The organism is Sphingomonas sp. PP-CE-3G-477 (genome assembly GCF_003050745.1).
In the GTDB taxonomy this organism is placed as follows: domain Bacteria; phylum Pseudomonadota; class Alphaproteobacteria; order Sphingomonadales; family Sphingomonadaceae; genus Sphingomonas.
The window spans coordinates 686621-743555 of sequence record NZ_QAOF01000001.1; the positions used below are offsets into that span (position 1 = coordinate 686621).

At 66.6% G+C, this 56935-nt stretch carries 51 protein-coding genes and 3 tRNA genes (2 of these 54 cut by a window edge); 27 read left to right on the forward strand and 27 right to left on the reverse strand.

The window, feature by feature from the left end:
* Positions 1-1314: the 3' portion of a HAMP domain-containing sensor histidine kinase gene (locus C8J45_RS03215; protein ID WP_258191256.1), read on the forward strand. Its footprint begins 573 nt before the window's first position; the window shows 1314 of its 1887 coding nt (coding positions 574-1887); the start codon falls outside the window, past its left edge; it ends in the stop codon at positions 1312-1314.
* Entirely contained in the window at positions 1311-2306 is a 996-nt protein-coding gene (locus C8J45_RS03220; RefSeq protein WP_308811326.1) for a polysaccharide deacetylase family protein, read from the forward strand. Before C8J45_RS03215 ends, C8J45_RS03220 begins: the two co-directional genes overlap by 4 nt.
* Before the next feature lie 116 nt (positions 2307-2422).
* Here C8J45_RS03220 and rpsI read toward each other — a convergent pair whose 3' ends face one another.
* The 3 genes from rpsI to C8J45_RS03235 all read right to left on the reverse strand — a co-directional run bounded on the left by rpsI (position 2423) and on the right by C8J45_RS03235 (position 4636).
* Complete coding sequence (rpsI, locus tag C8J45_RS03225; protein ID WP_082441435.1) at positions 2423-2980, reverse strand: 30S ribosomal protein S9; 558 nt, start codon at positions 2978-2980, stop codon at positions 2423-2425.
* Positions 2980-3459 carry a 50S ribosomal protein L13 gene (gene rplM, locus C8J45_RS03230; RefSeq protein ID WP_082441436.1) on the reverse strand — a complete coding sequence of 160 codons (480 nt, stop codon included), beginning with the start codon at positions 3457-3459 and terminating at the stop codon, positions 2980-2982. The genes rpsI and rplM overlap by 1 nt, the downstream gene beginning before the upstream one ends.
* Positions 3460-3583: 124 nt before the next feature.
* Positions 3584-4636, reverse strand: a complete 1053-nt coding sequence (locus C8J45_RS03235) for a COX15/CtaA family protein (RefSeq protein WP_107961830.1) — start codon at positions 4634-4636, stop codon at positions 3584-3586.
* 309 nt (positions 4637-4945) lie between these two features.
* Between C8J45_RS03235 and C8J45_RS03240 the strand changes: the two genes are divergently transcribed.
* Both C8J45_RS03240 and C8J45_RS03245 read left to right on the forward strand, forming a co-directional pair.
* The gene (locus tag C8J45_RS03240) at positions 4946-5329 is read left to right on the forward strand and encodes a MerC domain-containing protein (protein WP_056047781.1); all 384 of its coding nucleotides are present in this window, start codon (positions 4946-4948) and stop codon (positions 5327-5329) included.
* A 40-nt stretch (positions 5330-5369) separates the two neighbouring features.
* On the forward strand, positions 5370-5837 hold the full coding sequence (locus C8J45_RS03245) for a Fur family transcriptional regulator (protein ID WP_107961831.1): 468 nt from the start codon (positions 5370-5372) through the stop codon (positions 5835-5837).
* Between the two features lie 137 nt (positions 5838-5974).
* On the opposite strand, the gene C8J45_RS03250 is transcribed toward C8J45_RS03245, so the two are convergent.
* Positions 5975-6511, reverse strand: a complete 537-nt coding sequence (locus tag C8J45_RS03250) for a GNAT family N-acetyltransferase (RefSeq protein WP_107961832.1) — start codon at positions 6509-6511, stop codon at positions 5975-5977.
* Between the two features lie 92 nt (positions 6512-6603).
* Between C8J45_RS03250 and dxs the strand changes: the two genes are divergently transcribed.
* Together dxs and C8J45_RS19070 are read left to right on the forward strand one after the other, a co-directional pair.
* On the forward strand, positions 6604-8526 hold the full coding sequence (gene dxs / locus C8J45_RS03255; RefSeq protein ID WP_056062743.1) for a 1-deoxy-D-xylulose-5-phosphate synthase: 1923 nt from the start codon (positions 6604-6606) through the stop codon (positions 8524-8526).
* A complete protein-coding gene (locus tag C8J45_RS19070; protein ID WP_181321076.1) occupies positions 8523-8690 on the forward strand; it encodes a hypothetical protein in 168 nt (55 codons plus the stop codon). Before dxs ends, C8J45_RS19070 begins: the two co-directional genes overlap by 4 nt.
* A gap of 145 nt (positions 8691-8835) precedes the next feature.
* Here C8J45_RS19070 and C8J45_RS03260 read toward each other — a convergent pair whose 3' ends face one another.
* Positions 8836-9507 carry an alpha/beta hydrolase gene (locus tag C8J45_RS03260; RefSeq protein ID WP_107961833.1) on the reverse strand — a complete coding sequence of 224 codons (672 nt, stop codon included), beginning with the start codon at positions 9505-9507 and terminating at the stop codon, positions 8836-8838.
* 185 nt (positions 9508-9692) lie between these two features.
* Between C8J45_RS03260 and C8J45_RS03265 the strand changes: the two genes are divergently transcribed.
* From C8J45_RS03265 to C8J45_RS03285, 5 genes are all read left to right on the forward strand, one after another.
* A complete protein-coding gene (locus C8J45_RS03265; RefSeq protein WP_107961834.1) occupies positions 9693-10490 on the forward strand; it encodes a TlyA family RNA methyltransferase in 798 nt (265 codons plus the stop codon).
* Between the two features lie 220 nt (positions 10491-10710).
* The gene (locus C8J45_RS03270) at positions 10711-11229 is read left to right on the forward strand and encodes a TspO/MBR family protein (protein ID WP_107961835.1); all 519 of its coding nucleotides are present in this window, start codon (positions 10711-10713) and stop codon (positions 11227-11229) included.
* 51 nt (positions 11230-11280) lie between these two features.
* Positions 11281-11568 carry an accessory factor UbiK family protein gene (locus C8J45_RS03275; RefSeq protein ID WP_107961836.1) on the forward strand — a complete coding sequence of 96 codons (288 nt, stop codon included), beginning with the start codon at positions 11281-11283 and terminating at the stop codon, positions 11566-11568.
* A 100-nt stretch (positions 11569-11668) separates the two neighbouring features.
* Positions 11669-12172 (forward strand): YbjN domain-containing protein, encoded by a 504-nt coding sequence (locus tag C8J45_RS03280; protein ID WP_082441473.1) that lies wholly within the window; start codon positions 11669-11671, stop codon positions 12170-12172.
* On the forward strand, positions 12169-12972 hold the full coding sequence (locus tag C8J45_RS03285) for a pyrroline-5-carboxylate reductase (RefSeq protein ID WP_107961837.1): 804 nt from the start codon (positions 12169-12171) through the stop codon (positions 12970-12972). Before C8J45_RS03280 ends, C8J45_RS03285 begins: the two co-directional genes overlap by 4 nt.
* A 16-nt stretch (positions 12973-12988) precedes the next feature.
* On the opposite strand, the gene C8J45_RS03290 is transcribed toward C8J45_RS03285, so the two are convergent.
* Positions 12989-13063 (reverse strand) — tRNA-Gln (locus C8J45_RS03290).
* 52 nt (positions 13064-13115) lie between these two features.
* Positions 13116-14225, reverse strand: a complete 1110-nt coding sequence (locus tag C8J45_RS03295) for a branched-chain amino acid aminotransferase (RefSeq protein WP_107961838.1) — start codon at positions 14223-14225, stop codon at positions 13116-13118.
* A gap of 59 nt (positions 14226-14284) precedes the next feature.
* Here C8J45_RS03295 and C8J45_RS03300 point away from each other — a divergent pair, with 59 nt between their 5' ends.
* Positions 14285-14773 carry a helix-turn-helix domain-containing protein gene (locus tag C8J45_RS03300; protein ID WP_181321077.1) on the forward strand — a complete coding sequence of 163 codons (489 nt, stop codon included), beginning with the start codon at positions 14285-14287 and terminating at the stop codon, positions 14771-14773.
* Positions 14774-14903: 130 nt separating this feature from the next.
* Positions 14904-14977: transfer RNA gene (locus C8J45_RS03305), tRNA-Gly, on the forward strand.
* Positions 14978-15009: 32 nt separating this feature from the next.
* On the opposite strand, the gene C8J45_RS03310 is transcribed toward C8J45_RS03305, so the two are convergent.
* The 3 genes from C8J45_RS03310 to C8J45_RS03320 are packed head-to-tail and all read right to left on the reverse strand — an operon-like array spanning position 15010 to position 19510.
* Entirely contained in the window at positions 15010-16527 is a 1518-nt protein-coding gene (locus C8J45_RS03310; RefSeq protein WP_107961840.1) for a GDSL-type esterase/lipase family protein, read from the reverse strand.
* Between the two features lie 38 nt (positions 16528-16565).
* Entirely contained in the window at positions 16566-17432 is an 867-nt protein-coding gene (locus C8J45_RS03315; RefSeq protein WP_258191258.1) for a glycosyltransferase family 2 protein, read from the reverse strand.
* Positions 17429-19510: an HAD-IIB family hydrolase gene (locus C8J45_RS03320; RefSeq protein ID WP_107961841.1), complete on the reverse strand. Its 2082-nt coding sequence runs from the start codon at positions 19508-19510 to the stop codon at positions 17429-17431. The genes C8J45_RS03315 and C8J45_RS03320 overlap by 4 nt, the downstream gene beginning before the upstream one ends.
* A gap of 141 nt (positions 19511-19651) precedes the next feature.
* Here C8J45_RS03320 and C8J45_RS03325 point away from each other — a divergent pair, with 141 nt between their 5' ends.
* Complete coding sequence (locus C8J45_RS03325) at positions 19652-20884, forward strand: glycosyltransferase family 4 protein (protein WP_107961842.1); 1233 nt, start codon at positions 19652-19654, stop codon at positions 20882-20884.
* Here C8J45_RS03325 and C8J45_RS03330 read toward each other — a convergent pair.
* From C8J45_RS03330 to C8J45_RS03345, 4 genes are all read right to left on the reverse strand, one after another.
* Complete coding sequence (locus C8J45_RS03330) at positions 20800-21747, reverse strand: hypothetical protein (RefSeq protein WP_107961843.1); 948 nt, start codon at positions 21745-21747, stop codon at positions 20800-20802. The two genes, C8J45_RS03325 and C8J45_RS03330, sit on opposite strands and share 85 nt — an antisense overlap.
* A gap of 95 nt (positions 21748-21842) precedes the next feature.
* Positions 21843-23489, reverse strand: coding sequence for an inorganic phosphate transporter (locus C8J45_RS03335; protein WP_107961844.1), 1647 nt, complete (start codon positions 23487-23489; stop codon positions 21843-21845).
* 109 nt (positions 23490-23598) lie between these two features.
* On the reverse strand, positions 23599-23928 hold the full coding sequence (locus tag C8J45_RS03340; protein WP_107961845.1) for a UrcA family protein: 330 nt from the start codon (positions 23926-23928) through the stop codon (positions 23599-23601).
* 357 nt (positions 23929-24285) lie between these two features.
* Positions 24286-24681 (reverse strand): GFA family protein, encoded by a 396-nt coding sequence (locus tag C8J45_RS03345; RefSeq protein WP_107961846.1) that lies wholly within the window; start codon positions 24679-24681, stop codon positions 24286-24288.
* Between the two features lie 109 nt (positions 24682-24790).
* Between C8J45_RS03345 and C8J45_RS03350 the strand changes: the two genes are divergently transcribed.
* The gene (locus C8J45_RS03350; RefSeq protein ID WP_107962224.1) at positions 24791-27073 is read left to right on the forward strand and encodes an ATP-dependent helicase; all 2283 of its coding nucleotides are present in this window, start codon (positions 24791-24793) and stop codon (positions 27071-27073) included.
* A gap of 155 nt (positions 27074-27228) precedes the next feature.
* Here the strand turns inward: C8J45_RS03350 and C8J45_RS03355 are convergent, their stop codons facing one another.
* Both C8J45_RS03355 and C8J45_RS03360 read right to left on the reverse strand, forming a co-directional pair.
* The gene (locus C8J45_RS03355) at positions 27229-28329 is read right to left on the reverse strand and encodes a glycosyltransferase (protein WP_107961847.1); all 1101 of its coding nucleotides are present in this window, start codon (positions 28327-28329) and stop codon (positions 27229-27231) included.
* Between the two features lie 45 nt (positions 28330-28374).
* Positions 28375-29166 (reverse strand): hypothetical protein, encoded by a 792-nt coding sequence (locus tag C8J45_RS03360; RefSeq protein ID WP_146168562.1) that lies wholly within the window; start codon positions 29164-29166, stop codon positions 28375-28377.
* A 141-nt stretch (positions 29167-29307) separates the two neighbouring features.
* Here C8J45_RS03360 and C8J45_RS03365 point away from each other — a divergent pair, with 141 nt between their 5' ends.
* The gene (locus tag C8J45_RS03365) at positions 29308-30147 is read left to right on the forward strand and encodes a response regulator (protein WP_107961849.1); all 840 of its coding nucleotides are present in this window, start codon (positions 29308-29310) and stop codon (positions 30145-30147) included.
* A gap of 33 nt (positions 30148-30180) precedes the next feature.
* Here the strand turns inward: C8J45_RS03365 and C8J45_RS03370 are convergent, their stop codons facing one another.
* From C8J45_RS03370 to moaA, 8 genes are all read right to left on the reverse strand, one after another.
* Positions 30181-30981: an IclR family transcriptional regulator gene (locus C8J45_RS03370; RefSeq protein ID WP_107961850.1), complete on the reverse strand. Its 801-nt coding sequence runs from the start codon at positions 30979-30981 to the stop codon at positions 30181-30183.
* Positions 30971-32419, reverse strand: a complete 1449-nt coding sequence (locus C8J45_RS03375; protein ID WP_107961851.1) for a mannitol dehydrogenase family protein — start codon at positions 32417-32419, stop codon at positions 30971-30973. The genes C8J45_RS03370 and C8J45_RS03375 overlap by 11 nt, the downstream gene beginning before the upstream one ends.
* Positions 32416-33903 (reverse strand): UxaA family hydrolase, encoded by a 1488-nt coding sequence (locus C8J45_RS03380; RefSeq protein ID WP_107961852.1) that lies wholly within the window; start codon positions 33901-33903, stop codon positions 32416-32418. Before C8J45_RS03380 ends, C8J45_RS03375 begins: the two co-directional genes overlap by 4 nt.
* Before the next feature lie 161 nt (positions 33904-34064).
* On the reverse strand, positions 34065-35999 hold the full coding sequence (locus C8J45_RS03385) for a CocE/NonD family hydrolase (RefSeq protein WP_107961853.1): 1935 nt from the start codon (positions 35997-35999) through the stop codon (positions 34065-34067).
* A 39-nt stretch (positions 36000-36038) separates the two neighbouring features.
* Positions 36039-37238: a mannonate dehydratase gene (uxuA, locus tag C8J45_RS03390; protein ID WP_258191260.1), complete on the reverse strand. Its 1200-nt coding sequence runs from the start codon at positions 37236-37238 to the stop codon at positions 36039-36041.
* A gap of 361 nt (positions 37239-37599) precedes the next feature.
* A tRNA-Asn gene (locus C8J45_RS03395) sits at positions 37600-37674 on the reverse strand.
* An 88-nt stretch (positions 37675-37762) separates the two neighbouring features.
* Positions 37763-38542, reverse strand: a complete 780-nt coding sequence (locus C8J45_RS03400; protein ID WP_107961854.1) for an NAD kinase — start codon at positions 38540-38542, stop codon at positions 37763-37765.
* Entirely contained in the window at positions 38539-39552 is a 1014-nt protein-coding gene (gene moaA, locus C8J45_RS03405; RefSeq protein WP_107961855.1) for a GTP 3',8-cyclase MoaA, read from the reverse strand. The genes C8J45_RS03400 and moaA overlap by 4 nt, the downstream gene beginning before the upstream one ends.
* 124 nt (positions 39553-39676) lie before the next feature.
* Here moaA and C8J45_RS03410 point away from each other — a divergent pair, with 124 nt between their 5' ends.
* The 6 genes from C8J45_RS03410 (at position 39677) to C8J45_RS03435 (ending at position 48476) form a co-directional block, all read left to right on the forward strand.
* Positions 39677-41350: an EAL domain-containing protein gene (locus tag C8J45_RS03410; protein ID WP_181321079.1), complete on the forward strand. Its 1674-nt coding sequence runs from the start codon at positions 39677-39679 to the stop codon at positions 41348-41350.
* On the forward strand, positions 41347-41784 hold the full coding sequence (locus C8J45_RS03415; RefSeq protein WP_258191261.1) for an SgcJ/EcaC family oxidoreductase: 438 nt from the start codon (positions 41347-41349) through the stop codon (positions 41782-41784). The genes C8J45_RS03410 and C8J45_RS03415 overlap by 4 nt, the downstream gene beginning before the upstream one ends.
* Positions 41785-41816: 32 nt before the next feature.
* Complete coding sequence (locus C8J45_RS03420; protein WP_107961856.1) at positions 41817-42803, forward strand: DUF2891 domain-containing protein; 987 nt, start codon at positions 41817-41819, stop codon at positions 42801-42803.
* Between the two features lie 71 nt (positions 42804-42874).
* The gene (locus tag C8J45_RS03425; protein WP_107962228.1) at positions 42875-44986 is read left to right on the forward strand and encodes a prolyl oligopeptidase family protein; all 2112 of its coding nucleotides are present in this window, start codon (positions 42875-42877) and stop codon (positions 44984-44986) included.
* 17 nt (positions 44987-45003) lie between these two features.
* A complete protein-coding gene (locus tag C8J45_RS03430; RefSeq protein WP_107961857.1) occupies positions 45004-46782 on the forward strand; it encodes a DUF885 domain-containing protein in 1779 nt (592 codons plus the stop codon).
* A 311-nt stretch (positions 46783-47093) separates the two neighbouring features.
* Positions 47094-48476: an NAD-dependent succinate-semialdehyde dehydrogenase gene (locus tag C8J45_RS03435; protein WP_107962229.1), complete on the forward strand. Its 1383-nt coding sequence runs from the start codon at positions 47094-47096 to the stop codon at positions 48474-48476.
* Positions 48477-48620: 144 nt separating this feature from the next.
* On the opposite strand, the gene C8J45_RS03440 is transcribed toward C8J45_RS03435, so the two are convergent.
* Complete coding sequence (locus C8J45_RS03440) at positions 48621-49451, reverse strand: aldo/keto reductase (RefSeq protein ID WP_107961858.1); 831 nt, start codon at positions 49449-49451, stop codon at positions 48621-48623.
* 220 nt (positions 49452-49671) lie between these two features.
* On the opposite strand from C8J45_RS03440, the gene C8J45_RS03445 reads away from it, so the two are divergent.
* The 5 genes from C8J45_RS03445 to C8J45_RS03465 all read left to right on the forward strand — a co-directional run bounded on the left by C8J45_RS03445 (position 49672) and on the right by C8J45_RS03465 (position 56467).
* Positions 49672-50211, forward strand: a complete 540-nt coding sequence (locus C8J45_RS03445) for a heme NO-binding domain-containing protein (protein ID WP_107961859.1) — start codon at positions 49672-49674, stop codon at positions 50209-50211.
* Positions 50208-52196 (forward strand): bifunctional diguanylate cyclase/phosphodiesterase, encoded by a 1989-nt coding sequence (locus C8J45_RS03450; RefSeq protein ID WP_107961860.1) that lies wholly within the window; start codon positions 50208-50210, stop codon positions 52194-52196. Before C8J45_RS03445 ends, C8J45_RS03450 begins: the two co-directional genes overlap by 4 nt.
* Before the next feature lie 164 nt (positions 52197-52360).
* A complete protein-coding gene (locus tag C8J45_RS03455) occupies positions 52361-54190 on the forward strand; it encodes a DUF885 family protein (protein WP_107961861.1) in 1830 nt (609 codons plus the stop codon).
* Entirely contained in the window at positions 54187-55692 is a 1506-nt protein-coding gene (locus tag C8J45_RS03460; RefSeq protein ID WP_107962230.1) for a S10 family peptidase, read from the forward strand. Before C8J45_RS03455 ends, C8J45_RS03460 begins: the two co-directional genes overlap by 4 nt.
* Positions 55693-55723: 31 nt before the next feature.
* Complete coding sequence (locus tag C8J45_RS03465; protein ID WP_107962231.1) at positions 55724-56467, forward strand: dienelactone hydrolase family protein; 744 nt, start codon at positions 55724-55726, stop codon at positions 56465-56467.
* Positions 56468-56488: 21 nt separating this feature from the next.
* Here the strand turns inward: C8J45_RS03465 and C8J45_RS03470 are convergent, their stop codons facing one another.
* Both C8J45_RS03470 and C8J45_RS03475 read right to left on the reverse strand, forming a co-directional pair.
* Complete coding sequence (locus C8J45_RS03470) at positions 56489-56803, reverse strand: hypothetical protein (RefSeq protein WP_107961862.1); 315 nt, start codon at positions 56801-56803, stop codon at positions 56489-56491.
* A 28-nt stretch (positions 56804-56831) separates the two neighbouring features.
* On the reverse strand, positions 56832-56935 hold the final stretch of the coding sequence (locus C8J45_RS03475) for a hypothetical protein (protein ID WP_107961863.1). 667 nt of this gene lie beyond the right edge of the window; the window shows 104 of its 771 coding nt (coding positions 668-771); its start codon lies off the right edge, out of view; its stop codon occupies positions 56832-56834.

Genomic DNA, 56935 nt, shown 5'->3' on the forward strand with positions numbered 1-56935 from the left:
GTTGCCGCGGAACCCGTCGCGTCCGCTTTCGTACCGCCCAGTGCGCCACTGAGCGAGACGCCGTTCATGGCACTGGGCGTCGTCGCGCGCGGCCTGCCGTTCGTCGCGGAGGCGCTGCGCCATGCCAAGCTGGCGGAGACCGAACCGCCGGCTGCTGCGCCGGTAAACGCCGCCCCGGCCGACCGGTTCGAGATCTCCGACCTCGTCGCGCGGATCGAGGCGTTCAACCGCGACCGCACGGTCGAGGATGCGATGCCAGCCGCGGTGCCCACCGAGATCGAGAGCTTCCGGTACGAGACCGATTCACGCGGCGTCATTCGCATGGTCGACGGCGTCGCGCGGTCCGCGCTGATCGGCGTGTCGCTCGCGCATCCGGCCAAGCAGGGCGAGGCGCAGCTCGACGGCGTGGCCGCGGGCGCGTTCCGGCGTCGGTCGCGGTTCGGCGATGCCCGGCTCGAGGTTGGCGGCTTGTCCGACGCGTTCGGATCGTGGCGCGTATCCGGGGTGCCGGCGTTCGATCATGATTCGGGGCGCTTCACCGGCTTTCGCGGCACCGGACGCCGCCCGCGTCGCGACGAGACCGCGGAACCGGCGCGTGCGGCTACCTCGCCGATATCCGATTCGCTGCGCCAGCTCGTCCACGAACTGCGCACGCCGACCAACGCGATCGCCGGGTTTGCCGAGTTGATCGAGACGCAGTTGCTCGGCCCCGTCTCGCCGACCTATCGCGATCGGGCGACCACGATCCGGACGCAGGCGGGCGATCTGCTCGCCGCGATCGACGATCTCGACACCGCCGCGCGGATCGAAGGTCATGCACTCGATCTGCGGCCGACGACGGTATCGGTCCGTCCGATGCTGGACCGCGTGATGGTGGACCTGCAACCGCTCGCCACCTTGCGCGGTGCAAGTCTCGCGCTCGCGATGCCGGCGGGCGACTGCGATGTGCTCGGCGATGACCGCGCGGTCGAACGGTTGATCGGTCGCCTGCTCGCCGCGCTCGTATCGGCGGGTCGGCAGGGCGAACGGCTCGGCCTGGTGGTCCGGCCGGTCGCGGATACCGTGACGATCGAATTCGACCGCCCCGCAGCGCTGGCCGCGCATGCTACCGACGTCCTGCTCAGCATCGATGCCGAGCAGGGCGGCGACGGCGATGGCGCACCCCTGCTCGGTACCGGCTTCGCGCTTCGTCTCGCGCAGAACCTCGCGGTCGAGTTGGGCGGCGCGCTGACGATCGGTTCGGATCGCCTCACGCTTCAGCTTCCCGCGGCGCATGCCCGCGCGGTGGAGCGGACCGCCGACGAACAGCGGTGATCGCCGACCGCGCGTATCGACCGCCGCGGCCTCAGCTTTCGCAACGCGTGGCGTGGCCCGACGATTTCAGTACGCGCTTCACCGTCTTCGTCGACGTCGAGGAAGAGTTCGACTGGCGCGCGCCGCTGGACACGCGCAACCGCGCGACGACCGCGATGGCGGCATTTCCCGACGCGCATCGCCGCTTCGCCGAGCGCGGCGTCGCCTTGGCCTGCATGGTCGACCACCCGATCGCTACCGATCCGGCCGCGGTCGCGATCCTAGAGCGGGTCGTCGAGGATGGGCGATCCGAGATCGGCACGCAGCTGCACGCCTGGGTCAATCCACCGTTCGAGGAAGACGCGACACCGGAGGCGAGCTACGCCGGCAACCTGACGCGCGCGCTCGAAGCCGACAAACTCGATACGCTGACCAAGGCGATAACGACCGCGTTCGGCCGCGCGCCACGTGCGTATCGCGCGGGCCGCTACGGCATCGGTCCACGTACTTTCGCATTGCTGGCGGCGCTTGGCTACCGGATCGATAGCTCGATCCGACCTGGCTATGATTACCGCGCGGACGGCGGTCCGGATTTCTCGCGGGCCGACGCACATGCTTACCGCGACGGTCGCATTGTCGAACTGCCGTTGACCACCATCTTCACCGGCTACGCACGGCGAGGCGGGGACAGGCTGTATCATGTGCTCGGGCATCTGCCGAAGGGCAGGGGACTGTTCGCTCGCGCCGGCCTGCTGTCGCGGGTCGCGTTGACCCCGGAGGACATGCCGATCGAGGCCGCGCTCGAAGCCGTCGCGGTTGCGGCCGGCGAGGGGCTTCGGTTGCTGAACCTCTCGTTCCACTCGCCATCGCTAGCCCCCGGCCACACGCCCTATGTTCGCGACGCGGCTGACCTGAAACGCTTTCACGCGTGGTGGACGGCGATGCTCGACGAACTGGACCGCCGCGGCATTCGCAACGCGTCGCTCGACGAAATCATCGCCGCGCTGGGGTAGGTATCGTCGTCCGTCGGAATCGGAGTTCGGCCTCTGTGCGGTGTGCTGACGCCTTAAAACAGAAAGGGCGGCCCGTTGCCGGACCGCCCTCTTGGTAAGCAATACTGAAAGCGAGATTAGCGCTTCGAGAACTGGAAGCTGCGACGGGCCTTCGCCTTGCCGTACTTCTTGCGCTCGACGACGCGGCTGTCGCGGGTCAGGAAGCCTGCTGCCTTCACCGAGGCGCGCAGCACTGGCTCGAAGCGGGTCAATGCCTGGCTGATGCCGTGCTTGACCGCGCCGGCCTGGCCCGAAAGACCACCGCCCTTGACGGTGCAAACGACGTCGTACTGACCTTCGCGCTCGGTGATCCCGAACACCTGGTTGATGACGAGACGCAGCGTTGGACGTGCGAAATACACTTCCTGATCACGACCGTTGATCGTGATCTTGCCGGTGCCGGGCTTGACCCAGACGCGGGCGACAGCGTCCTTACGACGGCCGGTCGCATAGGCGCGGCCCTGCTTGTCGAGGATCTGCTCGCGCAGCGGCATCGGCTCGCGGACGGGCTCGTTCGAGACCGGTGCTGCGATATCGCCTTCGCTGGTCGGCAGCGCCTGCTCGGCGGGGGCAGCCGGCGCGGGCTGGTTGGTCAGGCTCGCGAGATCGGCGAGCGACTGGCGGTTGTCGGACATTATGCGCCCACCTTGTTCTTGCGGTTCATGCTGCCGATGTCGAGCACGGCAGGGTTCTGTGCCTCGTGCGGATGCTCGGTGCCCTTGAAGATACGCAGGTTGCGCATCTGCTCACGACCCAGCGGGCCGCGCGGGATCATGCGCTCGACAGCCTTTTCGAGAACGCGCTCCGGGAAGCGGCCATCGAGGACCTTGGCGGCAGTGATGCCCTTGATGCCGCCGGCGTAACCGGTGTGCTTGTAATAGATCTTCTTCGCGGCCTTGTTGCCGGTGAAGCGGATCTTGTCGGCGTTGATCACGACGACGTTGTCACCGCAATCGACATGCGGGGTGAACGACACCTTGTGCTTACCGCGCAGGACGTTGGCGATGATCGATGCGGCACGGCCGACGACGAGACCTTCCGCGTCGACGATATGCCACTGCTTGTCCACCTCTGCCGGCTTTGCCGACTTGGTGGTCTTCATGAGCGCCTTCATGGGCGTTAGACCTTCCAGATTGAATGCAAGCGCACCAAGGGGAGGCCCCGCAGCGCGAATGCCGGCCTAATGCTGAAAGGGGGGCTTCAAGTCAAGCTTTCCGCCGGTTTCCTGACGGGTATTATTATACCCGCTGCTTTAGGAGTGGCGCGCTGCCGGTCGCGTGCGCGGCGAACATCGCGGCGATCAGGAGGAGCGCGGCATTGCCCTGATGCGCGACCGCGACGTCGATCTGAACGCCGGTCATCAGCGTCGCGATGCCGAGCATGATTTGGAGCGTGACGAGCCCGACGACGAAGAAGCCGGCGCTGCTGCCGGTCTTGGTCGCCTTGATCGCCAGCCAGATGAGCCCGGCAGCGGCGGCGAACGCGAACCAGCGGTGGATGAACTGCACGACGATCGGGTTGTCGACCGCGTTGCTCCAGGCAGGATTGACCATCGGCACGTCCGCGGGGAACAGTCCGTCACCCATCAGCGGCCAACTCGCGAAGGCATAGCCCGCGTCGAGCCCGGCGGTGAACGCGCCATAGACCAGTTGCACGAACAGCAGCGCCAGCGCGAGGATCGCGACGGGCGCGAGGCGGGCAGGGGCGGCGAGCGGATTGCAGTGCAGCGCCATCAGGTCGAGTGCGGTCCACACGATCCCGGCAAGAATCGTCAGTGCGGTCAGCAGGTGGACGGCGAGTCGGATGTGGCTGACGTCGGTCCGCACCGACAGTCCGGAGGCGACCATCCACCAGCCGATGGCGCCCTGGAACGCACCGAGCGCCAGCAGCGCCGACAATCGCCAGCCATAGCCGACCGGGATGCGCTTGCGCACCGCGAACCAGATCAGCGGCACCGCGAACACGAGGCCGATCACGCGGCCCCACAGACGATGCAGATATTCCCAGAAGAAGATCGCCTTGAACCCGCCCACCGTCATGTCGGCGTTGAAGGCGGCGTATTCGGGGATGCGCTTGTAGGCGTCGAATTCGGCCTGCCACTGCGCGTCGTTGAGCGGCGGGATGATCCCGCTAATCGGCTTCCACTGCGTGATCGACAGCCCCGACTCGGTCAGCCGCGTGATCCCGCCGATGACGACCATCGCGACGATCAGGCCGGCGACCGTGAACAGCCACAGGGCGACGGAACGAGGACGGGCTTTGCTGAGGAAGGCGGCGCTGGGTTGAAGCATGGTTAGGAGATAGTGGTTTGCGAGGCGGGGCGCCATCGGTTCGTGGTGCGCCGTTGCTTCATGTTGCTGGGGGTGGTTCGGCAGAGGCCGGACTGGCGACCGCAGCACGCTACTTCCTTGTTCTCCCGAGAAGCCGGGAGTCCAGACTAGGTCCCCGCCTTCGCGAGGAAACAAGCAGGGCGGCGTGGCGTTGCTAACCTCCGGGCCTCGCGGGTCCCGAAGCTATCCTTGGAACCGACGCCAACCCCCCAAGAAAATCTGCAATGTAATGTTGTATCCTTTCAGCCGCCCATCTATATCCGTTGAACGATGACGCCCTCGGCCACGCATACCCACCGCTTCGCCGGTCTCGATCGTTATGCGATCGGCCTGTCGGGCCTGTGCATGGTGCATTGCCTGGCGACCTCCGTGCTGGTCGCGCTGATGTCGACCGCGGGCGGTTTCCTGCTCGACCCGATCTTCCACGAAGTCGGCCTGACGATCGCGATCGGTCTCGGCGCACTCGCGCTCGGCCGCGGCGTGCTGAACCACGGCTATATGATGCCCGCCGCGATGGGCGCGCTCGGACTCGGCATCATGGCGGGCGCGATGACGCTGCCGCACGACAGCGGTGGCGGCGAGACGTTGTGGACGATCGTCGGCGTCGGGCTGCTCGCATTCGGCCACGATCTCAACCGCCGCGCGGAAAGCTGAGCGGGTTGCTGGAACCCTTCCGGTATCCTACTTCACCAGCATGGCGCACGCTCACAACCACACCGAACCGCAGGGCGCCGATCTTACCGTCGCAGCACAGACGACGCTCGAAAAGGCCGGCGAGCAATGGACGACGATGCGCGCCAGCGTATTCGCTGCGCTGGCCAGTTTCGAGAAGCCGGCATCGGCCTACGACATCGCCGAAGCCGTCTCGAAAGCCGAAGGCCGCCGCGTCGCCGCGAACAGCGTGTACCGCATCCTCGACCTGTTCGTCGGCGCCAACCTCGCCCGGCGAGTCGAGAGCGCGAACGCCTATGTCGCGAACGCGCATCCGGATTGCCTGCACGACTGCATCTTCCTGGTCTGCGACTCGTGCGGCCAGACCACGCATCTCGATAACGACACGATCACCAAGGGCGTTCGCAACGCGGCGGAGGCGGCCGGCTTTTCGCCGGTTCGCCCGGTGATCGAAGTCCGCGGGCGCTGCGCGGACTGCGAGGCCAAGTAGCTTGCCACTGTGCAATCCTCCCCCGTCAGGGGGAGGTGGCTGGCGCGTGCCAGACGGAGGGGGAGGAAAGGGCAACCTTTGTTCCGTGTCCTCCCCCTCCGTCACCTTCGGTGCCACCTCCCCCTGGCGGGGGAGGATCAGCTTCTGTCCAGATTCTTACCCATCCGGATCATCGGCACCGGGACCTCCCCCGGCGTCTCGATCCGCTCGATCGGCAGATACCCGCAGGCTCGGTACAGCGGCTCTCCGGCCAGCGTCGCCATCATCTCCGCCCGCGCAAACCCGGCCTCTCGCGCTGCGGCCTCGCAAACCGACAACACCAGTCGCCCGACACCCCGCCGCGTAAAATCCGGATCGGTATACATCGCGCGGATCCGTGCTGCGTCTCGCACCGGATCGAGCAACGCGGCATCGCGCAACGCCGTGCTGTGATCGCCGCCATAGAGCGTCGCCCGCCGACTCCACCCGCCACATCCGGCCAGCCGACCGTCCGCCTCGACCAGCAGATACGTCCCGTCCGCGATCAACTGTGTATCGAGCCCCATCACCGCGCGGCTTGCCTCGACCTGTGCCGGCGTGAGGAAGTCCCCCTGCAGAGCGCCGATCGCACGGGCCATCAACGTCGAGATCGCTGGGATATCCGCCGCTGCTGCAACACGGTGCGTAAAGTTCATATTTGTGCACTTTCCGAGCGATTCCAGTGCGAATGCTAGCCTAGGACACGGTAACAATCGACACGATACGCGCGCTGCATTAAGCCCGTCCGATGGCCGACCTTCCCTCGACACCGCTGCTCGACACCGTTTCGACGCCCGACGACCTCCGCAAGTTGCGCCCGGACCAGCTCCGCCAACTCGCCGACGAACTGCGTACCGAGACGATTTCCGCGGTCGGCACCACCGGCGGGCATCTCGGCTCGGGCCTGGGCGTGGTCGAGCTGACCACCGCGATCCACTATGTCTTCGATACCCCGCGCGACCGGCTTGTGTGGGACGTCGGCCACCAGTGTTATCCGCACAAGATTCTCACCGGACGCCGCGACCGGATTCGCACGCTGCGTCAGGGTGGCGGGCTCAGCGGCTTCACCAAGCGTAGCGAGAGCGAATACGATCCGTTCGGCGCGGCGCATTCGTCGACCTCGATCTCGGCGGCGCTGGGCTTTGCGATCGCCAACAAGATCGCGGGGACGCCCGGCAAGGGCATCGCGGTGATCGGCGACGGCGCGATGTCGGCGGGCATGGCGTACGAGGCGATGAACAACGCCGCGCAGGCGGGCAACCGCCTCGTCGTGATCCTCAACGACAACGACATGTCGATCGCGCCTCCCGTTGGAGGACTGTCGGCTTATCTGAGCCGGATCGTATCGAGTCGCGAGTTCCTCGGCTTCCGCGATCTCGCGCGTAAACTCGCCAAGCGGCTGCCACGACCGATCGCCAGCGGCATGCGCAAGACCGACGAGTTCGCGCGCGGCATGACGATGGGCGGCACGTTGTTCGAGGAACTCGGCTTCTATTATGTCGGCCCGATCGACGGCCATAATCTCGAACACCTGATCCCGGTGCTCGAGAATGTCCGCGATGCCGAAGAGGGCCCGATCCTCGTCCACGTCGTCACCAAGAAGGGCAAGGGCTACGGCCCCGCCGAGGCTGCCGCGGACAAGTATCACGGCGTCCAGAAGTTCGACGTGATCTCGGGCGTGCAGACCAAGGCGCCGCCGGGGCCGCCGCAATATCAGAACGTGTTCGGCGCGCAGCTCGTCGCCGAGGCCGCGAAGGACCCGCGGATCTGCGCGATCACCGCGGCGATGCCGTCGGGCACCGGGCTCGACGCGTTCGCCAAGGCGTATCCCGACCGGTTCTTCGACGTTGGCATCGCCGAGCAGCACGGTGTTACCTTTGCCGCCGGGCTCGCCGCGCAAGGGATGCGCCCGTTCTGCGCGATTTATTCGACGTTCCTGCAGCGCGCGTACGACCAGGTCGTGCATGACGTGGCGATCCAGAACCTGCCGGTCCGTTTCGCGATCGACCGCGCGGGGCTGGTCGGTGCGGATGGCGCGACGCATGCTGGCTCGTTCGACGTTACGTACCTAGCGACGCTGCCGAACTTCGTCGTGATGGCTGCGGCGGACGAGGCCGAACTCGTCCATATGACTCACACCGCGGCGCAGTATGACACCGGCCCGATCGCTGTGCGCTATCCGCGCGGCAACGGCACCGGCGTTGCGCTACCAGAGACGCCGCAGTTGCTGGAAATCGGCAAGGGGCGTGTCGTGCGTGAGGGCAAGAAGATCGCGATCCTGTCGCTCGGTACGCGTCTCGAGGAAGCGCTCAAGGCCGCAGAGGTTCTCGAAGCCAAGGGGCTGAGCACGACGGTAGCGGATCTCCGTTTCGCCAAGCCGCTCGACGTCGATCTGATTCGGAAACTGCTTACGACGCACGAAGTCGCGGTGACGATCGAGGAGAACTCGGTCGGTGGCTTCGGCGCGCATGTGCTGACGATGGCCTCGGACGAGGGCTTGATCGACGGCGGGCTAAAGCTGCGTACGTTGCGTCTGCCCGACGTGTACCAGGACCAGGACAAGCCCGAGGTGCAGTATGCTGAAGCCGGGCTCGATGCGACCGCGCTGGTGGATACCGTGCTCAAGGCGCTCCGCCACAATTCCGGCGGGGTCGCCGAAGCGCGCGCATGACCGGGCCGACCAAGGGCCTCGTGATCATCGCGCTGGCGGTGATCGTGATGGTGTCGTTGAATATTGCGATGTGGCGGCGGATGCGGGGTGGGCTGGCTGCGGCGAAGGCTGAGCAGGCGGCGAACCCTGAGTTGTTCGATGAAAACGGCTCGCGGATTTCTTGAGCGAACTTCGGTAGCAGCCACCACCCCGGCGAAGGCCGGGGTCCAATTGGGAGACGTTGGTAACGGAGCGCAGTGCTTCGTTACTGTGACCTCACCAATTGGGCCCCGGCCTTCGCCGGGGTGGTGTACCGTCAGGTAGGCGAGGTCACCCGCCCAGATGATGCGTCTGGGCGGCGTCTGTAGCGCTCACCGCAAGGATCGAACGCGCTTTGCTTGGCGGTAGAGCTTGCCCGCGCCCATCACCACTCGCCGCGATGACGCGCTCCAGCAAGTCCTGCCCTTCACGCCACCAGCCGATTCCGCTCGCGGCATTCAAATGCCCTTGCGGTCCCGCATCGACGAAGTGGCTGCCCCAGTCCGCGGCCATGCTGTGCGCGCGCTCGGGCGTGACCCAGGGGTCGTCGCTGCTCGCCACCACGATCGACGGGAACGGCAAGGGCGTGCGCGGAGTCGGCGAGAAGCCCTTCAGTTCGGCCTGCGCGCCGCCACGATCAACGTCCGCCGGCGCCACGAGGAGCGCGCCGGCTACCGGCCAGCCATAAGGCTGCGGGCTGAGTTCGGCCCACCATGCCACTGCGAGGCACCCGAGACTGTGCGCAGCGAGGATCACCGGTGCCTGTGCCTGCCGGATCGCTTCGTCGAGCCGCGTCACCCAAGCGTTGCGGTGCGGCGTGTTCCACATGCCGAGCTCGACGCGGACCGTGTCGGGTCGCGCCTCTTCCCACAACGTCTGCCAGTGCGAAGGACCCGATCCACCAAGGCCGGGCACGGTCAGGATCGTCGGCTGGACGGAATCATACGGTGCGAAAGAACCCACAGCGCTTCTCCTTCTCCAAAACCTCGTTCTTCGAGGTCGGGAGCGTGGCCGAAGGGCGCTCTAGGGCACGCCATCCGGTCACGATCCCATGCGCTCAAGATAATCCTACCCGTTCGGTAGGCAATGACATTGCGGCGAAAGGAAGGCAGCTTGCGGCAATCGGATCAGGCGGCGATACGCACGCGATGGTGAAGATACGCGCGGACCAGATGCTGGTCGACAGGGGGCTGGTCGAGTCGCGGACGCGCGCGCAGGCGCTGATCATGGCGGGCCTCGTGTTCGCGGGGACGAAGAAGGTCGACAAGCCGGGGCAGACGCTCGCGGACGACGTGCAACTCGACGTGCGCGGTCGCGATCATCCCTGGGTCTCCCGCGGCGGGATCAAGCTGGCGCACGGCCTCGCGCATTTCGGTTGGGACGTGATCGGCGCGGTGGCGATCGACGTCGGCTCGTCGACCGGCGGCTTTACCGACGTCATGCTGAAGAACGGTGCCGCGAAGGTCTACGCGGTCGACAGCGGGACCAACCAGCTTGCCTGGTCGCTCCGGCAGGATGAGCGCGTCATCGTCCACGAACAGACCAGCGCGCGTATCCTCACGCCCGCGCATATCCCGGAGCCGGTCGACCTGATCGTCTGCGATGCGAGCTTCATCGGCTTGGCCAAGGTGCTGGAGCGGCCGATGTCCTTTGCCAAACCCGATGCGCGGCTGATGGCGCTGGTGAAGCCGCAGTTCGAGGCGGGGCGCGGCGAAGTGGGGAAAGGCGGGGTCGTCCGCGATACCGCGATCCACCAGCGCGTCTGCGACGAGGTTGCCGCGTGGCTGACCGGGCAGGGATGGAGCGTGGTCGGCGTGGTCGAGAGCCCGATCACGGGGCCTGAGGGTAACGTGGAGTTCCTGATTGCTGCTTTGCATGGCCGGCCGGCGTCTGAACAGCTGCTACCGGAAGTGCCAAGCGAGACCCAATCACCTCCGTCATCCTGACGAACGTCAGGCCCCAGAGACACGCAGGGTGCGGTCGGTATCCTGGATCCTGACGTTCGTCAGGATGACGGCGTGGGGAAGCACCGTGCCGGAATGAACCACTAGCGGAACGATTCTTGCCGGCGCACGGTTTACCGAAGGCCAAATGCGCGGCAGGACGACGCCGCGTAGAGACGGAAGGATTTGTGTGGGCGGTATCGCTTCGAAGGGCCAGTTGAGGATGTCGTTCCTCCGCTGGGCGGTCGTGACCGTGCCCCTGATCCTGTTGCTGGGCTTTCTGTCCGGCCGGTCGGTCAGCGTTGGCAGCGAGAATGCCTGGTACATGGCGCTCGCCAAGCCCGCGCTGAACCCGCCGGGCTGGGTGTTCCCCGTCGTTTGGACCACGCTCTACATCCTGATTGGCCTCGCGCTCGCGATGATCCTCAACGCGCGTGGCGCTCGGTTGCGCGGGCTTGCGGTCGCACTGTTCGTCGGCCAGTTCCTGCTCAACCTCGCCTGGACGCCGATGTTCTTCGGCGCGCACAGGATCGGGCTGTCGGTACTGGTGATCGTCGCGATGCTGGCGCTGTCGATCGCCGCGACCTTCGTATTCGCGCGCATTCGCCCCGCCGCGGCGTGGCTGATGGTGCCGTACATGGTGTGGATCAGCTTTGCCGGCGTGCTCGCGTTCAGCATCGGGCAGTTGAACCCCGATGCCGAAACCCTTGCACCCGCGTCGCATACGTCCCAAATGCTGTGACGCAGCAGTCACTGTATCAGTCACTGCGACAGTCTTTGGGATTTTGAAGCAATGCAGTCCGAAAACCGCGTGTTCGACGATATCGTCAAGGTCTTGAACGGTGCTGCCGGTACGCTTGCGGGCGTCGGTCGCGAAGCCGGTTCGGGCGCGCGGGAACGCGCGCGCGAGTGGCTCGGCGGGCTCGACTTCGTCAGCCGCGAAGAGTTCGATGCGGTCAAGGCGATGGCCTCGACTGCCCGCGACGAGAACGATGCGTTGAAGGCCCGGCTCGATGCGCTCGAAGCCAAGTTTTCCGCACAATCGACAGTAAGTACGCCGACCGGGGCGTCGGTCGACTGACTTTTCCACAGTTTTCCGCAGAATTGGGGCCGATGGGGTTGCCGGGGCGTTTTTGCCTCGGCACCCTTTGTCGTGCGATAAGGACCGCCAGGACCCTATGATGCTTGAACACGCCGACCACGACCACGAAGACGCCGCCCCGATCGACATGCTCGAGAGCTATTACGCTGCGCATGGCTGGGAGCATGAGCGTCACGACGACGAGATCGTCGCGACCGTCAAGGGAAGCTGGGCGACCTACGAACTGCGCGCGCTGTGGCGCGACGACGATAGCGTCCTGCAATTCCTCGCTTTTCCAGACATCAAGGTGCCCGACGAACGCCGTCAGGCTGTGTATGAGACGATCGGGCTGGTCAACGAACAGCTCTGGATCGGGCATTTCGAACTCTGGTCGTCGAGCGGCATATTGCTGTTCCGGCACGCGGCGATGGTCGACGGCGGCGATGACGGCACGATGTCGCTCGACGCGGCGGAACTGCTGGTCGAATCGGCAATCGAGGAGTGCGAGCGCTTTTATCCCGTGTTCCAGTTCGTGCTGTGGGGTGGGAAGAGCCCGAAGGAAGCGATCGCCGCGGCGCTGATTGAAACGCACGGCGAGGCATGAGCTTTCCGGCAGGTCCGCTGTGGCTGATCGGCTGCGGCAACATGGGCGGCGCGATGCTGCGGCGCTGGATCGCCGCGGGGCTCGATCCGGCGACCGTGACGGTGATCACCCGGAGCGGGCAGGGGGCGCCGGACGGTGTCCGCTCGTTGACCGCACTGCCTGACCAAGAGGCGCCTGCGATGGTGATGCTCGCGCTCAAGCCCCAGCAGATCGACGCTGCGCAGGCGTTGCTGGCGCCGCTCCGGGGGGCTCCCAAGCTGCTCCTTTCGATTCTCGCGGGTGTCGATCATGCAGCGCTCGTGCAGCGGTTCGCCGCGGATACGATCGTCCGCGCGATGCCCAACCTTCCGGTGGCGATCGGCAAGGGCGTGACCTCGCTCTACACCGCTGGGGCGTCCGACGAGGCGATCGCGGCGGCAGAAGCCTTCGCAGCCCCGCTCGGTCATTACGAATGGATCGCCGACGAAGCGCATTTCGACGCGGTTACGGCGCTTGCAGGGTGCGGTCCGGGTTTCGTGTTCCGGTTCGCCGACGCGCTCGCCAAGGCGGGGGCTGCACTCGGCCTGCCGGCCGACCAGTCCGCGCGTCTTGCCATCGCCACGCTGGAAGGCTCCGCGATCATGGCTGCCGAGGCGGACGTCTCGCCCGCGGTGCTGGCCGACCGCGTCGCCAGTCCCGGCGGCTCGACTCGCGAAGGCCTGAACGTGCTCGACCGCGACGACGCACTGGTCGCGCTGCTGACGGCGACGCTGGCCGCGTCAGAACGCCGCAACGCCGAAATGGCCGCCGCGGCGCGCTAAATCGATTTTAGGAAATTGGCTGGGGCGGCAGGGTTCGAACCTGCGCATGGCGGCATCAAAAGCCGCTGCCTTACCACTTGGCGACGCCCCAACAGAGGCGGCCTTATAGCGGGGCAGCGGCCGGTGAAAAGCCCTTGCGGACGTCAATCGGCGAGATGGTGCAGCCAGTTGTTCTCGTCGGGCGCAATGCCGCGCTGGATCGACACAAGCGCATCGCGCATCCGCATCGTCAGCGCACCCGGAGCGCCGTCACCGATCGTGAAGCGGCCTTCGGGGCTCGCCACCGTACCGATCGGCGTCACCACTGCCGCAGTGCCGCAGGCGAATGCCTCGACCAGCCGGCCACTCGCCGCGTCGGCGCGCCACTGGTCGATCGTATAGCCTTCCTCGCGGACCGTAATGCCGTTCGCGCGCGCGAGCGTCAGGATCGAGTCGCGGGTGATGCCGGGCAGGATCGTGCCGGTCAGCGCCGGGGTCGCCATGCTGCCGTCGTCGAACACGAAGAAGATGTTCATGCCGCCGAGTTCCTCGACCCAGCGCCGCTCGGCCGCATCGAGGAAGACGACCTGGTCGCAGCCATTGCGGATCGCTTCGGACTGCGCGAGCAGGCTGGCCGCGTAGTTGCCGCCGCACTTTGCCGCGCCGGTGCCGCCCTGTGCTGCCCGCGTGTATTGCTGGCTCACCCAGATCGAGACGGTGGGGGCGCCGCCCTTGAAATACGCGCCGACCGACGAGGCGAGCACCATGTACAGATATTCGGAAGACGGCTTCACGCCGAGGAACACTTCGCTCGCGAACATGAACGGCCGCAGGTACAGCGCGCCGCCATCGCTCTCCGGGATCCAGTTCGCGTCGGTCTTGACCAGCCGCTCGACCGATTCGAGGAACAGCTCGGTCGGCAGTTCGGGCATTGCGAGCCGGCGCGCCGAATCCTGGAAGCGGCGCGCATTCGCCTCGGGACGGAACAGCGCGGTGCCACCGTCGGCAAGCCGATACGCCTTCATCCCCTCGAAGATCTCCTGCGCGTAATGCAGCACGGACGACGCCGGATCGATCGTCAGCGGCGCGCGTGCGGTGATGCGCGCGTCGTGCCAGCCCTCGGCGTCGCTATAGCGGATCATCGCCATGTGATCGGTGAAGACTCGCCCGAATCCCGGATCGATCAGCTGCTTCGCACGCTCGTTCGCCGCGACCGGCGTCGCATTCGGTTCGTGCCGAAAGGCGGAGGGCGACGTAAAAGCTGGAGCGGACATCGAAATTCTCTCTCGTGGCGGGTTGCCGACGACTACGGGCGATGTCTAAACCGGTCAACATGTCTGCCACAGCGTCGCCTGCCTCACCCCTGTTCCTCCGCGAACCCGAACTTCGCCGCGGCATGGAGCTCCTCTATTTTGGCTATAGCCACCTGACCCGGTCGATCGACCAGGGGCTTGCCGAAGAGGGGCTGGGGCGGGCGCACCACCGCGCGCTGTATTTCATTGCGCGCAAGCCCGACATGACGGTGAGCGAACTGCTGTCGCTGCTGGCGATCACCAAGCAGTCGCTGGGCCGCGTGCTGAACGAACTGGCGGATCGCAAGCTGGTCGAGACGCGGCCGGGCGAGCGCGACCGGCGGCAGCGGTTGCTGCGGCTCACGGGGGAAGGCTCGATCATGGAGCGCGAGTTGTTCGAGGCCGCGCGAATCCGGATGGCGGAGGCCTATGCGAGCGCAGGGCAGAGCGCGGTATCGGGGTTCTGGGCGGTGCTCGAGGGACTGGTGCCCGAAGCCGACCGTTCGCAGGTGTTCGGCCTGCGCGGCTAGCTGGTTCGCGGTAGCGCAAGCGGGGGCCGGCGGGACGATTTGGCGTTGACGCCGCCGCGAGGACTGTGGCACTCGGCCGGTCATCGAGAGCCGGTGCAAGACCCGGACCGACAGGCGTAGATCGCCGTTCGCGGGTGTAGCTCAATGGTAGAGCTTTTGCTTCCCAAGCAAGTGACGAGGGTTCGATTCCCTTCACCCGCTCCACAAACTGACAGACATCGCCGAGACGGCCTGGCTTAGCGCCCGATGCCGGAGGCTAGGATCGCGTCGGCCCACAGGCGATAGCCCGCTTCGTTCGGATGCGTCCCGTCGGGCAGCAGATCGCGATCGAGGCTGCCGTCCGGTTTCAGGAATTTTGCGCCGATATCGATGTAGCGGACCGCTCGGTCCTGCGCGACCCGCGCCGCCAGCCGCCGGTTGGTCTGCGCGATCGCCACGCGGAGCGGATCGGCGGGGGTGTCGCCGCGCGGAAAGATCGCCATCAGCGCGACATGGCTACGTGGCGATCTGGCATGGATGTCGCGCAGGATCGCGTCGATGCCCGACACGACTTCGGCAGGGCTGCTGGCACGCGCGTTGTCGGTACCGGTCAGGTTGTTGGTACCGATATTGAGGACGACCCAGTCCGGCGCCATGCCGTCGAACTCGCCGGCACGCAGTCGCCACAACACGTTCTGCGTTCGATCCCAGCCAAAGCCGAGATTGGCGACCGACGCGGTCCCGAACGCGTGCTTCCAGGCATCGGGACCGCTGACGCGTGCCGCCGTCGGTTGGCCGGCCCAGAAATGCGTGATCGAATCGCCGATCATGACGATTTGCGGCGTCATGCCGTTCATCGCGAGCACGTCACGGTGCCGCGCATACCAGTCGTAGGAATCCATCTCGAGCCGGGGCACGGGAATGACCGCGGTATCGATGTCGGTCATCGACGCCAGCGGCACGCGCGGCGGCTCGCCGATGAGTTTGGCCAGCGTCGGTTCGATCGCCTCGGCCATCATCCGCTGGCCTTCGGTATCCGGATGCAGCGGTTTGCCGGGCTGGGGTAAGCGGGGATCGTAGAACCGCGTGTCGTTCAACGTGCCGTCGGGTTGGCGGAAGACGGCACCGATATCGAGATACGCGACGCGCGGATCGACCGCGTAGTGCTTGGCAAGATAGGTGTTCACCGCTGCGTCGGTGGCGGTTTTCGCCGGCGTGATCGCGCTGGGCAGCAGCCCGAGCAGGAGGATTCTCGTGTCGGGCAGACGGTGCTTGAGGTCGTCGACCACCGCGTCGATCCCCGCCCGGGTCTGCTCGGCGGTCCGCCCCGCGCTGCCGGTGTCGTTGGTCCCTATCAGCAGCACGACCGCCTTGGGGTGAAGCCCGGCGACCTCGCCGTTGCGCAGCCGCCACAGGACGTTCGCCGTCGTATCGCCACTGAAGCCCAGGTTCAGCGCATGGCGAGGAGCGTAGAAGGTCGCCCAGGTCGGGGCGAAATTCTCGTCCGGCAGCACTGCCTTGTCATAATTGTTGGTGATCGAATCGCCGATCAGGACGACCGCGGGATCCGGGTGCCGGGCGACCGCCGCCAGGATCGCCGCATGGCGACCCGCCCACCAGCTCTGGTCGAGACGATCGTTGGCGGGGGCCGTCACGCTGGCTGTGGCCGGCGCCGGCTGCGCGTCCAGCGATGCCGAGGCCCCACAAACGACGATGACCGACAGCCAGAGCATGCGGGCAGGGTAGGCGATGCGGCGCGATATCGATGGGGTCATGCAACCCCATAGCCGGATGACGTGGCTAAACCCATCACTCAGCTAAACAGCGTATCCGGCGGCATGAGCGTATCCGCGATCTCCGCGGCGGTTGGATGCCGCAGCACCGTGATCGTGTCGGCATCCCAGGTGATCAGGCCGTGTTCGGCGAACTGGCCAAGCCAATAGTCCATGCACCACCGGCCCCAAGTGTCGTGGAACAATCGCGCGTTGCGGACGATCGCGTCGAAATGCTGGTAGGCGGGCGTGTGGACGGCGTGGTGCTGGTGATAGGCGCGTGCTCCGCCGACCCACCACATCGGCACCGCGGCCTTTTCCAGTCGCGCGGCAAAGTCGGTCTCTTCGCCGCCATAGCCGACATAGCGCTCGTCCATGCCCCCGGCACGCACCCAGTCGGAAGCCGAGATCGCGAAGGACAGGCCCCATAGCTCGCCGTGATTGGGCGTGGGACGTATCTCGTCGGATGCGATCGGTGGCTTGGCGGGGTGTCGGACACCGACGCTGTCGAGCATGGCGAAATCCAGCCCGCCCGTCGTCGCGTCGGCAGGAAGGTACAGGACTTCGCCCAGGCGAATGCCGCCGGGCCATGCCGCCGTGTCCGCATAGCGTTCGATCAGCGTGGGGGAGGGGATGCAGTCGACGTCGAGGAAGATCAGTTGCTCGCCGGCCGCTGTCGCTGCGGCGAGATTGCGGGCTGCTGCGAGCGGCATGGCGTCGCCCTCGATGAAGACTTCGCGCACCGGGAAGTCGGTTTCGGGCAGGTCGTCGTGCGCATTCGGCTGCATGTACGCGATGACGAGCTCGTCGGGTTTACGCGTCGATGCGTTGAGCCCGGCGATCAGGTTGACGAGATGGGCACGGCGGCCGCGAACGAGCGTCAGGACGCTGACCGTCGGCACGCTCACGACGCCTTCCTGATCCCCGTCTCGGTGCCGCGGAAATACGCGACGCCTTCGATCACGCCGCGCGCATGGTGGCCGACCGCGACATAGCCATGCGCGAGATCGGCGCGCGTGCCGAGCCCGTCGGAATAATTGCCGACGATGATCGCGTGGCGGGACGATCGCAGCATCTCGATATCGTTGCCGCTGTCGCCCGCGACGATCACCTGCCGAGGTTCGAGCCCCAGCCGGCGGCGGACGTGCTCGACCGCGGTACCCTTCGATGCGGCATGCGGGAGGATGTCGAGATAGCGACCATGGCTCTGGATGATCGAACAGCTGTGGCCGTGCTCCGCCAGCAACGCGCGCACGCGTTCCGCCGCCGCCATGTCGCCGTCCGCGAAATAGCTGAGCTTGAACCGGCGTTGTTCTAGCGGACTCTGCGGCGTCAGCCCGGCGTGGCGACCGATCAACGCGGCCACCGCATCGCGGTCCCAGCCGGCAGCGATGATGCCGTCCCATTCGGTATCGCGGTCGTACACCGCGCCGCCCAGCGTCCGGTAATAGATTTCGGAGCCGACCGAGGTGATCAGGATCTCCGGCTGTGGCGCATCGTGCTGGCCGAGTACCGCCATCGCGCTGTGGAAGCTTCGTCCGGTGGCGATCGCGAACGCGACGTCGGACTGCGCACGATGCCAGGTGGCGAAGTCGCCGACGCCATCCGCGCAGCCGATCAGCGTTCCATCGATATCCGAGACCAGCAGCAGATCGGGCGCGCGATCGACCGCCGTCTCGGGTGCCGCGCCGACGACTTCGCCGAGCAGTCCGGCATAGAGCTGCACGTGTCGATCCCAGTCATAGGCGCGGATCGCGACCGATCCGGCGGCGGAATAGCGCGACCACAGGATCGGGTCGTCGAGGATCTTCGCGATCGCACCGGTGATTGCGGAGGGTGAGCGCGGATCGACGAGAATGCCGTTGCCGCACGTCTCGACGATGTCGTTGGGTCCGCCGCTGTCCGTTGCGACGACCGGCAATCCGCTCGCCGCCGCTTCGAGCAGGGTCAGCCCGAACGGTTCGTTGAGCGCCGGATTGACGAACACGCCGCGCCGCGTGCGCGCATGGGCATAGATCGCGGCGACGTCGTTCGGGCGATGCTGCTTGGGATAGGACACCTTGCCGTACAGGTCGTAGCGGTCGATCAACTGCAGCAGCTCGGCGATGTTGTCGCGGATCTCGGGCTCCAGCGTGGTGCTGTCGTCGCGCGTGCCGGCCAGAATCACGAGGTTGGCGGCGGCCTGCAACGCCGGCGACCGACCATAGGCGTGGACGAGCGCCGCGAGGTTCTTCTTGGTCACCGGCCGCGCGATCGCCAGGATGACGGGCTTGGTTGGGTCGTCCAGGAAGCGGTTGATCGTTGCGTCGACGCGCGGATCGGTGCGGCAATTGGCGAATTGCTTCAGGTCGCTGCCCGGCGCGAAAACGCGGATCCGACCGGGATCATACGCCGCGTAATCAGCATATTGCACCTCGGCTTCGTCGCGCGACGAGGCGATGATCGCGGCGGCGCCGGCAATGGCTTCCTCTTCGATCGCGATCCGGCGATCGAGGCCGGCGGTCTCCGCACAGTCGCGATCGAACGCCGCACGCTTCACGCGTCCCAGCGAATGCGCGGTGAAGACGTACGGAATGCCGGTGCGTGCAGAGACCCGCGCGGCGATCAGCCCGGCGTCGGCATAGTGCGCGTGCATGACGTCGGGGGCACGATCGAGCGTCGCGATATGCGCGACCAGCGCGTCGACCAGGCTGTCATGCTCTGTCCAGAGGTCTTCCTTGACGAGATACGCGTCCGACGCGGTTTGAAGACGGACGATCCGGGTCGTCCCGTCGATCGTCTCGATCGGTTCGGCATAGCATTCGGCATACACCGCATGATGGAAGGCGCGGGTGACGATCTCCATCCGGTCGATCGCCGGATTGCGGCCGCTGGCGGCGACCAGATCGAGCAGATACCGGATATGACCCCCGGTATCCGCGGTAATTCCGTATTCGACATCGGTGCCGCGCAAACATCCCTGCAACGCGATATGTAGTACGAACACCCTTCCCCCGTTCATCTGTGATTCACTTAAGGAACCGCTCGCGGGGTTGCCGAGTTCCGGGGCGATGACACTTAACTCCCTTGTATTGACACAGGTTATTACGTTCTTTGCGGCGCCGCGGTCGTCCTGCGATCACTCGGCATGAGGATTGCTCTACTCACCTGGGCCTATCCTCCTGAAAAGAGCGGACTTACCCGCGCGGCACGCGAAATTGCGCAGTCGCTGGCAGAGGCTGGCAACGATGTCTGCGTATTCACGATGGACCGCCGCGAAGACAGCAGCGACGGCCGGGTTTCGGTGATCGGGTGTGGATTGCGCGAGGGATCGTTCGCGGCCCGGCTGCGCAAGGTCGCCGGGATTGGGCATCTGGTCGCGCCGTTCGGGTTCCGCCGCGCGGTCGCGCGCGAGCATCGTCGGGTACCGTTCGACGTGGTCGAGGCGACCAACTGGTACGCACCGGGGCTGATGATCGCGCTTACCGGTCCCGCACCATTGGTGACTCGCAACTCGACACCGGCGGCGACGTCGGCCGAGACCGTGACGAGCCTGCGCGACCGGTTCGATCGACGCGCCGCAATGCTGGCGGAACGCATCGCCGCGCGGTTCAGCAAGGCGCTGATCTCGAACACGCAACTCCACGGCGACAAGATCGCCGCGCTGTACGGCGTCGCGGCGCCCGGCGAAGGCGCGGGCCACGCGGTGATCGGGCTCAGCCTGCCGCCGGAGATCGTCGCGCGCGGCACGGCCGCGACCTACCCGGTCGGCGAGCCGATCGAGTTGCTGTTCGTCGGCCGCGACGAGCATCGCAAGGGCTTCGACGCGCTGATCATGGCGCTCAGGATCCTGTCGCGCCGCGCCGACGCCGGGATGCGCGAGTTCCGCCTGACGATCGTCGGTGTGCACGCGAACGACGTCGGCGCGATCCCCGCTTCGGCCCGCGCGCGCCTGACCTGCCACCACCGCGTCGACGAACCCACGCTGCACGACCTGATGGAAGCCGCCCACGTGATCGTCGCGCCGTCGCGGTACGAGAGCTTCGGACTGGTGTATCAGGAGGCGATGATGTTCGGCCGCCCGGTCGTCGCCTGCGCCGAGGACCCGAGCGCTCGGCTGTTCATCGGCGACAGCGGGGCAGGGCTGCTCGCGAAGACCTGCACCGGTGACGATCTGGCGACGCAGGTGCAACGGCTGATCGAGGATCCGGCGCTGCGCACGCACTATGCCGCAGCAAGTCGTCGCGCCGCGGGGATGTTCACGCGCGCGACACTGGGTGCGCAGACGGTTGCGGTCTATCGCACCGCGACCGAGTCGAAGGCCGCGAGCAGCAACGCCTCGTCCTCCGGCCTGCCCGCACCGGCCGACATCGCCTCGTAGATCCGCGTCCGCTCGCGCACCCGAGCGCCGTCGAGCCGGTGTTCGAGCGCACCGGCCAGCGCCAGCGAGCTTTCGACGAACGGCACGACCGGGCGCTCATGGACGCGGCCGGCAAAGCGGATGTCGCTGCGGTTGAGACGGTACTGGATGTCCGGATACGACGCCGACTGCACGCCATCGACCATGTTGCGGCGAGGCAAGCCGAGCGACCGCAGCCCATCGCGGTCCGCCGCCGCGATCAGCCAGCCAAGCGCGTCGAGCAAGGCGGCGTCGGGCCGCTCGTCGGTATCGATCTGCAACACCCAGTCGGTCTGCATCGCGTCCTGCAGGCGATTGCGTTGGGCCGCGAAATCGCCGGCGAGCGGATGATGCGCGACGTCGATCCACGGGAGACGCTCGGCGAGTTCACCGGCCTCGGCTGCCGTCCCATCGAGCAGCACGACGATCCGCGGGAAGGCGTCGCGGTAGCGGGTGGCGATCTCGACGATGTCGGCGCCATCGGCGGGGCGCGCCATGATGCCGAGCCCTGTCGCGTGAGGCACGGTCGTCGCGCGCGTCGCATGCGCGCGGCTGGGACGGTAATCCGGGGGGAAGCGAACGTCGCCCTGCGCAACGGCGACCGGCTCCACCGCGAACCCGAACCGCCATGCCGCGTTCCGCAACCCTGCCGGGTCGAGCATCCAGCGCTCCGCCGGATCGCGCTCCAGATCGACCAGCCCGCCTTCGAGCCTCGTGACGATCTCGTTTGCGACCGTACCGACTTCGCGCACGTCGCGCACCAGCAGGCGGCAATGGCTACATTCGCACCAGTCCGCGCGCGCGAGCCAGTCCCAGTTCCCACAGATCGAGCATCGTAATCGCATGGGGCGGGCAACCCGCAGCGCGGGCGAGCGGTTCCCCACGGCGCTCTTCGCCACCCGGCCTAATGGCGCTTACCGGCGGATGACGGGGGTAGGTCTCAATAGCCGAGCGAATGCGCGAGGGTCAGCAGGAGCCAGTACAATACGCCCGATAGCAGCATCGCCACCGGCAGAGTCATCACCCACGCAAGGGCCATGTTCATCACGGTCCGGCGCTGCAACCCGGCGCCGTTCGCGACGCTCGCGCCTGCGACGCCCGACGACAGGATGTGCGTGGTCGACACCGGCATGCCGTAATTCACCGCCAGCAGGATCGTCGCCGCAGCCACCAGTTCGGCCGACGCGCCCATTCCGTAGGTCAGGTGCGTCTTCCCGATCCGCTCGCCGACGGTGACGACGATCCGCTTCCACCCGACCATCGTGCCGAGGCCTAGCGCGAGTGCGACCGTCACCTTCACCCAGGTCGGGATGTACCGCGTGCCCTGTTCCAGCTTGCCGCTGTAGCTTTTCAGCGTCGTGATTTCCTGCGCGGTGAAGCGGCTCTGCGCGGCCTTGTCGGCGGCGATCAGCTTGGTCGTGTCGAGCACCAGGTACATGTCGTTGCGCAGGTTCGGCGTCGCCGCGGCCGGCACCTTGCCGAGCGAACCATAGCCCGCGATCCGGCTCGATACGTCGTCCGACAGCGTCGCCAGCGCACCGTAGACGACCGGATCGGCGACCCGCTTCGACTTCAGCGCCTGCGTGACGGCGGTGCGCGCCGCACCCACGTTCGCCGGCCTGCCGTCGGCATGCGCGACATACGCCGCCGAAGCCGCTCGCGCTGCCTGGACGAACGCCGGCGTCGCGCTCTCGGGCATCGTCCGGTTGAGCGCATAGGCGGTGGGCGCGCAGCCGATCAGGATGAGCATGATCAGGCCCATGCCCTTTTGCCCGTCATTGCTGCCATGCGCGAAGCTGACCGCGGTGCAGGTGCCGATCAGCAGCGCGCGGATGCCGCGCGGCGGCGGCGTCTGGCCTTCGGGTGCCTCGTACAGCTTCTTGTCGCGCAGGAACCGCTTCATCACGAGCAGCAGCAACAGCGCGCCGACGAAGCCGATCACCGGGCTGAACGCGAGCGCGGAGAGGACTTTCCAGACTTGCGCCATGTCGACGCCCGACGTCCCGTCCGAACCGCCGCTGATCAGCTGGTTGGCCAGCCCGACGCCCAGGATCGACCCGATCAGCGCGTGGCTCGACGAATTGGGCAGTCCGACCGCCCAGGTCGCGAGGTTCCAGAGGATCGCCGCGAGCAGCAACGCGAAGATCATCGCGAACCCGCCAGCGCTGCCGACGTTGAGGATCAGGTCGACCGGCAACAGCGTGACGATCGAATAGGCGACCGCGCCCGACGACAGCATCACCCCGAGAAAGTTGAAGAAGCCCGACCACACGACCGCGAACGGGGCCGGCATCGAATGCGTGTAGATGACGGTGGCGACCGCATTGGCGGTATCGTGAAAACCGTTCACGAACTCGAACCCGAGTGCGATCAGCAACGCGAGCGCGAGAAACGCGAACGCGCCGCCGGCCAAGCTCTCGCCGACCTGCGCGGTATCGGTGGCGATGCTGATCCCGGCATAGGCCAGTCCGCCGAGCAGGATCGCGAAGAAGATCCACCGCCCGGACGGATGCAGCGAATGATCGAGCTTCGGGCCGCTGCGGGGAGTCGAAGCGATCGCATCCGCGGTGAATGTGGAGGTAGCCATAGCGCGTGCAGTCGGCCCTAACGATGACAACTTTATGACAGGCCCGATCAAGACGTCGCGGGAGGCTGGTCCGAAGACGGGGCGGCAGCCGCGCCGCCCCGTTCGCGGGTCATCGCGGCGCGACGTTGCTTGCCAGCTGCACGCCGTTGCGCCCGAGCAAGGACGCCACCTGGACGCTGGCGTCCTTGATCATTTCGCGCCGGCATTGCTGCGAGTCGCCGAATGCGTCGAGCCCGCCGGTACGCGGTGCGCACGCGGTGGAGATCGCGGCTCGCAGGCGGTGCTGGAACGCGGCCCGCCCGGCCTCGCTGGTCAGGTCGGCACCGGCAAGGCTGACGCGAACGGTGACCGGATCGCGTAACGGCGCGGCCGTGACACTGGTGGAGAAAAGGCATGCGGCGACGATCGCCGCGCAAGCGGCGCTGATCGAGATCTTCATGATGATGTCCTCAAATGGTCCTGCGGTCCGCACGCTCGATAGCGCGCGGGCAACGGCTTGCGTTTCGTAAGGCCTTTCTGAATGCGGCCTCTGCGATCACGAACCACGTTGCTGGCGCGAGCCCTACGCCGCGATCGTTACGCTTGCGCGTCGCTTCCGAGACGGTTCGGCGGCGGTCCGGGTTTATACGATTAATCGACCGGCCGCGTCGTCGAACGGAGCTAGGACCGGCCACGACTCGCCTATTTCTCTCAGACGCCGACCCAAAATGTGATCCGGGACCGAGCAAATCACCCGGTCAGCCACATGAAACGGCACGGTTTGGCCGCCTATCCGCATTATCGTATAGGGCGCGGCCTACATGCCGGGATAGCGATCGAACGCCGGCAGCGCGACTATGTCGGTCATCCACGCCAACCGCTCCGCGACCTGGATATGCGCGCCCGGCGGCGCAGCTTCGGGGTCGTCCAGCGTGCAGGACTGGATATCGATAATCCCCGGCAGGTATGCGGCGTTCGCGTAGAACAGCCCCGTTCCGCATTTTCCACAGAACTGCCTTCGGCCAGTCGCCGACGATTCGTAGGTGACCGGATCGCCCGAAATGGTCACCTGCTCGGTCTTGAACGCGATCCAGCCGACCATCGGCGCGCCTGCGCTGCGACGGCAATCGCCACAATGACAGAGCGCATGATGCTCGGGCTCGCCCTCCGCGACATAGCCGATCGCTCCGCAATGACATCGTCCCGCCAGCATGTCCGCCTCCCTTGATGTTCTCGACTTGTTCCACGTATCGACAACCTGCGCAAGCCATACCCGCTTGCCCCTTCGGCCCCCGTTCCCTACCTGTTCACCGGTGAACCAGATCGCCCAAACGTCCGCGCCGCAAGCAGAGCCTCCCTATCTGCGCGGTCTCAATCCGCCGCAGCGCGAGGCGGTGCTGACCACCGACGGGCCCGTCCTGATCATCGCCGGCGCCGGCACGGGCAAGACCGCCGCGCTTACTGCCCGCCTCGCGCACCTGATCTTCACCAAGAAGGCATGGCCGTCCGAGATTCTCAGCGTCACCTTCACCAACAAGGCCGCGCGCGAGATGCGCGAGCGGGTCGGTCGGCTGGTCGGCGATGCGGTCGAGGGGATGCCGTGGCTCGGCACGTTCCACGCGATCGCCGCGAAGATGCTGCGACGTCACGCCGAACTGGTCGGCCTGCAATCGAACTTCACGATCCTCGATACCGACGACCAGTTGCGGTTGCTGAAGCAGCTGATCCTCGCCGCCGACATCGACGAGAAGCGCTTTCCGACGCGCAGCCTCGCCGGGCTGATCGACCAGTGGAAGAACAAGGGCCTCGTCCCCGCCGACATCGATGCGGGCGAGTCCGAGCGTTACGCCAACGGTCGCGGTGGCGAGTTGTACCAGCAATACCAGACACGGCTGATCGCGCTCAACGCGTGCGATTTCGGCGACCTGCTGCTGCACATGCTGGTGATCCTGAAGACGCACCGCGACGTGCTCGCGCAGTATCAGCAGCGCTTCAAATACATCATGGTCGACGAGTATCAGGACACCAACTCGTCGCAATATCTCTGGCTGCGGTTGCTCGCGCAGGAGCGCAAGAACATCGCCTGCGTCGGCGACGACGACCAGTCGATCTATTCATGGCGCGGCGCGCAGGTCGAGAACATCCTGAAGTTCGAGCGCGACTTCCCCGGCGCGAAGGTGATCCGCCTCGAACAGAATTACCGCAGCACGCCGCACATTCTCGGCGCCGCGAGCGGAGTGATCGCGAACAACGGCGGGCGTCTCGGCAAGCAGCTCTGGACCGAGCGCGACGTCGGCGAGAAGGTGAAAGTCATCGGCGTCTGGGACGGCCCCGAGGAAGCGCGCCGCGTCGGCGAGGAGATCGACATCGTCCGCCGCTCGGGCAAGTCGCTTGACGAGGTCGCCATCCTAGTCCGCGCGCAGCACCAGACGCGCGAGTTCGAGGACCGCTTCATCGCGATCGGCATGCCGTACAAGATCGTCGGCGGCTTCCGCTTCTACGAACGCGCCGAGATCCGCGACGCGCTGGCGTACCTCCGCGTGGTCAACCAGCCGGCCGACGACCTCGCCTTCGAACGCATCGTCAACGTCCCTAAACGCGGTCTCGGCGACAAGGCGGTCGCGCGCATCCACCAGCTCGCGCGCGCCACCGGCACACCGCTCACCACCGCCGCCGCGCGCATCCTCGACACCGACGAATTGACCGGCGCGGCGAAGAAGTCGCTCGGACGGCTGGTCGGCGACATCGCCCGCTGGCGCGACATGGCGGCCAGCCTGCCGCACGCCGAACTCGCACGGCAATTGCTCGACGAGAGCGGCTACACCGCGATGTACCAGGCTGAGAAGTCGGTCGAGGCGACCGGGCGTCTGGAGAACCTCAGCGAACTCGTACGCGCAATGGAGGAATACGACTCGCTCGGCGCGTTCCTGGAACACGTCTCTCTGGTGATGGACAACGAGGGCGGCGCGCAGGATCCACAGGTCACGATCATGACGATCCACGCCGCCAAGGGCCTCGAATACGACACGGTGTTCTTGGTCGGTTGGGAGGAAGGCCTGTTCCCGTCGCAGCGTTCATTGGACGAGGGCGGCGTGAAGAGCCTTGAGGAGGAACGCCGCCTCGCTTACGTCGCGATCACGCGCGCACGCCGCCTGGCGGTGATCATCCACGCCGCCAACCGCCGCATCTACGGCCAGTGGAACTCCTCGATCCCCTCGCGCTTCGTCGCCGAACTCCCCGCCGAGCATATCGACACGGAAACCACGATGTCCGGCGGCGCAAGCCTCTGGCAGGCCAATTGGTCCGACCGCGCCGATCCGTTTGCGGACGTCGCGAGAGGCACGGGTCGGGGGCCAGGCTGGCAGCGCGCATCCGGCACCGGCAGCACATTCTCCAACAAACCAGCCCGCGTCGTCGAAAGCCGGTCGAGCGCGATCAGCCTCGGCAACAAGGGCCGCGACGACCTGTCGCTCGGCATGCGCGTGTTCCACCAGAAGTTCGGCTACGGCGCGATCGCGGAGATCGAGGGCAACAAGCTGGAGATCGACTTCGAGAGCGCAGGCCGGAAGCGTGTGATGGATACGTTCGTGACGCTCACGCCCTAGTCGGGTGCCGGAGTTCTAGACGATCTGTTTCCTGAGCGACGCCTGGGGCCGGGGAGGGCGCGAAACAGCGTTCATCGCGTACCTCCCCCTCCGTCTGGCAAGGGCCAGCCACCTCCCCCTGGCGGGGGAGGATTTGAAACCGAACATCAGTCTTATTACTTGGGCGCCCAGAGCGAGACCGCCAGATCCTCCAGATAGTCCGCGGCCACCTTTGCCGCGTCGGCGTCGTACAGGTCCGCGAGCGCCGCTGGGTCCAGCGCCTTGGCGGCGTCGAGGATGCCGCGCCACGGCGTCAGCGCACCCGGCCATGCGGGGAGCGCCACCGCCGCACCCAGTTCCGCCAGCCGTTCGGCCTTGCGCGTCTGCTCGCTGAAATATCGCCACTCGGGCGCGCAGACATACGGGCGACCGACGCGGGCTATCTCGTGCACGGTGTTGTCGCCAGCCGATGCGATGACGACGTCGGCGGCGGCGATGTGATCGGTCACGCCCGGCACCCAGCCGAGTTCGACGAGATTGCCGAAATCGGTCTCGTGGCCCTCGCGGTGGACGGGCCCGAGCACCAGCCACAGCGCGTCGGGCACGGCGCGCGCGGCCATCGTCAGCGGCGCGTAGGGCGTTCCCGCACCACCGCCACCGGTGAGGACGACGACGATCTCCTGATCGGGATCGAGCCCCAGTTTCGCGCGCGCCTCCGCCTTGGTCGGGACGTCGTCGACGGTCGTGCAGAGGCCGCCTGCATAGCAGGTGTTGGCGCGCACCCAGTCCGGCGTGTCCGCCTGTTCGAGCGCCTCGCCGAACGGTGCGAGCAGGCCGACGCTCGCCTGATACGCGCCGAGATGCCCGGGATCGAGCCGGTCGCCGTGCATGCGGATGCTGATCGCGGGGACGCTGGCGATCCGTGCGAGCAGCGCGATCTCGGCGGAGACGTCGACCACGAACAGCGCCGGGTCGACGTCGTCGAGATGGTCGACGATCGTCCGCATCGTCGCCCGCGTCTTGGCCACGCCGAGCGGGACGCAGTGCATCACCTCGGGGGTCGCCTGCGCGAACAATCCGGGCGTCGGCACCGGCGCGCCGATCATGTCGGGCAACGCGGCGATCGTGATGGGGCGCTCGAACCCGTCGAACAACGAGGGTTTCGCGGTCAGGATCGTCACCGCGCGCGTCGCCGGCAATTCGCGGATGATCGCCATCGCGCGGTTCGCGTGGCCACGGCCCTGATGGTGGATGAAGAAGGTGATCGGCTTGCTCATGACGCCGACCCTAGAGAGATCACCCGGAAACGCGATTGATGTGCGTTAATATACCGCGTCATGCCGGGCGGAGAGCCCGAACGCCGCCTCCACCTCGGGATCGAGCCACGCGGTAATGTGCTCGGCATCGTCCGATTCCAGCGGGAGATAGGGCGTCGGGACATAGGGCGCATGGCCTTGCCCCTTGTAGCTGGTGATCGGCACGAACGGCTCGCGGCAGGCGATTCCCGCCGCCGCGCCGAGAGCGGTCACGAACGCGCCCGGATCCCGCGCGAACGCATCATAGCCGAGCAACGCCACGTTGTGCGCGCGGTTCGTCAGCGTCGACCAATGGCGCAGCTTCGCGGTGCGCTTGGCGATGCAATTGGCAAAGCGTTCGCCCGTCTCGGGATCGCGTTCGTGCAGCATCTCGCCGCCCTGCATCGGATGCCCCGGCTCGATGTGGCCGAAATGATCGTCCCAATAGCTGTGCCAGTGGCTGCGGATGAAGATGTCGAACGGCTGGGCCTTGAGGTCGGGATGCGCGTGCCAGGGCTGGCGGTGCAGGCTGCGCGCCCAGTCGAACGCATCGCGCGCGACGACCAGCACCAGCGTATCCTTCACGAACAACGTCTGCGGCGGCACGAACCAGTGCTTGAACCCGAACGCCTCGGTAATCTCGATGCCCGGCATGTTGGCCTCGATCGCGCGCGTGACGAGATTCGTCCCGCTGCACCGCTGGCCATAGATCTGCACCCGCGTGATCGGCACGTCGCCACGCTTGAGTATCTGTAGTCCCGACAAAGGCCGAAGCCAGTTCAAAGCCTTAGGTGGTGATGTGGTGGCGGCGATCGACATGGCGACGTGCCGCTAGCGCCGTCTTGCGGTTCGCACAATGTCGACGTCGTCGTCGGCCGTCACGAGACGCGTTATTCGCGCGCTAATATACGGAAGGTGTCCAGACATATCCCGGACAAACATAACCTGCATCAGACCGTCATGATCGCAAACCATCACGGGCTGCCAGCCCCCATTTCCCGCGTGCCCGACAACGGCGACTATCCGGATGCACCCGACGGCATCCGACCTGAAAGTCCGCGGATCGTCATCGTCGACGACGATCCCGGACTGCGCGAGCTGCTTACCGAGTTCCTCGTCGATCACGGGCTTCGCGCCGAGGCGGTGGAGAGCGGCGCGGCGCTTCGCTCCCGGCTCGACCGGTCGCCGTGCGATCTCGTCGTTCTGGATATGATGATGCCCGGCGAGGATGGGTTGTCCGTCCTGCGCACGCTGGCCCAGGACGGCGATGCACCCGCCGTCATCATGTTTTCGTCGCTCGCGGGCGAGGTCGATCGCGTCGTCGCGCTCGAACTCGGCGCCGACGATTACGTCACCAAACCGTCCAGCCCGCGCGAAATCCTTGCAAGGATCCGGTCCGTGCTGCGTCGCCGTGGAAACGGGACGACGGGTGGCGCGATCTCCGCCGGCACAAGCGCCGGCGCCCCTGCGCGCGTGGCGTCGGTCGAGGCGTTCGCGTTTGCCGGCTGGAAGCTGGACACCCGCATGCGTCTGCTCCACGCGCCGGACGGCACCACCGTCCGCCTGACGGACGGCGAGTTCCAGTTGCTCAACATCTTCGTAATGGAGCCGCAAAAGGTCCATTCGCGCGACGAGATGATCGAGCGGTCGGGGAGGTCGGACAGCACCGCGCGCGGTCGGACCATCGACGTCAACATCAGCCGGTTACGGCGCAAGTTGCTCGCGGTCGATCCGGTCGAGATCATCCGCACGGTGCGCGGCAACGGCTATGTCTTCATGCCCGCGGTCGTCGCGCTGTAACGCCGTTCGACGATCGATAGCTATGCGCGCGGCTCAGATACGGCCGTCGTTGAGCGACAGCATCCGCGAGATCGCCGATGCGGCGTCGCATAGGCGCAGGACGACGTCGTCGAGTGCCATCGGCGCGACCTTGGTCCGGACGAACGGTATCGCCAGCGCCGCCGCAGCGTGATCGCCGCGCAGGATCGGGGCGGACAGCTCGGTGATGCCTTCGGTGAAGCTGCTCGGCGCGTTGAAATGCCCGCGTGCGCGCGTCGCGTCCGCTTCGGCATGGAGGTCGGCGCGCTCGGCCGGCGTGGCGGGCGGGACGAACAGCGTTTCCCATTGCGCGCGAACCTCCGCCGGCTGGAACGCGTACAGGACGATGCCCGACGCGGCATGGTGGATCGGGCGGCGATGCCCGACGCGGACCGAGAAGCCGAGCTGTTCGGACGATTCCATCCGCGCGACGACGACCATGTCGCCGCTGGATGCGAACACCAGATGGCAGGATTGCTTGGTCTCGAGCGACAGGCTGCGCATCACCGGCAGCGCGGTCTCCACCAGGTTGCGGATCGGCGGGCGACCCAGCCCCATGTCGAACAGCCGCGAGGTCAGCGAATACCCCTCCATCGTCTGCTCGACGAAGCCGCGCTGTTCGAGCACCTGGATCATGCGGAACAGCTCGCCGGTCGATCGTTGCAGGCGCTGGACGATCGCGGTCAGGGTGAGGGGGGCGTGCTCGGTGGCGAGCAGTTCTAGGATATCGAGCCCTTTTTCCAAAGCGGGGGCGCGGTAGGTCGTCTTGCCGTTTGCTGGAGCCGCCGCGTCGTCGGGATCGCGCTCAGTCGGCATGCCTCGCCTCCAGCGCGGACCAGTTGCCGCGCGCGATGCGTTCGGCTGCATCGGCGACGGCTGCGCGAACCGCATCGTCACCGCGGAGTTCAGGGGGGAAGCCCAGCGCTGCGTCGATCAGGCGCGCGACCACGTCGGCGGGCGTGCCGTCGCGTGCCGCGGCGGCGAGGTGCTCGCCGGCCGGATCGACGATCGGCGTCCCGGCGCGTGCCTGACGGATGAGGAAGGCGACCCATGCGCCGAACGCGGTGACGATGCCGGCGGGCATGCGGCCCTCGCGGCGGTTGGCGATCAGCGTGTCGCCCAGCCGGTAGGAGAGCTTTTGCGAACCGTCCTGCGCGATCTGGTCGAGCCGGTGTACGATGACCGGGTTGCGGAACCGCTGGAGCACGGCTGCGCGATACGCATCGAGATCGAGCCCGGCGGTGGCTGGCAGCATCGGCATGATGTTGTCGCGGATCATCGCATCGACGAACCCGGCGAGATCCGCGTCGCGCATCGCATCCGCGACGCTGGTCGCGCTACGCAGCAGGCCGACATAGGCCAGCGTCGAATGCGCCCCGTTGAGGATCCGCAGCTTGGCCTTCTCATAGCTGGCGACGTCGCGCGTGATCGTCGCGCCGACCGAGGCGAGATCGGGGCCGAGGGGAACGCCGATGTCCTCGATCACCCATTGCACGAAGGATTCGCGTTGCACCGCCGCGCGGTCTTCGAGACCGAGCGTTTCCGCCACGTCGGCATAGAGCGCGGCGTCGGAGGCGGGGGTGATCGAATCGACCATCGTCGACGGCACGCGCACTTCGCCTGCGATCCAGTCCGCCAGCCGCGCGTCGCGCGATCGGGCATATGCGACCAGCGCGGCGTGGAGCTTGGCGCCGTTGTTCGCCAGATTGTCGCACGGCATCGGCACGAACGGCGCAATTCCCGCGACGCGTCGTGCATCGAGCCCCGCCACGAGCCAGCCGATCAGGCTGCGCGGCGTCGCTGTGCCCGCGAGATCATGGACGATGTCGGCATGGGACAGATCGAGCGTCCCGTCGGCGGCGAGACAATAGCCCTTTTCGGTCACCGTCGACGTCACCAGCCGGACGGCGGGGTCGGCCAGCAGCGCGTGCGTCTGCGCGGCATCGTCGGGACCGAGGAACCGCCGATGCGCGCCGATCACCCGGTTCGACGAATCGGCATCGCGCACCGCGAGCGTGTAGAGCCCGTCCTGCTCGGCGAGCGCGGCGACGGTCGCCTTGCTCCGCATCGATACCGCGGCGATCCCCCAACGCGGGTCGTCCGCCAGCAACGCGTCGACATACGCAGCCTGATGCGCGCGGTGGAATGCGCCCGGCCCGAAATGAACGATACCGATCGTAGGCGGCGTGCGGCCGAGCGGGCTGGGGATGCTCTTCGGCAGCCGATCGAGCGTCGCGTACGTCAGTCGTGTCACAGCGTTACTCCACGTTTCCAGATGGCGATCTCGCGTTCGCCGTTGCGTTCGGCAGCGGTCTCGGCGCCCGACGCGATCGATTGGATGCAGTCGACCAGCGCAGCTTCGGCGGCGGCAAATCCCTGGGCGAGGACCTGGCCCGCGTCGAAATCGATCCAGCCGGGCTTGCGCTGTGCAAGGTCGCTGTTCGACGCGATCTTGATCGTCGGCACGGGAAAGCCGAGCGGTGTGCCGCGTCCGGTGGTGAACAGGATCATGGTCGCGCCCGCGGCGGCCAGTGCGGTCGACGATACCGCGTCGTTGCCGGGCGCCTCCAGCATCGTCAGCCCGTCGATCCGCGCCTGCGCGCCGTAGGGGATGACGTCGGCGATCGTCGAGCGGCCCGCCTTCTGCACCGCGCCGAGCGACTTTTCCTCGAGCGTGGTGATGCCGCCGACGACGTTGCCGGGGGAGGGGTTTTCCGAGACGGGCTCGCCGTGATCGATGAAATACTGCTTGAAGCCGTTCACCACGCCGACGATCGCGTCGAACACCGCGACGTCGGCGGCGCGGTTCATCAGCGCCTGTTCCGCGCCGAACATCTCCGGGATCTCGGTGAACACGACGCGCCCGCCGGCGCCGACGACGCGGTCGCTCATCCGGCCGACGAGCGGGTTGGCGGTCAGTCCCGACAACCCGTCCGAGCCACCGCACTTGACGCCGAGCACCAGCCGGTCGAGTCCGACCTCCTGTCGCTCGCACGCGGCCAGCGCGGCGAGCTCCTCGACCAGCGCGATACCTTCCTCGACCTCGTCAGCGCTCAACTGTGCCGTGAGCGTCCGGATCGCCGACCGCCGCCACGCCGGGATCGCCTCGATCAGCGCCTTGACCTGGTTCTCCTCGCAGCCGAGCCCGACGATCAGCACGCCGCCGGCATTGGGATGGCAGGCCAGGCTCGCGAGGATCTGGCGCGTCCCGTCGAGATCGTGACCGAGCTGCGAACAGCCGTGTGGATGGCTGAAGGCATGGACGCCGTCGATCGTGCCAGCGAGGCGCGCGCTGGCCTTGGCGGCGATGCGTTCGGCGGTGCGCGCGACGCAGCCGACCGTCGGCAGGATCCAGATCTCGTTGCGCGTGCCTACCCGGCCATCGGGACGGACGAAGCCGCGGAACGTCGCGGTTGGAGCAGGTGAGGGGGCGAGTGCGGGAAAGTCGTTCGCCGGGTCGAACCTGTATTCGAGCGTGCCGGCGAGTCCGGTCGACAGGTTCTGGCTGTGGACATGGTCGCCCGCTGCGATCGCGTCCGTCGACCGACCGATCGAATAGCCGTATTTCATCACGTCGGTGCCCGCGGCGATCGGCGCGAGCGCGATCTTGTGGCCGCGTGGCACGTCATGCGCGAGCGTCAGGACCGCAGCGCCCGTATCGATACGATCGCCGGCGCCGCCGTCATGCAACAGCGTCGCGACGCTGTCGCCGGCATGGACTATCACTGCATCGACCATATCGAACCTTCTCGACCGCCTGAAAGCTTATCGAGCCGGTGCTTAGCCGAAATCACGCCGACTTCACATGTAAAAATAGTTTCGCATGCAAAAATCGCGGTTGGATTTGCGACGTCCCGCTCGCCATGGGGCATGGCGAACGGGACGGGCGTGGACAGCGGTTACTTCGCCAGCGCGGCGGACTGATCGAGCGGCACTACCGGTAGCCACACGGCGCTCGCCGACGCGCCGCCGCGAACGATCGTCACGGTTGCAGGCTTGTAGTCCGCTTTCTTCGCGAGGAAGATGTTGGGGACGAAGGTCTGTGGGTTGCGATCGTAGAGTGGGAACAGGCTCGACTGGACCTGGATCATGATCTTGTGGCCCGGCTGGAACACGTGGTTCACGGTCGGCAGGCGGAACTTGTATTCCTGCACCTTGCCTGCCGGGATCGCGGTCGGCTTGGCGAAGCTCTGGCGATAGCGACCGCGGAAGATGTCGAGGCTGATCGGCAGTTCATAGCCGCCCATCTTCGGGTCGCTCGCGTTCTCGGCCGGGTAGACGTCGATCACCTTGACGACGAAATCGCCGTCGGTGCCGGTCGTCTTGGCGAAGATGTCGGCGACCGGTGCACCCGACACGCGCACCGGCGCGGTCAGCGCCTCGGTGGTGTAGGTCATCACGTCGGGACGGCCGTCGACGCCGCGCTGGTCGCTGACCAGCCAGTCGCCCCAGCGGCCGTCGCCGAAGTTCACCGGGCGCGGCAGGTGCGGCACGGGCTTCGACGGATCGGAGACATAGCTGTCACCGCCGGTCGTCGCCGTGCCGAAGCCGAGCGCGCCGCCCTCCTGCAGGTAGATCGGCTTGAGCGGCGAGGTGCATCCGGTCTCGCAGGCGAGTGGCCATGTCGCGAACTTGTCCCAGTGGTTCTCGCCGGTGTTGTAGATCGCGGCGGCGGGAAGCGTGACGGGCGCGCCATCCTTCAGATACTGGTTGAAATAGGGGAGCAGCATGTCCTCGCGGAATTGCTGGGCGGTGTCGCCATTCCACTGGAACGGACCGAGGCTGCGACCCTCGCGGTTGATCTGGCTGTGCCGCCACGGACCCATCACGAGGTGGTTGTTGCCGAGCTTGCCCTTGGCCTTGAGCGCTTCCCACGCGGTGATCGCGCCGTACATGTCCTCCTGGTCCCACAGCCCCTGTTCCCAGATCGTCGGCACGTTCGACGGGTTGGCGGCGAGCAGCTTGTCGAGCGCCTGGCCCTGCCAGAAGCCGTCATAGGCAGGGTGCGACACCATCCGCTGCCAATAGGGCAATTGATCGTAGCCGGACTTCTTCGCCCAGTCGCCGGCCGAACCGACCTCGCGGAAATTCTCGTAATCGTCGTAGCCGCCGGTGGGCGGCGCCTTGCCCGCACCCTTGTAGCCGGTCTGGCTACCGAGCCACGCGATATTGGCGAGGCGGAACGCGCCGTAGTGGAACCAGTCGTCGCCCATCCAGCCGTCGATCATCGGGCTCTCGGGCGCGGCGACCTTCAGCGCGGGGTGCGGGGCGAGCAGCGCCATCGCGACCGTGAAGCCCTCGTAGGACGAGCCGATCATACCGACGCGGCCGTTGCTCTCGGGGAGGTTCGCCTTGTTCACCAGCCAGTCGATCGTGTCGTACGCGTCGGTGACGTGATCAACCTTGGTCGGGTTGAGCGGGCCGATGACGGGGCGCGTGACGACGTACTCGCCTTCCGAACCGTATTTGCCGCGGATGTCCTGATACACGCGGATATAGCCCGCCTTGACGAACATCTCGTCGGCGAGCGGCAGCGTCGCGAGGATGCTCGAACTGTCGGAGCGGTTCGCGCGGCTCTTCGCGTCGTACGGCGTGCGCGTGAGCACGATCGGCGCGTTGGTGATGCCCTTGGGATAGACGATGACGGTGTACAGCTTCGTCCCGTCGCGCATCGGGATCATGACCTCGCGCTTGACGTAGTCACGCGCGGTCGTCGGCGGCACGAACTTCGCAGGGATGTCGCCACCGGCGGGCGCAACCTTGTCCTGGGCGATGGCGGTGGTGGCCAGTGCGATCGACGCGAGGGCGATCGTGGGCAGGATCGTGAGTTTCATGCGGGATGGGCTCCGTGACAGCGTTGCCGCACGCTACGCTCAACCGGGCCGCAGGAGCAATTGCGATGTCGCGGCATGGGCGATGCCGAGTTCCAGCCCGCGCAACTCCGCCAGCCCGCGCAGCCGACCGATCGTCGAATAGCCGGGGTTGGTCCGCTTGTTCAGGTCGTCGAGCATCTGGTGGCCGTGATCGGGGCGCATCGGGATGCTGCGGCGATGGCGGACCGAAATCTCGCGTACCGCCTGCATGACGGCGGCCATGTCCGTGCTGCCGCCGAGATGCGTGGCTTCGTGGAAATTGCCGGCCTGGTCGCGCTCGACGTTGCGCAGATGGAGGAAGTACACGCGTTCGCCGAACCGGCGCACCATCGCGGGCAGATCGTTGTCGGCGCGGACGCCGAGCGATCCGGTGCAGAAGCAGAGCCCGTTCGCGGCGCTGGGGACGGCGGCGACCAGCAGGTCGAGGTCGGCTTGCGTGCTGACGATGCGCGGAAGGCCGAATAGTGGGAAGGGCGGATCGTCCGGGTGCAGCGCGAGCTGGACGCCGTGCGCGTCGGCGACCGGGCATATCTCCTCGAGGAACGAGATCAGGTTGGCACGCAACGCGGCCGCGTCGATCCCCGCATAGCCGGCGATGGCGGCGCGGAAATCGGCGGAGGTGAAATGCTCTTCGCTACCGGGAAGCCCGGCGATGATCGTGTTTTCGAGCGAGCGGCGGTCCGCGTCGCTCATCGCCTCGAACCGTGCATGCGCCGCGGCCTGCACGTCCGGCGCATACGCGTCGGCGGCGCCCGGGCGTTGCAGGATGAACAGGTCATACGCCGCGAGTGCGATCGCCTCGTAGCGGAGCGCCAGCGCACCGTCGGGCATCGGATAGGCGAGATCGGTCCGCGTCCAGTCAAGCAGCGGCATGAAATTATACGTGACGATGGTGATCCCGCAGGCGGCGAGATTGATGATCGTCTCCTGATACGCGGCGATCGCGGTGGCGCGTTCGGGCGTGTTGCGCTTGATCGCCTCGGACACGGGCACGCTTTCGACGACCGCCCAGGTCAGCCCCGCCGCCTCGATCAGCGCCTTGCGCGCCATGATCGCGTCGACCGGCCACGCGGTCCCGTTGGGGATGTCGTGCAGCGCGGTGACGATCCCGGTGCACCCCGCCTGGCGGATATCGGCAAGCGACGTCGGGTCGGACGGACCGAACCAGCGCATCGTCTGAACCATGGCGTGTTCGATCATCGGCATTGTCCTTCTCCACCATCGGGCGAGTCAGCAGCGTCGGACTCAGCCCGGCCGCCGCCGTAATTTCGCGCCAAAGACCATGCGCGGCGTATGTCCGACAAGTGGCGGCCGAAAATTTCATGGGTAATCGGATCGCCGCAGAGTCCGCGCCTAGCCGGTCACTGGCATCCGCCTCGACTCTGAAGGGCGTGTGACATCACCGAGCCAGCGTTTCGTCGGAATCGGCCCGGCACGTGACGCGCCGTAAGCGATCGGTCGCCAACTGCCGACCACGCGAATATCATAATAAGTGTAATAACGGCGGGGCGTTGCCACCGGCCAATATCAGCCAAAAGCGAGAGTTTGTTCGGCGTAAAAATGGCTCCCTGAGTAGGATTCGAACCTACGGCCACTCGATTAACAGTCGAGAGCTCTACCGCTGAGCTATCAGGGAACGTTGCCGGAGGCGGCTCTATAAACGGCCGGTCGGACGATGCAAGCGGGTTTCGCCGCAAAAATGCAAAGTCCGCGATAAACCGGGGTCAGGCGACGAACTGCTCCATCGTGATCCGGTCGTCGAGCGCGTGCTCGGGATCGAACAGCAGAGTCAGTTCGCGCGCGCGGTCCATGCAGATGTCGACGCGCGCGACGTTGCGGATCTCGCGCTGGTCGGCGACGGCGGAAACGGGGCGCTTGCCGGGATCGAGCACGCGGATGCCGATCCGTGCCTTGTCGGGCAGGATCGCGCCGCGCCAGCGCCGGGGGCGGAACGGGCTGATCGGGGTCAGCGCGATCATGCCCGAGCCGAGCGGCAGGATCGGGCCGTGCGCGGACAGGTTGTACGCGGTCGAGCCGGCGGGCGTCGCGACGAGGATGCCGTCGCAGGCGAGTTCGGGCAGGACGATGCGATCGTTGACGGTCACTTCGAGATTGGCGGTCTGGCGGGTCTCGCGCAGGAACGACACCTCGTTGATCGCGGGCAGCGTGTGCGTGCGCCCGTCGACACCGAGCGCGGTCATGCTGAGCGGAATGACCTTGAACGGTTTCGCGCGCTCCAGACGGTCGGTGAGGCCGTGGTGACGCCATTCGTTCATCAGGAAGCCGACGGTGCCGAGGTTCATCCCGAACACCGGCACCGGCGGCTTGCGGCGCTCCAGCATCGAGTGGAGCGTCTGCAGCATGAAGCCGTCGCCGCCGAGCGCGATGATGACATCCGCCTCTTCGACGGACACCCACTCGCCCATATCGGCGAGTTCGGCCTCTGCGGCACGAGCGGGCGGGGTATTGGACGCGACCAGCGCCCGCCGCTCGTACCGACTCATCCGCCCGTGACGCTCATGTGACGCGCAACCGCTGGGCCTTCGCCCTGGCCGATGCGGAAGTCGTGCGCCTTGGGTTTGGCGTAAAGCCCTGCGTCGATCGCCTCGTCTAGACCAGCGGTGCCGCCTTCGCGCAATGCCGCCTTCAGGTCGACCTGATCGTCATGGCCGAGGCACATGTACAGCTTGCCCTCGGTAGTAAGCCGAACGCGGTTGCAGCCGTCGCAGAAATTGGCGGTCAGCGGCGATATCAGCCCGAGCCGCGTGCGCGCGCCGTCAACGTTCCAGTAGCGCGCCGGGCCACCAGTCTTGTGCGCGTCGCGGGCGAGCGTGAACTGCTCGCTCAGCTCGTCGAACACCTTGGTCAGCGGCAGGAAGCGATCAGTGCGGTCTTCGTCGATCGCGCCCAAAGGCATCGTCTCGATCAGCGACAGGTCGAAGCCCTCATCGCGGCACCAAGCGAGCATCGGCGCGATCTCGTCCTCGTTGAAGCCCTTCAGCGCGACCATGTTGATCTTGATCGCCAGCCCGGCGTCACGTGCGGCATAAATGCCGCCGATCACCTGCGAAACGTCGCCATGGCGAGTGATGTAGCGGAACCGCTCGGGGTCGCGGCTGTCCATGCTGACATTGACGCGGCGGATACCGGCATCGACCATCGCCTCGGCATGCTGCGCCAGGCGCGTGCCGTTGGTGGTCATCGTCAGTTCTTCGAGACCCGACCCGATGTTGTGACCAAGGCGCTGGACCAGTTCGGCGACATCGCGGCGCACGAGCGGCTCGCCACCCGACAGGCGGATCTTGGTCACGCCGCGCGCGATGAAGCGCTCGGCGATGATCGCGATCTCTTCCAGGCTCAACAGCTTGCTGCGCGGCAGGAACGTCATCTTTTCGGACATGCAATAGCGACAGCGCAGGTCGCAGCGATCCGTGACCGAAATCCGCAGATACTTGATCGTGCGACCATGCGTATCGCGCAGCGGCTTTTGCAATGAGGCTGGCGCGATCGTCATCGTATCAGAGCTAGGGGCTGACTTGGTCGGTAACAAGGCCGGACCGGCTGGTAATGGATTGGCGGAGGGCGATACGCCAGCTAGGCTCGCACCGATTGGCTGGGGTGCGACGGGAATGGAAGACATGCAGACGGCAACGACGCTGTTCGCGATATCGTTCCGTCAACGCGATGAAATCGCGGAGATTTTGGCGTCGGCTGGCGCGGGTGCGGGCTGGCACGCGGTGGTCGTGCAGGACGCCAAGGCGATCGAAAGCCGCTTCCTGGCGAGCGGCGCTGCGGTGGCCATGATCGACGCGCGTGGTGCGCTCGACGACGCGCTTTCGGCGACGCGTTTGCTGGGAGGGCTCGTCGCCACCAACGGCGCGGCTTTGCTGGTCCTGGTCTCTCGCGGCGACGTCGAGGCGATCGGCGAGTTCTTCGATGCGGGCGCGACGCAATTCCTCGCCAGCCCGGCGAGCGACAGCGAACTGGTGCAGGCGTTGCGCTTCGCCGGACGCCATGCGGCGCGTGCCTCGGGCGGCACGATCGACCGGCGCGGCATACCCGGCGCGTCGTTGTACGACCGCGAGACGGGCGACGCGCGGCGCTGGATCGTCGGGCGGATCGCCGACGACCGGCCGGTCGCGGTCGTGCTGGTCGCATTGTCGCGGCTCGATATCGTCAATGCCGCGCATGGCCGACCCGCGGTGGACGGGCTGATCGAGGCCGCCGTTCGCCGTGCGGAGACCGTCGCGCGCGAGGCGATCGGCGTCGAGGCGATGGTCGCACGGCTCGGCGGGTCGGAATTCGTGCTGGTGATCGAGGCGTCGGGCGCCGCGGTGACGGCCGCGATCACCGCGCTGGACGCTGCCCTCGCGCGGCCGTTCGCGGTGGCGGATACGCGCGCCGTGCTCGGGTGCCGGTTCGGCGTGGCGCAGCGCCAGCCGGGCGACGATGCGGCGGCGTTGCTGCGCCGTGCGAGCGAGGCGCTGGCCGAGGCGAAGGCTAGCGACGGATCGGTGCTGCACGTCGCGCTGCCCGACGGGGTCGCGCCGATCGACGCTTTGGCGATCGACCTCCACCATGCGATCGAGCGCGACGAGATCGATCTGCGCTGGCAGCCACAGGTCGAGATCGCGAGCGGCAGGATCACGGGGGTCGAGGCGCTCGCGCGGTGGAGCCATCCGAAGCTGGGGCCGCTCGGCGCCGACGCGCTGTTCGATGCTGCCGACCGTGCCGACCTGGGGATCGCGCTGTCCGATCACATCCAGCGGCTCGTACTCGCGCGCGCGGTCGCGTGGCCGGCGGAATTGGGGACGCTGCGCGTGTCGCTGAACCTCACCGCGGCCGATATCACGCGACCCGGCTTCGGTGCGCTGTTCCTGGCGCGGATCGACGAGAGCGGGTTTCCGCGCGGGCGGCTGACCGTCGAGATTACCGAGACCGGGCTGATCGAGGATCTTGCCGCCGCATCGGCGTTGCTGGCGGAGCTGCGCGGGGCAGGGTGCCGGGTGGCGATCGACGATTTCGGCACGGGCTATTCGAGTCTGGCCTATCTGAAGTCGCTGCCGCTCGATTACGTCAAGATCGACAAGTCGCTGGTGCGGGACATTGATGGCAGCGCGCGCGACCGCGTGGTGGTGGCCGGCGCGATCACGATGGCGCGTTCGCTGGGGCTCGCGGTGATCGCCGAAGGGGTCGAGCGGCCGTCGCAGCTCGAACTGCTCGCCGCGGGTGGGTGCAGCCTGTACCAGGGCTTCCTGCTGTCGGAGCCGGTCGGCGAGGCGGCGTTGCTCGAACTGATGGCGAGAGAATGATGCGTACCCTGATGCTACCCTTCGCGCTGATGACGGTCGCGACAGCGGCGCCTGCCCAGACGCGAACGCAAACCCCCGCCGAAACCGCGATCCGCCAAAGCATGGAGGCGAGCGCCGCGGGATGGAATGCCGGCGATCTCGTGCGGTTCATGGATGTGTACGCGGATGATGCGGTGTTCGTGACGCCGAAAGGTCTGCTGCGCGGGAAGGAGGCGATCTCCGCCAAATACCGGCCGAGCTTTCGCGGAACGGGCAATGCGCGCGGCAAGCTGTCGTTCGCGTTCCTCGAGATGCGCGGGATCGATCCGCGCCATGCGATGCTGTTCGCGCGGTGGACGCTGACAGGGCCCTCGACCACCGAATCGGGCATGACCACGCTGGTGTTCGAGCGGCGCGGCGCGGCGTGGCAGATCATCGCCGACCACAGCAGCTGACGCGTGCCGGACACGCTTATCGGGATGGTGAAATGACGCAAACGCTCGACCGCGCGACAGCAGCGCGGTTTGCCGAACTGACGCTGCGGCATCTAACCCGCGAATGGCCGTACAAGCTCGATCAGACGCTGGCCGGGCCCGACGATCTCGCGCTGCCGAAGACGTTACACCCCGTATTCCACGGCAGTTTCGACTGGCATAGCTGCGTTCACGGCTGGTGGCAGGTGATGCGCCTCGCGCGGCTGTATCCCGACATGGCGCAGGCCCGCGCGGTCGAGGCGCTCGCGGACCGGATGCTGGTGCCGGCGTCGATCGCGGGGGAGGTCGCGTATCTGGACCGGCCGATGACGGGCGGGTTCGAGCGGCCTTATGGCTGGGGATGGCTGCTCGCGCTGCACGACGAGCTGGCGCGGCGTCCCGATCGGCCATGGGCGGCGGCGGTCGAGCCGTTGGCGCGCGCGTTCGCGGCCCGGTTCGCGGCGTATCTGCCGAAGCTGATCTACCCGGTGCGGAGCGGGAAGCATGACTGCACCGCGTTCGCGCTCGTCCACGCGCTGCGCTGGGCGCGGACGCACGACGCGTCGCTCGCCGTGCTGATCGAGGCGCGCGCGCGGGACTGGTACGGGGACGACCGCGACTGCCGGCCGTTCGAGCCGAGCGGGGAGGATTTCCTGTCGGCGACGCTCTGCGAGGCGGCGTTGATGAAGGACGTGCTCGGGGCCGAGTTCGCGCCGTGGCTGGCGGCGTTCCTGCCCGATCCGTTCGGTGCCGCGACTGCGTGCCTCCGCTCCCCCGCGATCGTCAGCGACCGGTCCGACGGCCGCCTCGCGCATCTCGACGGCGTGAACCTGTCGCGCGCGTGGTGCTGGCGGACGATCGCCGACGCGCTGCCCGATCCTGCCACCGCGCGCGCCATCGCCGACGCGCACCTGGCGGAGGCGCTGCCGCATCTCGCGGACGACTACATGGGCGAGCATTGGCTGGCGACGTTCGCACTGCTCGCGCTGGAGGCCGGCTGATCTGAAGAGAAGGGGCTGGCGTAGCGGACCACGCTGCCTAAGGTCGCATCATCGAACGAAAGAGAGTGATGATGCAAAGACGCCTGCCGTTCCTGGCCTTGCTGGCCCTTTCCACGACCGCGCTGGCGCAGACGTCGGCTCCGCCGCCCGCCGCCGATCCGAACGCGTATCTCGAGGACATCCACGGCGCGCGTGCGCTCGATACCGTCAAGCGGTGGAACACGCAGTCGCTCGCCGCGCTCGAAGCCAAGCCGGGCTACGCGCGCTACCGCCAGCGCGCGCTCGACCTGTTGCAGGCGGATCGCCAGATCGCGACGCCCGACCAGATCCTCGGCGATCAGGTGCTGAACCTGTGGCAGGACAAGACCAACGTGCGCGGGCTGTGGCGGGTCGCGTCGCTGGCCTCGTTCACCAGCGACAAGCCGGTGTGGCGGACGCTGATCGACGTCGATGCGCTCGGCAAGGCCGAAGGCAAGAGCTGGGTGTGGAAGGGCGCGACGTGCCGCTCGCCGTCGTACGACCGCTGCATGGTCGAACTGTCGAACGGCGGCGGCGATGCGGTGGTCGAGCGCGAGTTCGATATTCCCTCGGGCAAGTTCGTGACCGACGGCTTCGTCGTGCCGAGCTTCAAGACCGGGCTGAACTGGGCCGGGCCTAACGCGCTGTACGTGGCGACCGATTTCGGGCCCGACAGCCTCACCAAGTCGGGCTATCCGCGCACCGTCAAGCGGTGGCAGCGCGGCACGCCGCTCGCCTCGGCAACGATCGTCACGAGCGCGACGCCGGACGATGTCGGGATCGAGACCAACGTCTTCTCCGAAGGCGATCGCCGTTATGCGCTGGTCTCCCGCAACGTCGACTTCTTCCATTCCAAGCGCAGCCATATCGCCGATGACGGCCGGCTGGTGCCGTCGCCGCTGCCCGACGATGCGGTGATGAGCACGGTGCTCGACGGGCGCCTGATCGCGACGCTCGCCTCCGACTGGCGCGGGATCCCGAGCGGATCGGTGATCGCGTATTCGATCGCCGACGTGCTGGCGAGCCACGCGCCGACGATCGAGCGCGTCCTGGTACCGACCGCGACGCAGGCGGTGGAGCAGGTCGATTCGAGCAAGTCGGTGCTGTGGGTGAAGATGCTCGACGACGTCTCGGGCCGGCTCGTGTCGCTGACGCGCGGCGCGGACGGCATCTGGACGCAAGGCGTCGCGGCGTTGCCGACCGCATCGACGATCCACCTCGAGGCGACCGCGGGCAAGAACGACGTCGCCTTCGCGGTGGTCGAGAGCTTTCTCAGCCCGCCCGCGCTTTATGCCGTCCGCCCCAATGCCAAGCCGGTGGCGGTCGATACGCTGCCCGCGCGGTTCGACGCCTCGATGATGCAAGTCGAACAGCGGTTCGCGACCTCGAAGGACGGGACGAAGATCCCGTATTTCCTGGTGCGCAAGAAGGGCACGACGGGCCCCGTGCCCGCGCTGGTCCACGCGTATGGCGGGTTCCGCAACGCGCAGACGCCGACCTACCTCGTCGACCAGCCGTACCGCTCGGGCCCGGCCGGATTGTTCTGGGTCGAGGAAGGCAACGCGTTCGTGCTCGCCAACATCCGTGGCGGCGGCGAATACGGGCCGCGCTGGCATCAGATGCCGCTGCGCGAAAACCGGCAAAAGGCGTATGACGATCTTCACGCAGTCGGCGACGATCTTGTCCGCACCGGTGTCAGCGCAAAACGGAAGATCGCGGTCTCGGGCCGGTCGAACGGCGGCCTGCTGGTCGGCGTCGCGATGGAGCAGCGTCCCGATCTCTACGGCGCGATCGTGATGGGGTCGCCGCTGCTCGACATGCAGCGCTATTCGCATCTGTCGGCGGGCGCGTCGTGGATCGGCGAATATGGCGACCCGGACAAGCCCGCGGACTGGGCGTTCATCTCGCAATATTCGCCGTACCAGAATTTGAAGCGCGGCGTGCAATACCCGACGCCGTTCATCTACACCTCGACCGAAGACGACCGCGTCCACCCCGGCCACGCGCGCAAATTCGCCGCGCGGCTGGAAGCGTATGGCGATCCGTTCTTTTACTATGAGAACCCGGAGGGAGGCCATGCGGCGGGCGCCGACAAGATCGAGGACGCCAAGCGCGCCGCGCTCGTCACCGTCTATCTGAACGCGCAACTCGCGCCACAACGCTGATCGTCAGGAATTTCAAGATGCGTAATTTCCGTCTGTTGCTCGGCGCCGCGATGCTGGCGCTGCCCGTCTCGTCGATCCCTGCGCCCGTGCTTGCCGCGCAAGCCGAGACGAGCGCGTTCACGTCGCTGTCGAAGCGCTATGTCGATGGCCTCGCCCGCCTCAATCCGTCGTCGGCGACATCGCTCGGCGATCACCGGTTCGACACGCAGGTCACCGACATGTCCGCCGCAGGACGCGCCAAGCGTGAGGCGTTCTCGAAAGCGATGCTCGCCGATCTCCAGCGGATCGACCGCAAAGCCCTGTCGCGCGAGGAGCAGGTCGATGCGGCGTTGCTCGACAATGCGCTGCGCTACGACATCTGGGACACCGAGACGCTCGGCGGGTGGGCATGGGACCCGCAGGTCTATAACGACATTGCCGGCAGCTCGCTCTATTCGCTCGCCGCACGCGATTTCGCACCCTGGCCACAGCGGCTGAACGCGGCGACCGCGCGGATGGAGTCGCTCCCCGCATTGCTGGCCCAGGCACGCGCCAACATCGTCCCCGCCCGCGTGCCGTCGATCTACGCGACGACCGTGGCGAAACAGAACAGCGGCATCGTCGACATCGCCGAGACCATGCTCGCCCCGCATAAGAGCGAGTTGTCGGCAGCGGACGTCAAGCGGTTCGACGCCGCGCTCGTGAAACTGAAGGCGGCGGTCGCCGAGCATCAGGTCTGGCTCGACAAGACGCTCGTGCCCGGTGCCAAGGGCGACTTCCGCCTTGGCGCGGCGCTCTACGACAAGAAGCTCGGCTTCGCGCTGCAATCCGACCTCACCCGAACCGAGATCAAGCGCCGCGCGCAAGCCGCGATCGTCGACACGCGCGCGCAGATGTACGCGATCGCGCGCCAGATATTCGGCGCCAAGAAGGGCGCGCTGCTGCTTCCCGACAAGCCGTCCGAAGCGCAGCAACAGGCTGCGATCCAGCTCGCGCTCGAACTCACCTACGCCAAGCGCCCGCCACGCGACGGCATGATCGACGCCTCGACCAAGGCGCTGGCGCAGGCGACCGCGTTCGTCCGCGACAAGGGGTTGGTCGGCATGCCCGACAGTCCCGTGAAGATCATCACGATGCCCAAGTTCCAGCAGGGCGTCGCGGTAGCCTACTGCGATTCCCCCGGCCCGCTGGAGAAGAACCTCGGCACGTTCTTCGCCGTCTCGCCGATTCCCGACGACTGGACCGAGGCGCAGGCGACGTCGTTTCTGAGCGAATATAACGACTACATGATCCACGACCTGGCCGTGCACGAAGCGATGCCAGGGCATTATCTCCAGCTCGCGCACGCCAATGCGACTCAGTCGACGCTGCGTGCGGTGCTCGGCTCGGGACCGTTCGTCGAGGGCTGGGCGGTCTATGCCGAGGGCATGATGGCGGACGAGGGCTATCTGAACGGTGACCCTCTGTTCAAGCTCACCGTGCTCAAGATGCGGCTGCGCTCGATCTCGAACTCGCTGCTCGACATCGGCATCCACACCGAGGGCATGACTCGCGAGCAGGCGATGCAGCTGATGACGCACACCGCGTTCCAGCAGGAGCGCGAGGCGGCGGGCAAATGGGTCCGCGCCTCGCTCGGCTCGACGCAGCTGCTGAGCTATTTCACCGGCTATTCGGAGCATATGGCACTGCGGGAAGAGGCGAAGAAGCGGCAGGGCGCGGCGTTCGATCTCAAGCGCTACAACGATGCGCTGCTCGCGCATGGTTCGCCCCCGGTGCGCTACGTCCGCGAACTGCTGTTCGATTTGCCGATCGGCTGAAGCAAGTAAAGAAATGATGCCCGAACCGGTTGGCGGGTTCGGGACTGGCAATCCCGTGCGACACAAAATCGCACGGGATTGCCGAAACACCGTGACGACAGGCTATCCGCGCGGTTCGCGCGCAGCATGCGTCCGTCTGGCAGGACGCCCTGCGTAGTTTCCGATCCTGACATGCCGCGTTGGCGGTGGCTATTTCGCCGATCGTGATCCGGTCGCGACGGTGCGATCGGAACGCCCGCCGCGTAAGCCCCGCCGCGCCATCGCGCGACGCCACTGACCGCGCCGTCATCATAGCCAGAAAGCGCATCATCATGGCCTATCAAAGCGTCAATCCGTTCGATGGCAAGCTCGTCGAAGCGTTCGAAACCCTCAGCGATCTGCAGCTCGAAACCAGGATCGCGGCGGCGGACGCGTGCTTCCGGACATGGCGTCATACGGCGTACGCCGAACGGGCGAAGATCATCGGCAGGGCGGGCGAAATTCTCCACGCGCGGGCCGACGAACTCGCCCGCATCATGACGACCGAAATGGGCAAGCGGATCGGCGAGGCGCGTGGCGAAGTCGAATTCAGCGCGCGTATCATGGCGTATTACGCCGCGAATGCGGAACGCTTCCTGGCGCCAGTCAAGCTCAGCCCTATCAATGGCGAGGCGCATATGGAAAGCAGCCCGATCGGCGTGATCTTCTGCGTCGAGCCCTGGAATTTCCCCTATTACCAGCTTGCTCGCGTCGCCGGGCCGCATCTCATGGCGGGCAATACGGTGGTGGTGAAGCACGCCGGCATCGTGCCGCAGTGCGCGATCGCCTTCGAACAGGTGATGATCGAGGCGGGTGCGCCGATCGGCCTCTATACCAATCTGCTGATCAGCCACGACCAGTCCGACACCGTAGTGGACGACCCCCGTATCAAGGGCGTCGCGCTGACCGGCAGTGTCGAAGCCGGCCGCAGCATCGCCGCGCGAGCGGGCAGGAACCTGAAGGTTTCCTCGATGGAACTGGGCGGCAGCGATGCCTTCATCGTGCTCGAGGATGCGGATCTCGACCTGACGGTGCCCTGGGCGGTGTGGGGCCGGATGTACAATACCGGCCAGACCTGCTGCGCCGCAAAGCGGTTCATCGTGGTCGAGAGCATGGCCGACGCCTTCCTCGCGAAGTTCAAGGCCGCGCTGGCTCTGCTCGAAGCGGGCGATCCGATGGACGCGGCAACCACGCTTGGTCCGCTCTCGACCGAACGGGCGCTGGTCGATCTTCTCGAACAGGTCGAGGGTGCGGTCGCGCACGGTGCGAAGGTCGCGCTGGGCGGCAAGCGGATAGATCGTCCGGGGTCGTACATGGCGCCGACCATCCTGACCGATATCGCGCCGGGCAATCCTGCGTTCCGTCAAGAATTCTTCGGCCCGGTCGCGTCGTTCTTTCGCGTGAAGGACGAGGATGCCGCGATCGCGCTCGCCAACGACTCCGACTTCGGTCTGGGTGGTTCGGTATGGACCGCCGATGTTGCGCGCGGACGGCGCGTTGCCAGCCGGGTCGAGACGGGCATGATGTTCATCAACAACATCGACTGGACCGATGCGGAACTGCCCTTCGGCGGGATCAAGGACTCCGGATACGGCCGCGAACTCGGCGACATGGGCATCCAGCAGTTCGTCAACAAAAAGCTCGTTCGCACGCACGATGTTAAGGCGCCGGCCTGACGCGGCTCGAAGGTGCCCAGCGGGCAATGCGCCGTCGGTCACTTCGGATGCGTAGGGAGAGATAAAAAACGCTATCTTGCCTGCGTACCCTCGTGCACGCGCAAGGCCGGTATCGGCGGCGATGCGCGTCGCCGCCGCCAAGGTCTAAAGCATTTCCAGCGGAGAACGTTGGCGTGGACGGGGGAACGCCGCGTCGAGCGCCGCGATCACGTCGTCCGACAGTACCAGGTTCGCAGCGGCGGCGTTGTCGCGGACATGCGCGACGGTGCTGGCCTTCGGGATCGCAATGACCTCATCCCGGTGCAGGACCCAGGCAAGCGCGACCTGCGCCGGCGTCGCGCCGATACTTTTCGCCAGCTCTGCCAGCACCCAGTTGGCGAGCAGCCGACCCTGCTCGACCGGGCTATACGCCATGACCGGGATGGCCTGCGCTTCCAGCCAGGGGAGCAGGTCATGTTCCGGTCCCCGTCGGCCCAGATTGTAGAGGATCTGGTCGGTCGCGCAGCCTTCGCCACCCGCCTGGATCAGTTCCTCCATGTCGTCGGTATCGAGGTTGCTGACGCCCCAGTGACGGATCTTGCCCGCCGTTCGCAGCACTTCCATCGCCTCGATCGTCTCGGCGAGCGGCACCGATCCGCGCCAGTGAAGCAGGTACAGGTCGAGCCGATCGGTGCCGAGCCGCTTCAGGCTGGCCTCGCACGCCTTGGCGAGGCGCGTCCGCGACGCGTTTTGCGGATAGGCCTTGCTGACGAGGAATATCTCGTCGCGAACCGGGCCTAGCGCCTCGGCGATCACGTGTTCGGCGGCACCGTCGCCGTACATCTCGGCGGTGTCGATCACCGTCATGCCGTGCTCGACGCCCTCGCGCAGCGCCGCGATCTCGGCTGCGCGGTGCGCTGGCCGTTCTCCCATCATCCAGCTGCCCTGGCCGAGCGCTGGTATCTTTTCCCCGCGCGGTAGCGTCACCGTCTTCATCGAACTTCCCATCAATATCGGTGTCACGCGGTCAACGCGGCACCGCATCTTTTGCTGCATCGGCCTGGTCGCAGCGAAGATCTGGGGCGGATCGGACCGAAATTTAGGATGGCAGGGCACGACGCGCGCAGTGCGACAAAACCAGTTCGATGACGGTATCTTAACCAAAGCGAGTTCATCGAAACTAACATAAGCTAAGGTCTGTCGGGGAACGGGTGCGGTGAAGGGTGTTGTGTTCAACTTGCTGGAGCAGGCCGTCACCGATACATATGGCGACGACGCCTGGATCGACCTGCTCGAAGCGGCCGGGGTCGACGGTGCCTATACCTCGCTCGGCAGCTATCCGGATGCGGAGATCGTCGCGCTCGTTGATGCCGCGGCGCATCACCTCGATCTCCGCCCCGCCGACGTGTTGCAGTGGTTCGGCAGGGCGGCGATGCCGATGCTCGCCGACCGCTATCGGCCGTTTTTCGCGGGGCATGTGTCGGCGCGCAGCTTCGTGCTGAGCGTCAACGACATCATCCATCCGGAAGTCCGCAAGCTCTATTCGGGCGCGGGGTGTCCGCATTTCCACTTCGCCGACGATGCCGAGGGGCGGCTGGTCATCGGCTATCAATCCCCGCGACGGATGTGCCATCTGGCGCACGGGTTCGTCGAGGGGGCGGCCGACCATTACGGGGAACGCGTCACGATCGAACACCTGGCCTGCATGCAACACGGCAACCCTGTCTGCCGGCTCGCGGTGCGCTGGCTTCCTTGAAGCACTTCGTCGCCCCTGAACCCCGCGATCTCGCAACCCGGCTCGCGCGCGCGGAACGGCGGACCGCGCGGGAACGTGCTGCGCGTTTGGAGGCGGAGGCGATCGCGGAACAGGGGTTGCGACGTCTGTACGAAAGCCAGCAGCGGCTGTTGCTTCTCCAGCGGATCACCGATGGGGCCAACCAGACGGCCGAGATCGAGACCGCGTTGCACGTCGCGGTCACGGAAATCTGTCGGCATATGGACTGGTCGTTCGGCAACGCGCTGCTCGTATCGGGACAGGGCGACACGGTGACCGGGTGCGACGTCTGGTATGCGGCGGACCCCGACGTGATGTTTCCGTTCGTCGAAGCGTCGCGGGGGGTAAGCTTTGGAAAGGGCGCGGGCCTGCCCGGCCGCGTCCTGATGGACGTCCGGCCGCACTGGATCGACGACGTCATGGTGGACCCCAATTTTCCGCGCGTCGCCGCGGCGGCGCAATGCGGATTGGCCGCGGCTTGTGCGTTTCCCGTCATGGTCGGCGATGAAGTGGCGGGCGTCCTGGAATTCTACGCGCGGCGTCTCATCGTTCCCGACCACGACCTGCTCGGGATCATGGGGCAGATCGGGACACAGCTCGGTCGGGTGATCGAGCGCGACCGCGCGCGCCGCGGGCTGATCCACGACGCGCTCCACGACGCGATGACCCGGTTGCCGAACCGGACCCTGTTCATGGAACGCGCCGAAAGCGGGTTTGCGCGGATGCGAAGCCGACAGGGGGCCGGTATGGCGGTGATGGTCGTCGACCTCGACGGCTTCAAGGCGATCAACGATACGCTCGGCCATCATGCGGGCGACGCGCTGCTGATCGAAATCGCCCGTCGCATGCAGGCGTGCATCGCCGCGGCGGAGGACACGGCCCGCGACGGCGGCGCCGCATGGCAGGCGACGCTCGCCCGGGTCGGTGGGGACGAGTTCAACGTGTTGGTCGACGGCGTCGACGACCCGGCCAGCGTCGGCGACCTGGCCGACACGATCCACCGCTGTCTCGCCGCGCCCAGCGTGCTCGCCGGTACGCATGTTCGCTGCCAGGCGTCGATCGGGATCGCGCACGGCACGACCGCATATGGCGACGTCGGCCAGATGCTGCGCGACGCCGACCTCGCAATGTACCGCGCAAAGTCGCACGGTCGCGGGCAGAGCGTGACGTTCACCGATCAACTGGGCGTCGAAGTGCGCCATCGCACGCAGTTGGAGCAGGAACTGCGCCAGGCGATCGCCGAGCGGCAGTTCGTGCTGCATTACCAGCCGATCGTGTCATTGACCGATCCCGACGGCGTTTGCGGTTTCGAGGCGCTGATCCGCTGGAACCACCCTTCGCGCGGCCTGCTGGCACCGGCTGCGTTCATCGACGTCGCCGAGGAGACCGGGCTGATCCTGTTCATCGGCGATTGGGTGCTGCGCGAAGCCTGTGCGCAGGCATCCGCATGGCATCAGCGGGCCGGCGGCGGTCCGCGACCGTTCGTGAGCATCAACATCTCGCCGCAGCAATTCCTGCAACCCGAGTTCGTGGGGCGTGTCCACACCGTCCTGATGGAGACGGGCATCGCACCGGAAACGGTACGGCTCGAAGTGACCGAGGGCGTCGCGATCCTCGATGCGGTGCGAACGTCGACGATCCTCGAGGAAATCCGGGGATGGGGCGTAAAGACAAGCCTCGACGATTTCGGTACCGGCTTCTCGTCGCTCAGCTATCTCCAGACGCTGCCGTTCGATGCGTTGAAGATCGATCGCTCGTTCGTCGCCGCGATGGACGACAGCAGCACGAGTCGCGGTATCGTCCGTGCGATCCTCGATATTGCCAAGACGATGGGCATGGCGGTGATCGCCGAGGGCATCGAGACCGCGGAGCAGGCGGCCATGCTGCAACGGATGGGCTGCGAGATGGGGCAGGGGTTCCTCTACGGCCGTGCAGAGGAAAATTCCGTGGCGTTCGCGCGACTCTAGCCGGGCTCGCGGCGGGCTACCCTGCCTGTTCGAGGCGTCTTCGAAACCGGTTCGCGAGAATCCAGGCTCGTCCCGGCCGGGTCTGAACGCGGATGGCCGGTCGCGGACGCTTGCGAGGACATCCGTCGCGCCGTAACCCCGCATCGTCGCATCCGAAGGAACGCATGTTGTCCGTCAAACTGGCTATTGCCGCTTTACTGTCCACCACGCTCACCGCCGTCACGGCGTCCGGGCAGGCGCTGCCCCCGCCGGTCGCGCAACCGGGCGAGAGCGCGGACGACACGCGCCTGAAGCGACTATTCTACGACAGCGACGAGGCCAGCCTGAAGCGCAACCCGATCGAGGCGATTTTCCGCGGCGACCTGCGCTATGCCGACCGGCTCGGCGACTATCTCACCGATGCGTATCTGGCCGCCGAACGCGCCGCGATCGAGCATGACCTCGCCGCGCTGAACGCGATCGACCGGACCAAGCTGACGCCGACCGACCAGATCGCCTATGACGTGTTCAAGACGCGTAACGAGACCGATCTCGCCGGCTACGCGCCCGCGATCCTCAAGGTCCAGCGCGACCTGCCGATCGACCATTTCGGCGGTTTCCAGACCTTCTATCCCGACTTCGCGTCGGGCAAGGGCGCGGCGCCGTTCAAAACTCTCGCGGACTATGAGAACAACCTCAAGCGCAGCGCGCAATATGCGGCCCTGCTCGATCGTGCGATCGGACTGTTCCGCCAGGGGATGAAGGACAGGATCGTCCAGCCCAAGCTGGTCGTCACCAACATGATCCAGGAGTTCGACAATCTGATCGCGGAAGGCGTCGAGGGCTCGACCTTCTACGGCCCGGTAAAGACCTTCCCCGCGACGATCTCGGCCGCCGACCAGGCGCGTCTCAAGGCAGCGTATGCGAAGCAGATCCGCGACGTCATCACGCCCGCGCACCAGCGGATGCGCGACTTCCTCGCCAAGACGTATCTGCCGGTCGCGCGCGACACCGTCGGCCTGTCTGCGCTGCCCGGCGGTGATGCCTATTACACCTACCTGATCCAGCAGCGCACGACGTTGCCGATGACCGCCGAGCAGGTCCACCAGCTCGGCCTGTCCGAGGTCGCGCGGATCCTGAAGGGGATGGAGGCGCAGAAGCAGGCGGTCGGGTTCAAGGGCGATCTGCCCGCGTTCTTCACCTTCCTGCGTACCGACAAGCAGTTCCAGCCAAGTTCGGTCGCGCAGCTTCGCGACGGCTATCAGGCGATCGAGAAGCGCATCTATCAGCGGATTCCCGAGCAGTTCTCGCTGACGCCGAAGACCGCGCTCGAAATCCGCCCGGTCCCTGCATTCAAGGAAAAGGGCTCGGCCGGCGGCTCGTACGAGGGCGGCACGCCGGACGGATCGCGGCCGGGCGTGTTCTACTACAACAGCTACGACCTGCCCTCGCGCTACATGTGGGAGATGGAGACGCTGTTCCTGCATGAGGGCGTGCCGGGGCATCATTTCCAGATCAGTCTCGCGCAGGAAAACACCGCGCTCCCCGCCTTCATGCGGTTCGGCGGCAACACCGCCTATGTCGAGGGCTGGGCGCTCTATGCCGAGAGCCTGTGGAAGGAACTCGGCATGGAGACCGATCCGTATCAGCGGATGGGCGGGCTGAACGACGAGATGCTGCGCGCGATGCGGCTGGTGGTCGACAGCGGCATCCATGCCAAGGGTTGGACGCGCGACCAGGCGATCGAATACATGCTCGCCAACTCGCCGATGGCGCGGACCGACGCGACTGCCGAGGTCGAGCGCTACATCGCGATCCCGGGACAGGCGCTGGCGTACAAGATCGGCCAGCTGACGATCGCACGGACCAAGGCGAAGGCGCAGGCGGCGCTCGGGTCGAAGTTCGATCCGCGTGATTTCCATGCGCAGGTGCTCGACACCGGGTCGCTGCCGATGCCCGTGCTCGAACGCAAGATCGACGCGTGGATCGCGATCGGCGGGGGGGCAGCCAAGTGATCGCGCGCCTCGCCATCGCGCTGGCCGCAATCAGCCTGCTCGCCGCGCCGATCGCGGCGCAGGACAAGAAGGAGACCTCGACCGTCGAGAAGAAGGTCGACGACGAGGTCAAGTTCCCGCCGCTCCCCGCCGACAAGACGGTCCGCCAGACGGCCTCGATCGGCGGCCGGTCGATCGCGTACGACGCGACGATCGGCACGATTTCGGTCCGCGACGACAAGGGCAAGGAGATCGGCCAGGTCGTCTACACGTCCTATGTCGCGACCGGTGGAGCCGCCAACCGCCCGGTGACGTTCGCGTTCAACGGCGGGCCCGGCGCGTCCTCCGTGTATCTCAACCTCGGCGCGGTCGGGCCCAAGCGCGTCCAGTTCGGCGCGCAGGGCAACGCGCCGTCCGACGCACCGATCACCACCGACAATCCGAACAGCTGGCTCGACTTCACCGACCTCGTCTTCATCGATCCGGTCGGCACGGGCTTCAGCCGCAGCCTGGTCGACGAGGAGAAGACCAAGAAGGCGTTCTACGCCAACGATCCCGACATCAAATATCTGTCGAAGGTCGTCTACGACTGGCTCGTGAAGGCCGGCCGGCTGCGTTCACCGAAATACGTGATGGGCGAAAGCTATGGCGGCTACCGCGCGCCGCGCATCGCGTACGAACTCCAGTCGCAGATCGGCGTCGGGGTCAACGGGATCGTGATGGTCTCGCCGTACCTCGATCCCGCCTCGGGCGACGGCGCGACCGCGTTGTCGCCGTTGCCGTGGATGATCGACCTGCCATCGATGGCGGCGGCGCATCTCGAGCAGCAGCATCAACTGACGCCCGCGGCGATGGTCGATGTCGAAGCGTACACGCGCGGGGCGTTCGCGACCGATCTGCTGCGTGGGCGGACCGATCCGCAGGCGGTGTCGCGGCTCGTGACCAACGTCAGCCGGCTGACGGGGCTCGATCCGGCGCTGGTGCAGAAGATGGGCGGCCGCGTCGACTCCGCGACGTTCCTGCGCGAGATCCACCGTGCCGACGGGACGATCGGCAGCGTCTATGATTCGAACGTCACCGCGTTCGATCCGTTTCCCTGGTCCGCGCAACGCCAGTCGAACGACCCGATCCTCGACGCGCTGATCGCGCCGACGACCAGCGCGATGGTCGACTTCGTCACCCGCGTCGTCGGCTGGAAGACCGACGCGCGCTACCATGCGCTGTCGTACGAAGTGAATTCGGCGTGGGATCGTGGCAAGCCCGACGACACGCCGGTCACCGATCTGCGGAAAGCGATCGCCAACGATCCGAAGATGGCGGTGATGATCGTGCATGGCTGGGACGACCTGTCCTGCCCGTTCTTCGCCTCGCGGCTGATCGTCGACCAGATGCCGAGCTTCGGCGCCACCGAGCGCGTGAAGCTCAACGTCTATCCGGGCGGGCACATGTTCTACAGCCGCGAGGATAGCGGCGCTGCGTTCAAGCGCGACGCGCGCGCGATCTATGGCGGCGGCGCGCGATGACCCGGAATCGTACCGGCATGAGGATGAGCGGATGATCTTGCGCAGCGACGAGATCCAGGATGTCGCCGTGTCCGGCAGCGGCCCGATGCGGATGCACATGTTCCGACCCGCGATCGAGGGCCGCTTCCCCGGCATTCTCCTGTTTTCGGAGATCTATCAGGTCACCGCACCGATCCGCAGGCTGGCCGCGATGATCGCCGGCAACGGCTATCTCGTCGCCGTGCCCGAGGTCTATCACGAGTATGAGCTGCCGGGCACGGTCCTCGCTTATGATCCCGCCGGAACGGATCGCGGCAACGCGTTGAAGATCGCCAAGCCCGTCGCCGCCTTCGACGCGGACGCGGAGGCCGGTCTGTCCGCATTGCTCGCGCACCCGGCGTGCAATGGCCGGCTGGGGACGTTCGGCGTGTGCCTCGGCGGCCATCTCGCCTACCGCGCCGCGCTCGACCCGCGCGTATCCGCAGCCGCATGCTTCTATCCGACGGACATCCATTCGGGCACGCTCGGTGAGGGACGCTCCGACGACAGCCTTGCGCGGATGGCCGCGCTGAAGGCCGCCACGATGTTCGTATTTGGCCGGCAGGACCCACACGTGCCCTTCGCCGGTCGGGAAACGATCCGCGCTCGGCTGGAGGAGGTCGGCGCGAACTACGAGTGGCACGAGCTGAATGCCCAGCACGCATTCCTGAGAGACGAAGGCCCGCGCTACGATCCCGCGTTGTTCCTCCAGGCAATGACCCTCACCTTCGAGTTCTACCGCCGCGCGCTGGCCTGACCACGCGCCTGATCACGTGTCCTACCGGTGTGTTGCGGGAGGCGCGGCGACAGTCTCGATATTCGTAAGGCCGGCCATCTGCAGCGTGTAGATGGCAGCGCCGAGACAGCGGTACGAGGGAGCGGACATGTCGGCTTTGATGCGGGCATGACGCCCTTTTCCGGCCTTCGAACGCGCGACGGCCATCAGCGCGTCGTTCGTCATCGTGCGCCCGGCCACGGCAATGCTGCACGATGTCGCAGGACCGCGAATGCTGACGGTGAACGGCGTCACGCGCGCGCAGCTCGAGGAGACCATCGTCGCGATCGACAGCAATACATGCGCGACGGGGCGCATCGATCGTCTCATCGGGCGAGCATGCCTATCATGGCAGCTGCCAGCTCAAGGACATCGGTCCTTCGCGGCCGACGCTGTCCTTGCCTGATCCGGTTCGCGATTGTGCGCGCATCGTCGCGAACGCCAACAGCG

Excerpts from the sequence above, each read along its gene's own strand:
- rpsI (WP_082441435.1), bottom strand. The coding sequence starts at position 2,980 with ATGTCCGACAACCGCCAGTCGCTCGCCGATCTCGCGAGCCTGACCAAC.
- rplM (WP_082441436.1), bottom strand. The coding sequence starts at position 3,459 with ATGAAGGCGCTCATGAAGACCACCAAGTCGGCAAAGCCGGCAGAGGTG.
- C8J45_RS03235 (WP_107961830.1), bottom strand. The coding sequence starts at position 4,636 with ATGCTTCAACCCAGCGCCGCCTTCCTCAGCAAAGCCCGTCCTCGTTCC.
- C8J45_RS03240 (WP_056047781.1), top strand. The coding sequence starts at position 4,946 with ATGACGCCCTCGGCCACGCATACCCACCGCTTCGCCGGTCTCGATCGT.
- C8J45_RS03245 (WP_107961831.1), top strand. The coding sequence starts at position 5,370 with ATGGCGCACGCTCACAACCACACCGAACCGCAGGGCGCCGATCTTACC.
- C8J45_RS03250 (WP_107961832.1), bottom strand. The coding sequence starts at position 6,511 with ATGAACTTTACGCACCGTGTTGCAGCAGCGGCGGATATCCCAGCGATC.
- dxs (WP_056062743.1), top strand. The coding sequence starts at position 6,604 with ATGGCCGACCTTCCCTCGACACCGCTGCTCGACACCGTTTCGACGCCC.
- C8J45_RS19070 (WP_181321076.1), top strand. The coding sequence starts at position 8,523 with ATGACCGGGCCGACCAAGGGCCTCGTGATCATCGCGCTGGCGGTGATC.
- C8J45_RS03265 (WP_107961834.1), top strand. The coding sequence starts at position 9,693 with ATGGTGAAGATACGCGCGGACCAGATGCTGGTCGACAGGGGGCTGGTC.
- C8J45_RS03270 (WP_107961835.1), top strand. The coding sequence starts at position 10,711 with ATGTCGTTCCTCCGCTGGGCGGTCGTGACCGTGCCCCTGATCCTGTTG.
- C8J45_RS03275 (WP_107961836.1), top strand. The coding sequence starts at position 11,281 with ATGCAGTCCGAAAACCGCGTGTTCGACGATATCGTCAAGGTCTTGAAC.
- C8J45_RS03280 (WP_082441473.1), top strand. The coding sequence starts at position 11,669 with ATGCTTGAACACGCCGACCACGACCACGAAGACGCCGCCCCGATCGAC.
- C8J45_RS03285 (WP_107961837.1), top strand. The coding sequence starts at position 12,169 with ATGAGCTTTCCGGCAGGTCCGCTGTGGCTGATCGGCTGCGGCAACATG.
- C8J45_RS03295 (WP_107961838.1), bottom strand. The coding sequence starts at position 14,225 with ATGTCCGCTCCAGCTTTTACGTCGCCCTCCGCCTTTCGGCACGAACCG.
- C8J45_RS03300 (WP_181321077.1), top strand. The coding sequence starts at position 14,285 with ATGTCTGCCACAGCGTCGCCTGCCTCACCCCTGTTCCTCCGCGAACCC.
- C8J45_RS03310 (WP_107961840.1), bottom strand. The coding sequence starts at position 16,527 with ATGACCCCATCGATATCGCGCCGCATCGCCTACCCTGCCCGCATGCTC.
- C8J45_RS03325 (WP_107961842.1), top strand. The coding sequence starts at position 19,652 with ATGAGGATTGCTCTACTCACCTGGGCCTATCCTCCTGAAAAGAGCGGA.
- C8J45_RS03330 (WP_107961843.1), bottom strand. The coding sequence starts at position 21,747 with ATGCGATTACGATGCTCGATCTGTGGGAACTGGGACTGGCTCGCGCGC.
- C8J45_RS03335 (WP_107961844.1), bottom strand. The coding sequence starts at position 23,489 with ATGGCTACCTCCACATTCACCGCGGATGCGATCGCTTCGACTCCCCGC.
- C8J45_RS03340 (WP_107961845.1), bottom strand. The coding sequence starts at position 23,928 with ATGAAGATCTCGATCAGCGCCGCTTGCGCGGCGATCGTCGCCGCATGC.
- C8J45_RS03345 (WP_107961846.1), bottom strand. The coding sequence starts at position 24,681 with ATGCTGGCGGGACGATGTCATTGCGGAGCGATCGGCTATGTCGCGGAG.
- C8J45_RS03355 (WP_107961847.1), bottom strand. The coding sequence starts at position 28,329 with ATGAGCAAGCCGATCACCTTCTTCATCCACCATCAGGGCCGTGGCCAC.
- C8J45_RS03360 (WP_146168562.1), bottom strand. The coding sequence starts at position 29,166 with ATGTCGATCGCCGCCACCACATCACCACCTAAGGCTTTGAACTGGCTT.
- C8J45_RS03365 (WP_107961849.1), top strand. The coding sequence starts at position 29,308 with ATGATCGCAAACCATCACGGGCTGCCAGCCCCCATTTCCCGCGTGCCC.
- C8J45_RS03370 (WP_107961850.1), bottom strand. The coding sequence starts at position 30,981 with ATGCCGACTGAGCGCGATCCCGACGACGCGGCGGCTCCAGCAAACGGC.
- C8J45_RS03380 (WP_107961852.1), bottom strand. The coding sequence starts at position 33,903 with ATGGTCGATGCAGTGATAGTCCATGCCGGCGACAGCGTCGCGACGCTG.
- C8J45_RS03385 (WP_107961853.1), bottom strand. The coding sequence starts at position 35,999 with ATGAAACTCACGATCCTGCCCACGATCGCCCTCGCGTCGATCGCACTG.
- uxuA (WP_258191260.1), bottom strand. The coding sequence starts at position 37,238 with ATGATCGAACACGCCATGGTTCAGACGATGCGCTGGTTCGGTCCGTCC.
- C8J45_RS03400 (WP_107961854.1), bottom strand. The coding sequence starts at position 38,542 with ATGAGTCGGTACGAGCGGCGGGCGCTGGTCGCGTCCAATACCCCGCCC.
- moaA (WP_107961855.1), bottom strand. The coding sequence starts at position 39,552 with ATGACGATCGCGCCAGCCTCATTGCAAAAGCCGCTGCGCGATACGCAT.
- C8J45_RS03410 (WP_181321079.1), top strand. The coding sequence starts at position 39,677 with ATGCAGACGGCAACGACGCTGTTCGCGATATCGTTCCGTCAACGCGAT.
- C8J45_RS03415 (WP_258191261.1), top strand. The coding sequence starts at position 41,347 with ATGATGCGTACCCTGATGCTACCCTTCGCGCTGATGACGGTCGCGACA.
- C8J45_RS03420 (WP_107961856.1), top strand. The coding sequence starts at position 41,817 with ATGACGCAAACGCTCGACCGCGCGACAGCAGCGCGGTTTGCCGAACTG.
- C8J45_RS03425 (WP_107962228.1), top strand. The coding sequence starts at position 42,875 with ATGCAAAGACGCCTGCCGTTCCTGGCCTTGCTGGCCCTTTCCACGACC.
- C8J45_RS03430 (WP_107961857.1), top strand. The coding sequence starts at position 45,004 with ATGCGTAATTTCCGTCTGTTGCTCGGCGCCGCGATGCTGGCGCTGCCC.
- C8J45_RS03435 (WP_107962229.1), top strand. The coding sequence starts at position 47,094 with ATGGCCTATCAAAGCGTCAATCCGTTCGATGGCAAGCTCGTCGAAGCG.
- C8J45_RS03440 (WP_107961858.1), bottom strand. The coding sequence starts at position 49,451 with ATGAAGACGGTGACGCTACCGCGCGGGGAAAAGATACCAGCGCTCGGC.
- C8J45_RS03455 (WP_107961861.1), top strand. The coding sequence starts at position 52,361 with ATGTTGTCCGTCAAACTGGCTATTGCCGCTTTACTGTCCACCACGCTC.
- C8J45_RS03465 (WP_107962231.1), top strand. The coding sequence starts at position 55,724 with ATGATCTTGCGCAGCGACGAGATCCAGGATGTCGCCGTGTCCGGCAGC.
- C8J45_RS03470 (WP_107961862.1), bottom strand. The coding sequence starts at position 56,803 with ATGCGCCCCGTCGCGCATGTATTGCTGTCGATCGCGACGATGGTCTCC.